This is a genomic window from Massilia atriviolacea (assembly GCF_003953935.1).
GTDB lineage: Bacteria > Pseudomonadota > Gammaproteobacteria > Burkholderiales > Burkholderiaceae_D > Telluria_A > Telluria_A atriviolacea.
The window spans coordinates 1-56,942 of the sequence record NZ_RXLQ01000002.1 but is presented as its reverse complement, the minus strand read 5'-3'; the positions used below and the strand labels follow the sequence as shown (position 1 = coordinate 56,942).

The 56,942-nt window shown below is 66.0% G+C and carries 47 protein-coding genes (1 of these 47 running past the window's edge); 14 read left to right on the top strand and 33 right to left on the bottom strand.

Annotated elements, in window-relative coordinates; all coding sequences use genetic code 11:
* Positions 1 to 507, bottom strand: the 5' portion of a protein-coding gene (locus EJB06_RS03320) for an HdeD family acid-resistance protein (RefSeq protein WP_126072591.1). The gene continues 75 nt to the left of window position 1, outside the view; only the first 507 of its 582 coding nucleotides appear in the window; the start codon lies at positions 505 to 507; its stop codon lies beyond the left edge, outside the window.
* Between the two features lie 202 nt (positions 508 to 709).
* Here EJB06_RS03320 and EJB06_RS03315 point away from each other — a divergent pair, with 202 nt between their 5' ends.
* Positions 710 to 1,414 (top strand): phosphoribosyltransferase, encoded by a 705-nt coding sequence (locus EJB06_RS03315; protein WP_126072590.1) that lies wholly within the window; start codon positions 710 to 712, stop codon positions 1,412 to 1,414.
* Positions 1,411 to 2,376, top strand: a complete 966-nt coding sequence (locus tag EJB06_RS03310; protein WP_126072589.1) for an SRPBCC family protein — start codon at positions 1,411 to 1,413, stop codon at positions 2,374 to 2,376. The genes EJB06_RS03315 and EJB06_RS03310 overlap by 4 nt, the downstream gene beginning before the upstream one ends.
* A gap of 394 nt (positions 2,377 to 2,770) precedes the next feature.
* Here EJB06_RS03310 and EJB06_RS03305 read toward each other — a convergent pair whose 3' ends face one another.
* From EJB06_RS03305 to EJB06_RS03295, 3 genes are all read right to left on the bottom strand, one after another.
* Positions 2,771 to 3,139 carry a hypothetical protein gene (locus EJB06_RS03305; RefSeq protein WP_126072588.1) on the bottom strand — a complete coding sequence of 123 codons (369 nt, stop codon included), beginning with the start codon at positions 3,137 to 3,139 and terminating at the stop codon, positions 2,771 to 2,773.
* Between the two features lie 64 nt (positions 3,140 to 3,203).
* On the bottom strand, positions 3,204 to 6,140 hold the full coding sequence (locus tag EJB06_RS03300; RefSeq protein ID WP_229426911.1) for an EAL domain-containing protein: 2,937 nt from the start codon (positions 6,138 to 6,140) through the stop codon (positions 3,204 to 3,206).
* Positions 6,141 to 6,254: 114 nt separating this feature from the next.
* Positions 6,255 to 7,052: a hypothetical protein gene (locus tag EJB06_RS03295; RefSeq protein WP_126072587.1), complete on the bottom strand. Its 798-nt coding sequence runs from the start codon at positions 7,050 to 7,052 to the stop codon at positions 6,255 to 6,257.
* A gap of 201 nt (positions 7,053 to 7,253) precedes the next feature.
* Between EJB06_RS03295 and EJB06_RS03290 the strand changes: the two genes are divergently transcribed.
* Positions 7,254 to 7,595 (top strand): zinc ribbon domain-containing protein YjdM, encoded by a 342-nt coding sequence (locus EJB06_RS03290; protein ID WP_126072586.1) that lies wholly within the window; start codon positions 7,254 to 7,256, stop codon positions 7,593 to 7,595.
* 137 nt (positions 7,596 to 7,732) lie between these two features.
* Here EJB06_RS03290 and EJB06_RS03285 read toward each other — a convergent pair whose 3' ends face one another.
* The 7 genes from EJB06_RS03285 to EJB06_RS03255 form a co-directional block, all read right to left on the bottom strand.
* Positions 7,733 to 10,450 (bottom strand): nitrate reductase, encoded by a 2,718-nt coding sequence (locus EJB06_RS03285; protein WP_229426910.1) that lies wholly within the window; start codon positions 10,448 to 10,450, stop codon positions 7,733 to 7,735.
* Between the two features lie 13 nt (positions 10,451 to 10,463).
* Complete coding sequence (locus EJB06_RS03280; protein ID WP_229426909.1) at positions 10,464 to 11,705, bottom strand: NAD(P)/FAD-dependent oxidoreductase; 1,242 nt, start codon at positions 11,703 to 11,705, stop codon at positions 10,464 to 10,466.
* Positions 11,702 to 12,049: a nitrite reductase small subunit NirD gene (gene nirD / locus EJB06_RS03275; RefSeq protein ID WP_126072584.1), complete on the bottom strand. Its 348-nt coding sequence runs from the start codon at positions 12,047 to 12,049 to the stop codon at positions 11,702 to 11,704. Before nirD ends, EJB06_RS03280 begins: the two co-directional genes overlap by 4 nt.
* A 10-nt stretch (positions 12,050 to 12,059) precedes the next feature.
* Positions 12,060 to 14,594 (bottom strand): nitrite reductase large subunit NirB, encoded by a 2,535-nt coding sequence (gene nirB, locus EJB06_RS03270; RefSeq protein ID WP_126072583.1) that lies wholly within the window; start codon positions 14,592 to 14,594, stop codon positions 12,060 to 12,062.
* Positions 14,591 to 15,925, bottom strand: a complete 1,335-nt coding sequence (locus tag EJB06_RS03265; RefSeq protein WP_126072582.1) for an MFS transporter — start codon at positions 15,923 to 15,925, stop codon at positions 14,591 to 14,593. Before EJB06_RS03265 ends, nirB begins: the two co-directional genes overlap by 4 nt.
* 275 nt (positions 15,926 to 16,200) lie before the next feature.
* Positions 16,201 to 17,346, bottom strand: coding sequence for a CmpA/NrtA family ABC transporter substrate-binding protein (locus EJB06_RS03260; protein WP_126072581.1), 1,146 nt, complete (start codon positions 17,344 to 17,346; stop codon positions 16,201 to 16,203).
* 30 nt (positions 17,347 to 17,376) lie between these two features.
* Positions 17,377 to 18,048: an ANTAR domain-containing response regulator gene (locus EJB06_RS03255; RefSeq protein ID WP_229426908.1), complete on the bottom strand. Its 672-nt coding sequence runs from the start codon at positions 18,046 to 18,048 to the stop codon at positions 17,377 to 17,379.
* 154 nt (positions 18,049 to 18,202) lie between these two features.
* Here EJB06_RS03255 and EJB06_RS03250 point away from each other — a divergent pair, with 154 nt between their 5' ends.
* Complete coding sequence (locus EJB06_RS03250; protein WP_229426907.1) at positions 18,203 to 18,703, top strand: SixA phosphatase family protein; 501 nt, start codon at positions 18,203 to 18,205, stop codon at positions 18,701 to 18,703.
* 17 nt (positions 18,704 to 18,720) lie between these two features.
* Here EJB06_RS03250 and EJB06_RS03245 read toward each other — a convergent pair whose 3' ends face one another.
* From EJB06_RS03245 to EJB06_RS03235, 3 genes are all read right to left on the bottom strand, one after another.
* Entirely contained in the window at positions 18,721 to 19,695 is a 975-nt protein-coding gene (locus EJB06_RS03245; RefSeq protein WP_229426906.1) for an AraC family transcriptional regulator, read from the bottom strand.
* Positions 19,696 to 19,858: 163 nt separating this feature from the next.
* The gene (locus tag EJB06_RS03240) at positions 19,859 to 20,791 is read right to left on the bottom strand and encodes a universal stress protein (RefSeq protein WP_164557803.1); all 933 of its coding nucleotides are present in this window, start codon (positions 20,789 to 20,791) and stop codon (positions 19,859 to 19,861) included.
* Positions 20,792 to 20,801: 10 nt separating this feature from the next.
* Positions 20,802 to 21,920: a porin gene (locus tag EJB06_RS03235; protein WP_126072579.1), complete on the bottom strand. Its 1,119-nt coding sequence runs from the start codon at positions 21,918 to 21,920 to the stop codon at positions 20,802 to 20,804.
* Positions 21,921 to 22,092: 172 nt separating this feature from the next.
* Between EJB06_RS03235 and EJB06_RS03230 the strand changes: the two genes are divergently transcribed.
* The 3 genes from EJB06_RS03230 to eutC are packed head-to-tail and all read left to right on the top strand — an operon-like array spanning position 22,093 to position 25,559.
* Positions 22,093 to 23,310, top strand: coding sequence for a metal-dependent hydrolase (locus tag EJB06_RS03230; protein ID WP_126072578.1), 1,218 nt, complete (start codon positions 22,093 to 22,095; stop codon positions 23,308 to 23,310).
* A 51-nt stretch (positions 23,311 to 23,361) separates the two neighbouring features.
* The gene (locus EJB06_RS03225) at positions 23,362 to 24,756 is read left to right on the top strand and encodes an ethanolamine ammonia-lyase subunit EutB (RefSeq protein ID WP_126072577.1); all 1,395 of its coding nucleotides are present in this window, start codon (positions 23,362 to 23,364) and stop codon (positions 24,754 to 24,756) included.
* Positions 24,753 to 25,559, top strand: a complete 807-nt coding sequence (gene eutC / locus EJB06_RS03220; RefSeq protein ID WP_126072576.1) for an ethanolamine ammonia-lyase subunit EutC — start codon at positions 24,753 to 24,755, stop codon at positions 25,557 to 25,559. Before EJB06_RS03225 ends, eutC begins: the two co-directional genes overlap by 4 nt.
* 119 nt (positions 25,560 to 25,678) lie before the next feature.
* Here eutC and EJB06_RS03215 read toward each other — a convergent pair whose 3' ends face one another.
* On the bottom strand, positions 25,679 to 27,019 hold the full coding sequence (locus EJB06_RS03215; RefSeq protein WP_126072575.1) for a trypsin-like peptidase domain-containing protein: 1,341 nt from the start codon (positions 27,017 to 27,019) through the stop codon (positions 25,679 to 25,681).
* Between the two features lie 116 nt (positions 27,020 to 27,135).
* Entirely contained in the window at positions 27,136 to 29,550 is a 2,415-nt protein-coding gene (locus EJB06_RS03210; RefSeq protein WP_370660108.1) for a penicillin-binding protein 1A, read from the bottom strand.
* A 270-nt stretch (positions 29,551 to 29,820) separates the two neighbouring features.
* Here EJB06_RS03210 and EJB06_RS03205 point away from each other — a divergent pair, with 270 nt between their 5' ends.
* The gene (locus EJB06_RS03205) at positions 29,821 to 30,321 is read left to right on the top strand and encodes a hemerythrin domain-containing protein (protein ID WP_126072574.1); all 501 of its coding nucleotides are present in this window, start codon (positions 29,821 to 29,823) and stop codon (positions 30,319 to 30,321) included.
* 78 nt (positions 30,322 to 30,399) lie between these two features.
* On the opposite strand, the gene EJB06_RS03200 is transcribed toward EJB06_RS03205, so the two are convergent.
* On the bottom strand, positions 30,400 to 32,496 hold the full coding sequence (locus EJB06_RS03200) for a carbohydrate-binding protein (protein ID WP_229426905.1): 2,097 nt from the start codon (positions 32,494 to 32,496) through the stop codon (positions 30,400 to 30,402).
* A 420-nt stretch (positions 32,497 to 32,916) separates the two neighbouring features.
* Here EJB06_RS03200 and EJB06_RS33065 point away from each other — a divergent pair, with 420 nt between their 5' ends.
* Positions 32,917 to 33,477, top strand: a complete 561-nt coding sequence (locus EJB06_RS33065; RefSeq protein ID WP_126072573.1) for a KGG domain-containing protein — start codon at positions 32,917 to 32,919, stop codon at positions 33,475 to 33,477.
* Between the two features lie 163 nt (positions 33,478 to 33,640).
* Positions 33,641 to 34,471: a HesA/MoeB/ThiF family protein gene (locus tag EJB06_RS03190; RefSeq protein WP_126072572.1), complete on the top strand. Its 831-nt coding sequence runs from the start codon at positions 33,641 to 33,643 to the stop codon at positions 34,469 to 34,471.
* 4 nt (positions 34,472 to 34,475) lie between these two features.
* On the opposite strand, the gene EJB06_RS03185 is transcribed toward EJB06_RS03190, so the two are convergent.
* The 6 genes from EJB06_RS03185 to modA all read right to left on the bottom strand — a co-directional run bounded on the left by EJB06_RS03185 (position 34,476) and on the right by modA (position 40,704).
* Positions 34,476 to 35,309 carry a PEP-CTERM/exosortase system-associated acyltransferase gene (locus EJB06_RS03185; protein WP_126072571.1) on the bottom strand — a complete coding sequence of 278 codons (834 nt, stop codon included), beginning with the start codon at positions 35,307 to 35,309 and terminating at the stop codon, positions 34,476 to 34,478.
* A gap of 104 nt (positions 35,310 to 35,413) precedes the next feature.
* On the bottom strand, positions 35,414 to 37,390 hold the full coding sequence (locus EJB06_RS03180; RefSeq protein WP_126072570.1) for a helicase-related protein: 1,977 nt from the start codon (positions 37,388 to 37,390) through the stop codon (positions 35,414 to 35,416).
* 394 nt (positions 37,391 to 37,784) lie between these two features.
* Positions 37,785 to 38,183: a winged helix-turn-helix domain-containing protein gene (locus EJB06_RS03175; protein ID WP_126072569.1), complete on the bottom strand. Its 399-nt coding sequence runs from the start codon at positions 38,181 to 38,183 to the stop codon at positions 37,785 to 37,787.
* Positions 38,180 to 39,283, bottom strand: coding sequence for a molybdenum ABC transporter ATP-binding protein (gene modC / locus EJB06_RS03170; RefSeq protein WP_267876888.1), 1,104 nt, complete (start codon positions 39,281 to 39,283; stop codon positions 38,180 to 38,182). The genes EJB06_RS03175 and modC overlap by 4 nt, the downstream gene beginning before the upstream one ends.
* Positions 39,280 to 39,954 carry a molybdate ABC transporter permease subunit gene (gene modB, locus EJB06_RS03165; protein ID WP_126072567.1) on the bottom strand — a complete coding sequence of 225 codons (675 nt, stop codon included), beginning with the start codon at positions 39,952 to 39,954 and terminating at the stop codon, positions 39,280 to 39,282. Before modB ends, modC begins: the two co-directional genes overlap by 4 nt.
* 6 nt (positions 39,955 to 39,960) lie before the next feature.
* Positions 39,961 to 40,704: a molybdate ABC transporter substrate-binding protein gene (gene modA, locus EJB06_RS03160; RefSeq protein ID WP_126072566.1), complete on the bottom strand. Its 744-nt coding sequence runs from the start codon at positions 40,702 to 40,704 to the stop codon at positions 39,961 to 39,963.
* Positions 40,705 to 40,977: 273 nt separating this feature from the next.
* Here modA and EJB06_RS03155 point away from each other — a divergent pair, with 273 nt between their 5' ends.
* Positions 40,978 to 42,696 carry a methyl-accepting chemotaxis protein gene (locus EJB06_RS03155; RefSeq protein ID WP_126072565.1) on the top strand — a complete coding sequence of 573 codons (1,719 nt, stop codon included), beginning with the start codon at positions 40,978 to 40,980 and terminating at the stop codon, positions 42,694 to 42,696.
* A gap of 291 nt (positions 42,697 to 42,987) precedes the next feature.
* On the opposite strand, the gene EJB06_RS32390 is transcribed toward EJB06_RS03155, so the two are convergent.
* The 5 genes from EJB06_RS32390 to EJB06_RS03130 all read right to left on the bottom strand — a co-directional run bounded on the left by EJB06_RS32390 (position 42,988) and on the right by EJB06_RS03130 (position 47,804).
* Positions 42,988 to 43,176, bottom strand: coding sequence for a hypothetical protein (locus tag EJB06_RS32390; protein ID WP_229426904.1), 189 nt, complete (start codon positions 43,174 to 43,176; stop codon positions 42,988 to 42,990).
* Between the two features lie 41 nt (positions 43,177 to 43,217).
* Positions 43,218 to 43,799, bottom strand: a complete 582-nt coding sequence (locus EJB06_RS03145) for a hemerythrin domain-containing protein (protein ID WP_229426903.1) — start codon at positions 43,797 to 43,799, stop codon at positions 43,218 to 43,220.
* Positions 43,800 to 43,913: 114 nt separating this feature from the next.
* A complete protein-coding gene (locus EJB06_RS03140; RefSeq protein WP_126072563.1) occupies positions 43,914 to 45,299 on the bottom strand; it encodes a GH1 family beta-glucosidase in 1,386 nt (461 codons plus the stop codon).
* A gap of 175 nt (positions 45,300 to 45,474) precedes the next feature.
* Positions 45,475 to 46,488 (bottom strand): LacI family DNA-binding transcriptional regulator, encoded by a 1,014-nt coding sequence (locus EJB06_RS03135; protein ID WP_126072562.1) that lies wholly within the window; start codon positions 46,486 to 46,488, stop codon positions 45,475 to 45,477.
* A gap of 83 nt (positions 46,489 to 46,571) precedes the next feature.
* A complete protein-coding gene (locus tag EJB06_RS03130; protein WP_229426902.1) occupies positions 46,572 to 47,804 on the bottom strand; it encodes an ABC transporter substrate-binding protein in 1,233 nt (410 codons plus the stop codon).
* Between the two features lie 157 nt (positions 47,805 to 47,961).
* On the opposite strand from EJB06_RS03130, the gene EJB06_RS03125 reads away from it, so the two are divergent.
* Both EJB06_RS03125 and EJB06_RS03120 read left to right on the top strand, forming a co-directional pair.
* Complete coding sequence (locus EJB06_RS03125) at positions 47,962 to 48,654, top strand: DUF6445 family protein (RefSeq protein WP_126072561.1); 693 nt, start codon at positions 47,962 to 47,964, stop codon at positions 48,652 to 48,654.
* Between the two features lie 163 nt (positions 48,655 to 48,817).
* Complete coding sequence (locus EJB06_RS03120; protein WP_126072560.1) at positions 48,818 to 49,363, top strand: outer membrane beta-barrel protein; 546 nt, start codon at positions 48,818 to 48,820, stop codon at positions 49,361 to 49,363.
* A gap of 56 nt (positions 49,364 to 49,419) precedes the next feature.
* Here EJB06_RS03120 and EJB06_RS03115 read toward each other — a convergent pair whose 3' ends face one another.
* Both EJB06_RS03115 and EJB06_RS03110 read right to left on the bottom strand, forming a co-directional pair.
* The gene (locus EJB06_RS03115; protein ID WP_126072559.1) at positions 49,420 to 50,940 is read right to left on the bottom strand and encodes a tryptophan halogenase family protein; all 1,521 of its coding nucleotides are present in this window, start codon (positions 50,938 to 50,940) and stop codon (positions 49,420 to 49,422) included.
* Between the two features lie 145 nt (positions 50,941 to 51,085).
* On the bottom strand, positions 51,086 to 53,737 hold the full coding sequence (locus EJB06_RS03110; protein ID WP_126072558.1) for a TonB-dependent receptor: 2,652 nt from the start codon (positions 53,735 to 53,737) through the stop codon (positions 51,086 to 51,088).
* A 396-nt stretch (positions 53,738 to 54,133) separates the two neighbouring features.
* On the opposite strand from EJB06_RS03110, the gene EJB06_RS03105 reads away from it, so the two are divergent.
* On the top strand, positions 54,134 to 54,658 hold the full coding sequence (locus tag EJB06_RS03105; RefSeq protein ID WP_126072557.1) for a DUF2314 domain-containing protein: 525 nt from the start codon (positions 54,134 to 54,136) through the stop codon (positions 54,656 to 54,658).
* A 33-nt stretch (positions 54,659 to 54,691) separates the two neighbouring features.
* Here EJB06_RS03105 and EJB06_RS03100 read toward each other — a convergent pair whose 3' ends face one another.
* From EJB06_RS03100 to EJB06_RS03090, 3 genes are all read right to left on the bottom strand, one after another.
* A complete protein-coding gene (locus EJB06_RS03100) occupies positions 54,692 to 55,465 on the bottom strand; it encodes an SDR family oxidoreductase (RefSeq protein WP_126072556.1) in 774 nt (257 codons plus the stop codon).
* Entirely contained in the window at positions 55,462 to 55,944 is a 483-nt protein-coding gene (locus EJB06_RS03095) for a hypothetical protein (RefSeq protein WP_126072555.1), read from the bottom strand. The genes EJB06_RS03100 and EJB06_RS03095 overlap by 4 nt, the downstream gene beginning before the upstream one ends.
* 183 nt (positions 55,945 to 56,127) lie before the next feature.
* Positions 56,128 to 56,715 (bottom strand): DUF3304 domain-containing protein, encoded by a 588-nt coding sequence (locus EJB06_RS03090; protein WP_164557802.1) that lies wholly within the window; start codon positions 56,713 to 56,715, stop codon positions 56,128 to 56,130.
* Positions 56,716 to 56,942 lie beyond the last annotated feature (227 nt).

Sequence of the window (56,942 nt, the reverse complement as noted above, 5' to 3'; positions counted from 1 at the left end):
GCACAGCAGCAGAACACCGGTCAAGATCGCATACACCCCGATCAGGGTGGCCAGCATGACAGCGCCTGCGCCGAGCGGAAACAGCAGGACGATCAGGCCGAACACGATCGACACCAGCCCACTGAGCAGCAACAGCCATTCGCCACGGATGAGCTTGCGCACGCGGACGGCAATGACGATGTCCAGCACGCCGCTGACCACGGCATTGGCGCCCATCAGGAGGATCAGCGTCAGCAAGGTAATGGCCGGATTGAAGGTGGCCAGCACGCCGACCGCCACGCTGACGATGCCAAGCAGCATCGGCATCCACCAGTGCCGGTCCATGCCACGGTATTTGATGGCGCCGACGATCCAGACCGCACCGCCCAGCAGCGTGAACGCGGCGAACAGGGCCGTCAGCGTCAGCAGCGTGACGGCCGGCCACGCGATGGCGAGCACGCCGAACACAATCGCGATGGCGCCGCGCGCAACGAGCAGCCACCAGTTCCTTAGCAAGGTGTCGTTCATGGCATCTTCCCTCCTGCTGAATCAGACAGCGCAGGCGCGCTTTCGATCCCTCAAAAACGTCCACCCTGCGCCAGATCAAACGTGCGCCATAAAAAGTGCCGGCAAGGGTCGTCAGGCCGACGAGCGCCGTGCCCGTCGACCAGCATCGTCATCTTTGCTACGGATTCGTGCAACCGACACGGCGTTTCGCTGTCGAAGGAGGATGGCTCGCTTTCGCCCCTTCAAAAACCGCATGCAGGCCGGCAAGCTCCTATCGCTGGAACTGGCCCACTACGCCGCGCGCGAGGACGCACTGGTCCTGGCCCTGCCGCGCGGCGGGGTCCCGGTCGGCTTCGCCATCGCCCGCGCCCTCGGTCTCGCGCTCGATGTGCTGCTGGTTCGCAAGCTCGGCTTGCCCGGGCATGAAGAATATGCGATGGGCGCGGTCGCCAGCGGCGGCATCCGCGTGCTCAATACCGCCGCGATCCGCGCGCACCGCATCGACCCGGCGCACATCGACGCCGCCTGCGAACGCGAACTGCGCGACATCGCGCGGCGGGCGCGCCAGTACCGTGGCGCACGTCCGGAACCGGAACTGGCGGGCCGGACCGTCATCCTGGTCGACGACGGCCTGGCCACGGGTGCCACCATGTGCGCGGCGGCACGGGCGGCGCGGGCGCGCAGGGCGGCGCGCATCGTGGTCGCGGTGCCGGTCGGCGCGCCCGACAGCTGCGCCGCACTGGCGCCCGAGGTCGACGAACTGGTCTGCCCGCAGCGGCCGCGCGACTTCGGCGCGGTCGGCCGCTGGTACCGCGAATTCGGCCAGACCGGCGACGAGGAAGTTCAAGACCTGCTGGCCATCGCCTGGCGCGACCAGGCGCGCGCGCAGCTGGCATCCACCAACGCAAGCGAACGGAGGCAACCATGAAACAGAGGTCGCAACACGATCTTCATCTCGGCATCTGGCTGGGCGGGGCCGCGCTCGGCGCGCTCGCCATGTACATGATGGACCCGGACCGGGGCGCGCCGCGACGGGCCCTGTCCGGCACCAGGCTGCGCCAGCTCGGGCGCCAGGGCGGCGATGTGCTCGACAAAGTCGTGCGCAAGGTCGGCGCGCGCGCGCACGCCAAGCTTGCGGAGCGCGCCGGCGACATGGCAAGCGCCGCTGGCGCGGGAAGTCCCGATGGCGGGCGCCGGCAGGCGCAAGCGGGAACCGCAATGACGGGCCCGGACGAGCGCCGCCGCTCCCTCGTCGGCCGATCCTGGTGGCCGTCGGCGATGCGCAATGGCGCCATGCCGGGTCGGCGCATGCCGCTTGCCATGGTCATGGGCCTGGCGGGCGCGGCGCTGCTGATGCGGGCGATGCGTAGCGGCGCCCCGCCCGGCCTGGCGCGTGGGCAAACCCGCAGCGGCCTGGTGACGATCGAGCGATGCGTCCGGATCGACGTCCCGCCCGAGCAGGTGTACGAGCTGTGGGCCAGCTACGACAATTTTCCGCGTTTCATGGCCAACGTGCTCGAGGTGCGCGAGCTCGGCAACCGGCGCTCGCACTGGCTGGTCAAGGGGCCTGCTGGCAGCGAGGTCGGCTTCGATACGGTGTTGACCGAACAGCTGCGGCCGCGCCGCCTGGCCTGGCACAGCCTGCCCGGCGCGGAAGTCGAACAAGCCGCATCGGTGCAGTTCGAAGCGTCGGGCGGCGGCACGCTGGCCACGGTCCGGCTGTCGTACCGGCCGCCGGCGGGAGCGCTGGGCAAGGCGGTCGCCACGCTGTTCGGCGGCGACCCCGAACGCGCGCTGGAAGAGGACCTCGGGCGCATGAAAAACCTGCTGGAAGGAACATCGACGCCGCGCGCGGCCGCGCAGTCGGGTGACAGGCCGCCGCTCGCCTAGCGCTGCCGTCCGGCAGATCGTATACGGCGCCGGGCCGGCGAGGCCGGCATCGGGCTGCCCGCCCGTTCAGGCGGTTGCGGAAGAAAGCCGTCAATGCATCGAAGGGAATCGGCGTGACAAATCCCTGCTCGGCCAGTTTGGCCGCAACAGGATCGCGCTTTGCTCGTTGACCGCCCCATGGGATGGCCGACCACGATCGCCGGCGTCGCATGGGGGTGGCGGCCTCGCCGGCGTATTTCGCCGTCCACCCCGTCCCGCAGACGCCGCAGGATCTGATGGGGCGCAACTGCATCGACCAGCGCATGGCGCGCGCTGGCGGCTTGTACGTCTGGGACGTCGAGCGCTGTGGCACACAGGTCCATGTGCGTGTCGCCGCCTTTAATCGGGACGCCGCTTATTGCGCGGCAGCGCCGGGCCGATGTGGCGTGGCGGGTCCGGCAGCCGACAGTCGATCGGGATCGCGCGCGCCGAAGCCGGCCAGGATGGCGGACGCGCGCGCCGCCGTGGCGGCGTCGCCGGCATCGACCACCAGCATGCATTGCGCGCGCTGGACCGGCTTGGCGTAATTGGGGTCGTATACGTGCTGCTCGCTTTCGCTGGGGGTGTTGCCGACGTAAAAGTTGCCTTGCACCGGCCCCGCTTCATCGTTATGCACCTTGAGTTCCAGCGCAGCGGCATCGAAGCCGTCGGACAGCAAGGCGGCGCGTGCCAGTTCGGCCTCGTCGACATCGTCGAACACGCCCAGTACAGCATGGTTGTTCATGGCACTTCCCCTTGTCACAGATGTGGATCGAGATTGGACATGCGTGCGACAAAAAAGTTCCACGCTATTGCGTCACCTGGACCTCGTCGAGCGCCGGCCCCCGGGCAGGCGCCCCGGACGGCCCGCCCAGCGCGCCGACCAGCAGAGTCAATTCCTCGTCGACGATAAAACCGGCGGCCGAACTGACGGTGAGCAAGATGTCCGGCGCCATCGACGATGCGATCACAAAACCTTGCACATAGTCCACTCCGATATCGGCCAGGGTCTGCACCGTGGCGCCGTCTTCGGCCCATTCGGCAATCGTCTTCATGCCCAGGTTCACCGCCAGCTTGACGATGGCCTCGACGATGGCGACGTCGGCCGGATGCGCATTCATGTTGACGATAAAGTTGCCATCGATCTTGAGTATGTCCGCCGGCAATTCCTTGAGATAGGAAAACGAGGTGTAGCCCGCCCCGAAATCGTCGAGCGCCACCTTGACCCCAAAATGACGCACCTGGTCGATGAAACGCCGCGTGTTGTTCAGGTCGTGCAGAGCGACGCTTTCGGTGATCTCCATGCATAGCCGGCTGGCGGCGTCGCGGTTGCGGCGCAGGATGTCGATGGTGTCCTGGATGAAGCGTTCGTCGTTGAGCGAGGCGCCGGACAGGTTCATGCACACGAACTGGGTATTGGCCAGCATGTCGGCGTGGCGCTCGATCCAGCTCAAGGTGGTCGACAATACCCAGCGGTCGATCACGCCCATGCGCCCGCTCTTTTCGGCGGCGGCGATGATGGGCCCGGCCGCCAGCAAGCTGCCGTCCGCTTCGCGCATGCGCAGCAAGACCTCGAAATTCATCGAATCGTAGGGCATCTTGAGCGACATGATCGGCTGCATTTCGAGCACCATGCAGGCGGTCGCGTCGTTCGCCGAGAGGCGCTCGACCAGGTTCAGCTCGGCCTCGCGCTCGATGAAGGCCGTGGAATCGCGCTCGTACACGACCAGGCCGTCGCGGTGGCCGCTCTTGGCTTCGCGGCAGGCGCGGTCGGCGGTCGAGATCGCATCTTTCATCTGCATGCCCGGCTGCACCTCGATCAGGCCGATCGAGCCGCGCACGTGAAACGCCTTGTCGCCCACGCGGTAGGGCGTGTTGCCGATGCGCCCGACCAGGCAGCGGCAAATCAGCGCCGCCACGCGGATCGAGGTTTCCGGCATGATGATGACGAATTCGTCGCCGCCCACGCGGCCGATGCGCTGTTCGCCGCTGAGCACGGCACTGATGCGTTCGCACACTTGCTTGAGCACTTCGTCGCCCGCCAGGTGACCGAACAGGTCGTTGATCAGCTTGAAGCGATCGAGGTCGAGGTAAGCCAGGGTCATCGGCTTGAAACAGGCTTGCTCGAACACGCGCTCGATTCCGCGCCGGTTGTAAACCTTGGTCAGCGCATCGTTATTGGCCATGAAACGCAATTGTTCGGTGGCTTTATGCTGCTCGGTCGTATCCTGCAACACGCCTTCGATCTTGCCGCGCGCCAGGGTCGCGCGCACCAGGAAGCAATGCGCGCCGCTGCGGTCCTCGATGCGCAGTTCGGCGTCGGGCAGGTCCAGCACGAGGGACGACAAGGTGCCCCAGACGCCGTCGGCAAAGAATTGCTGGAAGCGCTTTCCGGTGATCGCGTCGGCATCGGCCCCAAGCATTTTCTGCATGGTCGGGTTGGCGCTGAGGAAATTTCCCTCCAGGTCGAGCGTGAACAGGCCGACCGGCATGGCGTCGTAGGTGTGCTGCAGCTCGGCCTGGGCCGCGATGCGCTGTTCGGTTTCCTGGCGCATCTGTTCGGCCACGGCAAGCGCGGCCAGCAGGCTTGAGGCGAGCGCTGCCGTAACGCTGTTGACCATGCCGGTCAGGTCGCGCACGCCAAGGGCGGCGGCGATGACTTCCGCCAGCCCGGACAGCATGGTCACCGCGAACGAGGCGGCGAACCAGAACGCCACCCGGGTATGCGACTGCGCCATCAGGCTGACCAGCCCGAGCGTCATCAGCATCAGGCCATACGCCACGAAGACCCACATGGCCGGCAAGAAAAGGTGGTACGGCAAGAGCACGGACAGCGCCAGCAGCGGCAGGCAGCACCATTCGGCAACGCGCAGCGGCGTGCGGTAGCGCGTCCTGGCCAGGCGCTCGCGGAACAGGGTCTGGTACAGGGTCAGCGTCGAGATCGCATACAGGGCGATGGTCAGGGCGCGGCCCGGCAACAGCCAGCGGTCGGGCACGACCTGGCCCAGCCACTGGATATCCCAGCCGGCCGAGAGCGCGCCGACGCGCAGGTTCAGGATCAGCCAGCCGGCCAGCAAGACGTACAGGGCCTGGCGGTTGATCAAAGCGGTCGTGAGGACAAACAGGGTCAGCACGATCATGCCGCCGTCGAGCAGGCCCGATTTGCGGTGGAATTGCTGTACCGCCAGCGCCAGCTGGTCCGCTTGCCATTGGCTTGCGGACAGCCGCGCCGGACCGATGAGCACGGCGCGGCACAGCAAGGGCTGCGCCTGCGCCGCCGTCAGGGTCAGTGCGAAGCCCGCCCGCAGCGGGGCGATGGCGCCGGTCGAGACGGATCGGGTGGAACTTCCCAGGGCACGCAGGCGCGCGCCCTCCCAACAAGCGATCTCGACCATGTGGCGCGACGGGAATTCGATCATCGTGCCGGCGCGCGTATCGACGGCCAGGCTGAACCAGTGCGGGTCGGGCGACATGCGCGTTTCGCGGGCCAGGACGCGCGGCATGCCGGCCACTTGCGCCAGCGCCTGTTGCGGCGCCAGCGCCGGGTCGGCGTGCGTCATGACCCGCAAGGCCAGCGGCCGGCCCTCGACGCTGCGGTACTGGCTTTGCCAGGATGCCAGCGCCAGCAGCGACAGCAGCGCGATGGCGAGCGGAACCAGGTAGAAGGAGAGCAGGCGCAGCGAGGCTTCGAGAGCGTGCTGGACGCGGTCGCGTGAGGCGTGGGACGAGGAGGTCGGCATTGACATGAGCGGCATCCATCTACACAACTGGTGGGGACCTCGCGCCGCCGTGCATTGCTCTCAGGCGGCAATCATGTCAAAGCATACATCGTTACTGTCGCGCCGTCACAGTTTGATTGCTTACGCTGCGAGCCCAACAACAACGGCGCCCGCCGCCTGCTGGCTGCGCGGCAAACCATGTTTCCAAGTGGCAGGGACATGCTTGCCCAGATCGATGTCCGGATGGCGTGTGCGGCAAAAGAAATCGAGCAAGGGATGGCGTGCCGCTTCCCAGCGTTCCTGGCCGCTGGCGATGTCGAAGTACATGATTCGGTGCGGCATGTTGCCGACGTGGCGCAGGATGACGGGCTCGCGGCTGGCGAACACATCGGTGAACAGCAGTTGCTCGTACTGGCGGTCGATCGGCGCGCGGCCGCTGACCACGGCCGCGTCGACACCGTGCTGCTCGCAATGCGCGAAGCAGGCCTTGATCAGCGCCAGCTTCACCTGGCGTCCGATGCGCCCTTCGACGATGCCGAGCCGGGTCACCTCGGCCAGCCGCTGCGATGCCAGCCACAGCGGCAGGTCGACCGATACTTCCACGTGCAGCGGCTGGCGAAAATTGGTCTGGATGCGCACGCTGCCGAGCGCGCTGCCGTCTTCCTTCGACTCGGCCAGCAGGATCACGGTGTCGCTGTCGTGGTCGGCCGCTTCGGCTTGCGCCAGGGTGCGGGCGAATTCGGGCAGGTGGCGCGCGTAGGCGGCCTGGCGCACGTCGACCGCCTTGCGCAGGTCGGCCGCGCTGCGCACCGGGCGCACGGTAAAGGGCAGTAGTTCAATCGCGACCGGCGCGCCGACGCCGGCACGGTCGGCCCGCAGCGGTGCCGGCCGGAGGATGTTGCTCAGTTGCAGGCTGCTCAGGGAAGTGCTCGATGCCATGGTCATGCTCCTCGTTCTGTTGTGAATTTGTTGATTCTCTGAGGCAATTATCAGAGGTATCAGACAAATCGAAGGGCCAAGAAGAACCATGTTTGCATCACTGTTTACCAAAAGCATTGTTTCTACTCAACATGCAACTGGCTGTACAAGCGGGGCAGGTTGTATACTCATCGCCTTTCAAGCAACTTCAGGACGATTCCCATGAGCGCACTTCCCCCCTGCCCTAAATGCAATTCAGAATTTACTTACGAAGACGGCAGCAACCTGGTGTGCCCGGAGTGCGCCCACGAATGGAGCGCGCAGGAAGGCGCGGCGGCCGAGGAAGGGCCGAAGGTTTATCGCGATGCTGCTGGGAATGTGTTGCAGGATGGCGACACGGTCACCGTGATCAAGGATTTGAAGCTCAAGGGATCGGGCGGGACGGTCAAGATGGGAACCAAGGTCAAGAACATTCGCCTGGTCGACAGCGACCACGATATCGACTGCAAGATCGACGGCTTCGGCGCCATGAGCCTGAAGTCGGAATTCGTCAAGAAAGTGTAAGCCTGCGGCTGCGCCTTGCAGACCCGGGGGCTGTCCCCGCATCCGCAAGGCGGCGGCCGACTGTCAGCGGCACGATCGTCAGGCGCCTATCCTGCTAGTCGACAATGCTTACTAGTCGACAATGGCCATGAACCTTCTCAGGCCGCCTCGCGCGCCCTGGTCTGGATCAACAATACCTTGATCTCGGGCACGCAAGAACCGCAATTGCCCCCCGCCTTCAGGCAAGCCGTCACTTCCGGCACCGTCTTCAAGTCCTGGGCGACGATCGCCGCGCAGATCGTGTTGCGCCCCACCCCGAAGCAGGAACACACGGTCGGTCCGGTGTCGAGGCGCTGGCCGAGCGCCTGCCCGGCCAGCAGGCCGGCGCGGTCGAGCCGGGTGAGCGACTCGCTGGCGAACAGGCTGGCCAGCCAGGCGCGCGCCGGCAGGTCGGTGCGCGGCGACAGGAAGATGCACTGTTCGATGTGCTCGCCCACCACGTGCACCGCCCGGTACACGCCATCGCTGGCGTCTTCGTAATCGAGCCAGTCGGCGTCATCGCCGGCACCGAGCAGCGCGCGCGCCCAGGCGGCGCGGTCGCGCACCTGGCCGCGGCCGGCCATCTCGTAACGCGCAAAGCCGCGTCCCTGCACCCGCGTCCAATGCGCCACCTGGTCCAGCGCCAGTTCGCTGCGGCTCAACACAAAGGCATGCCACGCCACCCCGAAGCGCTCCACCTGCACCGGCGTATGCTTGAATTCCGGCTCGCCCGACACCGGGTCGACAACCGGATTGACCAGCGTACCCACGCGCGCGTCGGAGGCGGTCTGGCCGTTCCAGTGAATCGGCACGAACACCGATCCGCGCGCAATGCCGCCGCCGTGCTGCACGCGCGCCACCATCGCCCCCCACTGGCTCGACACGCGCGCCAGCTCCCCTTCGCGCACGCCGTACAGCAGCGCGTCCTGCGGATGCATGTCGATGAAGGCTTCGGCCGTGTGATCGGCCAGGCGCGGGGCGCGGCCGGTGCGGCTCATGGTGTGCCACTGGTCGCGCACGCGCCCCGTGTTCAGCACCAGCGGATATGCGGGATCGACCCGGTTGGCCGGCGCGCGCGGCGCCGTGGCGATGAAGCGCGCCTTGCCGTCGGCATGGGCGAAGCGGCGCTCTCCGAACAGGCGCGCGCTGCCCTGCAACGCGCCGTCCGCGCCGCGCCGCACCGGCCACTGCACCGGTTCGAGCCTGTCGTAGTCGTCGGCCGTCAAGCCGCACAGGCCCGCCAGGTTGAACACACGCGTGCCCTCGTTGCGGAACACGCTCAGACGCGCATGTTCGTCGAACACGGCGTGCGAACTATCGAAGTCGAAGCCGTCGAAGCCCATGCGCCGCGCCACGTCGGCCAGAATGCGCCAGTCGGCGCGCGCCTCTCCGGGCGCCGGCAAAAAGGCGCGCTGGCGCGAGATCAGGCGCTCGGAATTGGTGACCGTGCCATCCTTCTCGCCCCAGCCCAGCGCCGGCAGCAGCACGTCGGCAAAGGCATTCGTGTCGGTGTTGGCGATGATGTCGGAGACCACCACCAGTTCGCACTTTTCCAGCGCGCGCTGGACCTGGTTTGCGTCCGGCATGCTCACCATCGGGTTGGTGGCGATCACCCACACCGCCTTGACCGTGCCCGCTTCGATCGCCTTGAACAGGTCGACCGCCTTCAGTCCGCCCTTGCCGGCGATGCGCGGCGAGGACCAGAAGGTCTGCACCGTGTCGCGGTGCTGCGGGTTGTCCAGGTCCATGTGGGCCGCCAGCATGTTGGCCAGGCCGCCCACTTCGCGTCCGCCCATGGCATTCGGCTGGCCGGTGATCGAAAACGGTCCCATGCCCGGCTGGCCGATGCGGCCCGTGAGCAGGTGGCAGTTGATGATGCTGTTGACCTTATCGGTCCCGGCCGACGACTGGTTCACCCCTTGCGAAAAGGCCGTGACCACGTTGGCGGTCGCCGCAAAGCCGGCGTAGAAGGCCAGCAGGTCGTCAGGATCGAGGCGGCAGTGGCGCGCCACCGCCAGCGGATCGGCGCAATCGACCTGCGCGGCGTCCAGCGCCTGTTCCAGGCCGTTGGTGTGGGCTTCGATGAAAGCCGTGTCCTGCACGCCGCTGCGCGCGAGGTAGCTGAGCAAACCGTTGAACAGCCACACGTCGGTGCCGGGTTTGACCGGCAGGTGCAGGTCGGCCAGTTCGCAGGTGGCGGTGCGGCGCGGATCGATGACGACGATGCGCACCTCGGGACGCGCCTCCTTCAGGCGCGCGATGCGCTGGAACAGGATCGGATGGCACCACGCCGTGTTCGACCCCACCAGCACCACCATGTCGGCCAGGTCGAAGTCTTCGTAGCAGCCCGGCACCAGGTCGGCGCCGAAGGCGCGCTTGTGCCCCGCCACGGCGGACGACATGCACAGGCGCGAATTGGTGTCGATGTTGGCGCTGCCGATGTAGCCTTTCATCAGCTTGTTGGCGACGTAGTAGTCCTCGGTCAGGAGCTGGCCCGAGACGTACAGCGCCACCGCGTCCGGCCCGTGTTCGTCGATGATGGCGCGCAGGCCGCCGGCGACGCGCTCGAGCGCCTGGTCCCAGGATGCCCGGCGCAGCGCGCCGGCTTCGCGCACGGCCGGATGCAGGAGGCGGCCTTCGAGGCCGATGGTTTCTCCCAGCGCCGCTCCCTTGACGCACAGGCGGCCGCGATTGGCGGCGTGGCCGGGGTCGCCCGCGATGGCGATGGCGCCGTCGGGCAAGGGCGTGGCGGTGATGCCGCAGCCCACGCCGCAGTAAGGACAGGTGCTGCGCACCGCGAGGGCGATACGGCGCGCCGGGATCGGGGAGAGGTTCAATTGATGCTCCGTGTCAGGCAGCTTGGGCGCACAAGGCTTCGCCGAACAGCAGGCGACTGCGCATGGACGATATATCGGTGCGGTTCTGGATCAGGCCGAAGTACCACGGACCGTCCTGCACGTCGCCGTACAGCACCGCCCCCGCGATCCGGTTACCGGCCAACACCAGGCGTTTGTAGATGCCGCGGCGCGGATCGCGCAGCACCAGGTCTTCGCTGCCCTCGCCGCCGATAAAGTCGCCGACCGAATACAGGTCGACGCCGGTGACCTTCAGCTTGGTCGGCGTGGCTTGCTGCACGTAGCGGCGGTGGCCGTTGCGCGCCAGGTGCGCGCCGCACACCCTGGCCTGGTCCCAGATCGGCGCGACCAGGCCGAAGGTGGCGCTGCGGTGCTGCACGCATTCGCCCACCGCGTAGATGCGCGGATCGTAGGTCTGCAAGGTGTCGTCGACGACGATGGCGCGCTCGCAGTGCAGGCCGGCGGCCCTGGCCAGTTCGATATTCGGACGCACGCCGGCGGCCATGACCACCAGGTCGGCCGGAATCTCGCTGCCATCCTTGAAGCGCACCGCTGTCACGCGCGCGTCGCCCGCAATCTCGCTGGTATGCGCTTCGAGCAGGAAGCGCAAGCCCTTCAGTTCCAGCGCGTTCTTCAACAGCAGCGCGGCCGGCTTGTCGAGCTGCTGGTTCATCAGGCTGTCCATCACGTGCACCACGGTGACCTGCATCCCGCGCCGCAGCAGGCCGTTGGCCGCCTCCAGCCCGAGCAGGCCGCCGCCGATCACGACCGCATGGCCGCCGCTGCGGGCCGCCGCCAGCATGGTGTCGACGTCCTGGATATCGCGAAAGCCGATCACGCCCGCCAGCGTGTGGCCGGGAACGGGCACGATGAACGGTTTCGAACCGGTGGCCAGCAGCAGGCGGTCGTACCAGACTTCGCGCCCCGATGCGGAGCGCACCATGCGCTTGCGGCGGTCGATATGCACCACCGGATCGCCCGCGTGCAGGGTGATGCCGTTGGCGGCGTACCATTCGCGCGTGTGCAGCATGATGTCGTCGATGTTCTTTTCGCCGGCCAGCAGCGGCGAGAGCAGGATGCGGTTGTAGTTACCGTGCGGCTCGGCGCCGAACACCGTGATGTCGTACAGCTGCGGCGCCAGCTTGAGCATTTCCTCGACCGTGCGCATGCCGGCCATGCCGTTGCCGATGACGACCAGCGATTGCCTGGCGACGGGCGCCGTCGTGAGCTGTGTCATGCGCAGACCCATACCTTGCCGTCCTGGACGCGCGCGCGGTAGCTGGGCACCGAGTGTTCCGGCGCTTCCAGGCATTCGCCGGTGAACAGGTCGAAGTGCTGCTTGTAGATGGGCGAGGCCACCACGATGCGTTCGCCCAGGCTTCCCACCAGTCCGCGCGAGAGTACCGATACGCCGCTGTTCGGATCGACGTTCCCGATCGCGAACACGCGCTCTACGGAATCACGCACATGGAACACGGCCACCTGTTCGCCATTGAGCAGCGCGCACACGCCGGTGTTGGGGACGATTTCGTCGAGCGAGCAGACAGCGGTCCAGTTGGTCAGTTCGATATCGCGGTGCATGGGCTTCTCCTTAGGCGGTTTTGACGATGAGAGGGATGACGCGCTTGCGTTCTTCGATCGTGGCCGGGCGAATCTGGCCGCGTTCGGGCATGAAGACCACGTTCTGGTCGGCCTGGTCGCTGTTGACAAAATGGCGGAAGCGCTGGCGCGTGGCCGGATCGGTGACGGCGTTCTTCCATTCGCAGGCGTAGGTGTCGACCACGTGCTGCATGTCCGCTTCCAGTTCGGCGGCCAGGTGCAGCTTGTCGTCGATGACCACCGATTTGAGGTAATCGAGGCCGCCTTCGAGATTGTCGCGCCAGACGCTGGTGCGCTGCAGGCGGTCGGCCGTGCGCACGTAGAACATCAGGAAGCGGTCGATGTAGCGCACCACGGTGTCCTGGTCCAGGCTTGATGCGATCAATTCGGCGTGGCGCGGCTTCATGCCGCCGTTGCCGCACACGTACAGGTTCCAGCCTTTTTCGGTGGCGATCAGGCCCACGTCCTTGCCCTGCGCCTCGGCGCATTCGCGGGTGCAGCCGGAGACGCCGAACTTGATCTTGTGCGGCGTGCGCAGGCCCTTGTAGCGGTTTTCCAGCTCGATGGCGAAACCGACGCTGTCGGCCACGCCATAGCGGCACCAGGTGGAACCGACGCACGATTTGACCGTGCGCAGCGACTTGCCGTAGGCGTGGCCCGATTCGAAGCCGGCCTCGATCAGTTCTTCCCAGATCGACGGCAGCTGCTCGACGCGCGCGCCGAACAGGTCGACCCGCTGGCCGCCGGTGATCTTGGTGTACAGGCCGTATTTTTTGGCGACCATGCCGACCGCGATCAGGCCATCGGCCGTGACTTCGCCGCCCGGCATGCGCGGCACCACAGAATAAGTGCCATCCTTCTGGATATTGCCGAGGAAGTAGTCGTTCGAATCCTGCAGGCTGGCGTGTTCCGGCTTGAGCACGAAGTCGTTCCAGGTCGAGGCCAGCACATTGGCGGCCACCGGCTTGCAGATGTCGCAGCCGCGTCCCGTGCCGTGCTGCGCCAGCAGGTCGTCGAAGGAAGTGATCTTGCCGACCTTGACCAGGTGGTAGATCTCCTGGCGCGTGTAGGGGAAGTGTTCGCACACGTGGTTGTTGACGGCCATGCCCTGCTTCTTCATCTCGGCCTTCATCACCTGGGTGACCAGGGCCACGCAGCCGCCGCAGGTGGAACCGGCCTTGGTGCAGCTTTTCAGCGCGCCGATGGTGGTCGCCCCGCCGCAGACGGCGGCGCACAGGTCGCCCTTCGACACATCGTTGCAGGAGCAGATCTGGGCCGTATCTGGCAGCGCATCCACGCCGAGGCCAGGGCGCGCCTTGCCGTCGCTTTGCGGCAGGATCAGGAATTCGGGCGACTCGGGCAGCTCGATTTTATTCAGCATCATCTGCAGCAGGGTGCCGTACTCGCTGGCGTCGCCCACCATCACGCCGCCGAGCAGGAATTTGCCGCAGTCGGACACGACGATCTTCTTGTAGACCTGCTTGCGTTCGTCGGTGAACTGGTAAGAGCGGCTGCCCGGACTGAGCGCGTGCGGGTCGCCCATGCTGGCCACGTCCACGCCCATCAGTTTGAGCTTGGTGCTCATGTCGGCGCCGGTAAAGGCGGCCGCCTGTTCGCCGAGCAGGTGGCGCGCCGCCACCCGGGCCATGTCGTAGCCCGGCGCCACGAGGCCGAACAACTGGCCGTTCCACAGCGCGCATTCGCCGATGGCGTAGACGTCCGGATCGGAGGTCAGGCAGCTGTCGTCGATGGCGATGCCGCCGCGCGGGCCGATCGCCAGGCCGCACAGGCGCGCCAGGTCGTCGCGCGGGCGGATCCCGGCCGAGAAGACGATCATGTCGGTATCCAGGTGGCTGCCGTCGGCAAAGCGCATGCGGTGCGTGCCGTCTTCGCCGTCGATGATCTCGAGCGTGTTCTTCTGGGTGTGGACGGTCACGCCCAGGTCTTCGATCTTGGCGCGCAGCACGCGCGCGCCGCCGTCGTCCACCTGCACCGCCATCAGGCGCGGGGCGAATTCCACCACGTGCGTCTGCAGCTGCATGTCGCGCAGGGCCTTGGCGCATTCGAGCCCCAGCAGGCCGCCGCCGATCACCACGCCGGTTCTGGAGCGCTTGCCGCATTCGAGCATCGCTTCCAGGTCTTCGATGGTGCGGTAGACGAAGCAGTCCTTGCGGTCCTTGCCGGCCAGCGGCGGCACGAAGGGGTAGGAGCCGGTGGCGAACACCAGTTTGTCGTAGGCCAGCACGTCGCCGCTGCCGACGGTGACGGTCTTCGCTTCGCGGTCGACCGCGACCGCCTTCGCGTTCAGCTTGAGCAGCATATTGCCGCCCTCGAAAAAGCCGGCCGGCACCAGCGACAGCTCGTCCGCCGATTTACCGGCAAAGAATTCGGACAGGTGCACGCGGTCGTAGGCGGCGCGCGGCTCTTCGCACAGGACCGTCACTTCCAGCCCCGGCGCGGCGGCGGCGCCCAGCGACTCCAGGAATTTGTGGCCCACCATGCCGTGGCCGATGACGATGATCTTCATGCCGGTTCTCCTTGGGCCACAGCGTTGTTGACGGCGACCGGACGGTCGTCCGCGGCGGCGCTGAGCCGGACCGCGATGGCGCACAGCGCCGACAGCAGCACCAGGCCGCTGAGGATGGTGAGGGTCTGGGCGATGTCGCCCGTGCCTTTCATGAGAAAGCCGGCGGCCACCGCGCCCACATTGCCGCCGGCGCCGATGATGCCGGCCACGCCGCCCAGGGCGCGGCTGTCGATGAAGGGCACCAGCGCGTAGGTGGCGCCGCAAGCCATGTGGGTGAACAGGCCGAAGACCAGCATGGCGATGACGGCAAAGGCGACGCCGTCGGCCTTGGCGAACCACAACAGGCCCGCGCCTTCGCCGATCATCAGCACGAACAGCAACGTCACGCGGCTGTTGATGGTGCCGCGCATCGCCATCCTGTCCGACACCCAGCCGCCCAGGGCGCGGGCGAACAGCGCCAGCAGGCCGAAGCTGCCGGCGGCCATGCCGGCTTCTTTCAGGCTCAGTTTGAAGTGGTCGACGTAGTAGACGGCGGCGATATTGTGGATGAAGATCTCGATGCCGAAGCAGGCGCCGTAGGTGACGAACAGCAGCCACACGCGGTGATTGGCGCTGGCGGCCTTGAAGCTCTCCCAGCCGCCGGCGCGGGCATGCCCCGCCTTGCCGCCCTCAATCGCCATGCCGGCGGCGCGCATCTGGTCGTAGTTGCCTTGCGGGCAGTCCTGGGTGAATTTCCAGTACAGGCCGGCCATGACGATCATCAGCACGCCCGGAACCAGCAGGGCCACGCGCCAGCCCAGCGTGTCGCTCACGCCCAGCATCAGCAGCGCGCCGACCAGCAAGGGCATCAGCGCCTGGGCCGCGCCGCCGCCGGCGTTGCCCCAGCCGGCGGCAGCCGCGTTGGCGGTGCCGACCACCTTGGGCCCGAACATGACCGAGGTGTGGTACTGGGTGATGACGAAGCTGGCGCCGACGGCGCCGATGCCGAGGCGGAAGAACAGGAAGCTCTCGTAGCTTTGCGAGGCGGCCACGCCGAGGACCGGGATGGCGCCGAGCAGCAGCAGGCCGGTGTAGGCCTTGCGCGGGCCGAAGCGGTCGCACATGGGGCCGACGATCAGGCGGACCAGGATGGTGATGGCGACGGCGGCGATGTTGATGTTGGCGACCTGGGCCAGGGTCAGGCCGAATTCGCCCTTGATGATGGGCATCAGCGGCGCGCAGGCGAACCAGGCGAAGAAACAGACGAAGAAGGCCATCCAGGTCAGGTGGAAGGCGCGCATCTGCGGAGTATCGATACTGAAGAGTGCGATGGTGTTTGCTTTGGTGGCCATGTTTTATCCCGTTAAAAACAAAAAGGCGTCCGACCAGACCCGGTTGTCGAAACCAGGTTGGACGGACGCCGTTGTCCTGCCGATCCGTCTTTAGATCAGCGCAAGTTGTTCAGGGGATCGCCATTGATCCGATACGATCTATTTAGCAAACGCCGTGCCAGCGTCGGCAAGGGGCGGGATGGCCGGGGAATGGCGGGGAATCCGGGCGGACGCTACATTGCGGTGCAACAATGCCCGAAAATGATGCGTCGGCGCGTGCGCCGGCTCCCCTCCCCTTAGCGCTGGTGAATCGGGAACGATGCCGCGTAACCACGCGGATCGCTGCCATCCCAGCGCATGCCGTCGATCAGGGTCGAGCTGCGCATGACAGAGGCCGGCAGCTGGGTGCCGGTCATCCCGGCCGCGCCTTTGTACAGGTCGATCCGGTTGACGGCCTGTGCCTGGCCCAGGTAATCCGGGTCGTCGCGCAGCAGCCCCCATCTGCGCTGCTGGGTCATGAACCACATGCTGTCCGACAGGTAGGGAAAGTTGACCTCGCCATCGGCATGGAAACAGAGCGCCTGGGCATCGGTCCATTGCCTGCCCGCGCCGTTGTCGTAGCGCCCCAGCAGGCGCGCGGCGATGGCCTGCCTGCCGGTATTCAGATAGGCGGAACCGGCCAGTACGGTGGCGCTCTGCTCCCTGTTGGCCGTGGACGCTTCGATCCAGCGGCTGGCGTCGAGCACGGCCGCGATCATCGCCCGGCACGTATCCGCTTCGCTCGCCGCGAAGGCCGCCGTGGTTCCCAGCACCTTGCCCGGATGATCGGGCCAGATCTGCTGGCTGGTCGCCGCCGTCACGCCCACGCCCTCGTCGATGGCGCGCTGGCCCCAGGGCTCGCCGGCGCAGAAGCCGTCGATCATGCCGGCTTTCAGGCTGCCCACCATCTGGGCCGGCGGCACCGTCAGCGCGCGCGCCTGGCGCAGCGGGTCGATGCCCTGCGCCGCCAGCCAGTAGTACAGCAGCATGGCGTGATTGCCGGTCGGGAAAGTGTGGGCGAAGGTGTAGCTGCGCGGCGCCTCGCGCATCTGCCGCGCCAGGCCCGGGCCGTCGAGCGCGCCCTGCTGCGCCAGCGCGCGCGAGACGGTGACCGCCTGGCCGTTGCGGCTCAGGTTCATCAGGACCGCCATGTCTTGCCGCTGGCACCCGATGCCGAGCTGCACGCCGACCATCAGGCCGTACAGCACATGGGCGGCGTCCAGCGCGCCGGAGCCCAGCTTGTCGCGCACATTGGCCCAGGACGTCTCGCGGCTGGGCACGATCCGGATGCCGTACTGGCGGTCGAAGCCGCACTCGGCCGCCATGACCAGGGAGGCGCAATCGGTCAGCGGCATGAAGCCGATCCGGACCGTGCGCAAGGGATTACCGATGATTGCTGCCATACCACTCCTTGTGTTCCTGCCGGCGCCGATTCAAGCGAGCAGATCCTCGACATCGAGGATGCGCTGGGCAATCTCCGCCAGCTTCAGATTCTTGTTCATCGCCATGCTGCGCAGCTTCTGGTAGGCCTGGTCCTCGGTCAGCCGGTGATGGGTCATCAAGATGCCCTTGGCGCGGTCGATGATCTTGCGCTCGGCCAGCTTGTGGCGCGTTTCGCTCAGCTCGGCCAGCAGCTTCTGCTCCTGGCGGAAACGCGCCAGCGCCACGTTCAGCACCGGCTTGATGCGCTCGGCCTGCAAGCCGGCCACGATATAGGCCGAGACGCCGGCCGCCATGGCCGCATCCATGCTGCTGGTGGTGTCGTCCTCGGTAAACAGCACGATCGGGCGGCGCTCGTCGCGGCTGGCGATGACGATGTGTTCGAGCACGTCGCGCGCGTCCGATTCGGCATCGATGATGATCATGTCGGGCTGGAGCTGGGCAATGCGGTCGGGCAGGTAGATGTCGGCGGGCAGCGAAGCGACGATGTCGTAGCCGGATTCGAGCAGGCCGATGCGCAGCGCATTGCCGCGCATGACCTGGACAGCCAGCGCGGCATCGTGCTCGCCGCCGTCCGGGACGATCGTGTTGACGACGACAATGCGCAGCTTGCGTGGGGGTTGCGCGGGAGTTCTGGGCATGTTGTTGGGTGGATGTGTGGCCATGTACTTACCATACAAGCAAGATACGGGCCAATCCCGCTCGGGTGCATCGTTGCTTGCGGGCAGGATGGCGGCGCCGGAATAGTTGCTTCTTTCAAGCCGCCTGCGCTACATTGCTGTTCTTACCTTCTCAACATCCTGAAAGCGGACCATGCGCATGCGTTTTTCTCTTCCTGGCGGCATGCTGCTCGCCGCGGCCCTGCTGGCGCCGGCCGTCGCGGCGGCCGATCCGTCCATCGTTTACCTGGTCCGGCATGGCGAAAAAGCGGCCGACGGCAAAGATCCGGCATTGACGGCGCAGGGCAAGGCGCGGGCCGGCAATATCGCGGCAATTCTCCGCTCGACTGGCATCACGCATATCTACAGCAGCACGACGCAGCGCACGCGGCAGACGGCGCAGCCGCTGGCCAGCAGCTTGGGCCTGGCGGTGCAGGTGTACGACCCGGCGCAGGCGGCGAAGCTGGTCGGACAGGTCAAGGCGGCCGGCGGCACGGCGCTGGTGGTCGGCCATTCGAATACGGTGCCCGATCTGGTGCGCTTGTTCGGAGGGAAAGCGGGCGCCGATATCGGCGACGACGAATTCGACCGGCTGTATCAGCTGATCGTCGACAAGGATGGGGGCGTGACGACGGTGCTGCTGCATTCGGTGGCGAATTGATGGCAGGGAACGACTGCTCACGATGCGTGCAACATGATAAATTCGTGCCGGCCTGATAAGGAATGCGCCCTCACATGCGCGGGCGGCTCGCTCGGCGCCTGGCTCAGGATGGTTTTCATCACGGCCGCCTCCTGCACCGGACTGCGGCCGAAAAAGCGCTTGAATTCCCGGCTGAACTGCGAACTGCTTTCGTAGCCGACCCGGTTCGACGCGCTCGAGGCGCTCAGGCCTTCCTGCACCATCAACAGCCGCGCCTTGTGCAGCCGCGTGCTCTTCAGATACTGGATCGGCGAAGTCTGGGTGACGGCCTTGAAGTTGGCGTGAAAGGCCGCCACGCTCATGCCCGCCTCATGCGCCAGGGTCGGTACGTCGAGCTCGCCGCTGAAACCCGCATGGATGCGGCGCAGCGCCTTGCCGATCTTGCCGAACTGGCTGTGCTGGGCCAGCGCCGCGCGCACCGCGCCACCCTGCTCCCCGGTCAGCACCCGGTACAGGATTTCGCGCAGGATGCCGCGCCCCAGTACTTGCGCCTCCACCGGACACAACAGCGCTTCGAGCAGGCGCAGCACCGCGTCGCCCAGGACATCGTCCATGGCCGTCGAACACATGCTCACAGGCGCATTGTGCGCCGGCGCCGCCGGACCGAGGGCCAGCGCCAGTTCGGCCGCGACCGCAAGGTCGATGTCGATCTTCAGGGCAAGCAGCGGCTCGGCATCGCTGGCCTCGGTCTCGCTTTCGAACGGCAGGGGCACCGACAACACCAGGTATTGCTGAGCATCGTAGATAAAGCTGCGTTCGCCCAGATACCCGCGCTTGCGCCCCTGGCAGACGATCACGATGCAGGGCTCGTACAACACGGGCGTGCGCGGCACGGCGCGGTTGGCGCGCATGAAACGCACCTCATCGAGCGCGGACGCGGTATAGCCCTCGGCCGGCGCCAGCCTGCCCAGCAGGGCGATCATCCTGTCTTGTCTGCCTGGCGGCGTTGGCATCGGCTCCTCCGGTGGCGGGTTAATCAACCGCCAGTGTAAGCCGCGAACAGGCACCACGCCAAGGCCGAATCCTCGCGCAGGCTTGCCTGATTCTCTTGCGATACCGCCGGCGCCGCCCGCAAGCCCCCCTGCCGCATGCACAAAGCGCTTTGCCGCCGCCCGTCTAGTGCATCATCCAGAGCGCCAGCGTGGACGACCTGAGCACGGTCCTGGTGGCGCCGCCGAGCAAGACTTCGCGAAAGCGCGAGCGGCCGTACGCGCCCATCACAATCAGGTCGGCGCCAGCCTCGCCCGCCGCCGCCAGCAGGGCGCGGCCAGCATCGGCCCGGCCCGGATCGGCGCGGCCAGCATCGGCCCGGCCCGGATCGGCGCGGCCAGCATCGGCCCGGCCCGGATCGGCCCGGCCAGCATCGGCGCGGCTGTCGATATCGCGCACATTGACGCGAATAGCGTGCCGCGCCAGATACAAGGCCAGGTCCGCCCCCGGCATGGCGCCGTGCAGGTCGCCCTGCGCGCGCGCATCGACCACGACGACGTCGACCTGGCGCGCACGCTGCATCAACGGAATGGCGCTGGCGATCGCGCGGCTGGCCGGGGCGCTGCCGTTCCAGCCTACCACGATGCGCTGTCCCAAAGGCGGCCCGTGCGGGGCCGTGGCGGGCACGACCAGCACCGGCTTGGCCGAATTGAGCAGCACATAGTCGGGGAAATCGGCCCGTACGCCTTGCAGGGGATGGGCGGCATTGTGCTGGCCGATCACGACCAGGTCGCAGTAACGTGCCTGCAGGCTCATCCCCATCCCGAGCTCTTCTTCCAGCCGGCGCCGCTCCAGGGACAGCACGCCCAGCGCGGTGGCCCGCTGTTCGAAGACGTCCAGCGCACTGTCGGCCAGGCGACGCAGTTCGATCAGCGGCGCCTGCATCGGCGGCAGGCTGGGATCGAGGCCGCTCAGCGCCAGCAGGCGCGGCGGCAGGTTGGTCAGCGCCGTGCCGATCAGATGCGCCTCATGCTCGATGGCGAGCCGTGCCGCCGTATCGATGCGTGAAGCAGCCTGGGGCGATTCGTCGACATGGACCAGGATCGTCTTGTATTCCATGATGCCCTCCTCAGAACAGGTGGCGCACGCCCAGGTTGAAGGCGCTGTCTCCGCTGCCCGCCTCGGTGTTGTTGCCCACCGTATAGCCGGCGCCATGCTTGTTCCTGATGCGCGCATAGGCCGTGTACAGACTGGTGCGCCGCGATAGTGCATGGCTCAGCCCGACGCCCCATTGCTGCGCATCCTGGTCGTAGGCCGTGCGGTCGTTCTTGCGGATATACGAGGCCATCAGCGTCGTCATGCCGAACGGAACCGAGGCGCCGAGCAGCATGTCGCGGCTGTCGGTGGACGCGGTGGGACGCACGCCACCGTAGGGATTGCCGCTATTCGGCAGCGAGGCGCTGTTGCTGCCCTTGTCCACGCCATACGCGAGGTAGGCGCGGACGATGCCGGCGTCGTAGTTGGCCGCCAGCAGCGTGTTGCGCCCGATATCGCGGTCGGCGGCGGGCACCGGCGGCACAGCGGCCGCGCCGGCGGCGGCCGTGATGTCGTTGTTGCGGTGGTTGTAGGCCAGGCGCGCATTGAGCGGGCCCTGGCTGTACCCGAGCGACAGGCCGAACTGGCGTCCCGCCGTGCTGCTGCCCGGCTGCTCGCCGAGCGCGTACGACAGCTCGGCCGTCACGCCCATCTTCCCGCGCATCGCATACACGATGGCATTGCTGGTGCGCGTATTCCGGCCGCCGGCCGGGAACAGGTTGTTGGCCGTGCCCGCATAAGCGCCGCCGAACGGGTCGCCCACCATGGTGAGCGCATGATAGTAAGGCGTGTACTGGCGTCCCAGGGTGAGGGCGCCGTACTCGCGGTGGCGCGCCCCCACGTAAGCCTGGCGGTGGAACAGGGCGCCTGGGGATTCCTGCTCGCCGCTATCGATGCGCACGCCCGCTTCCAGCAGGAAGCTGGCGCTCCAGCCGTATCCAAGGTCTTCCGCGCCGCGAAAACCGATGCGCGAGGCCGACCCGACCCCGCTGCCGAGGCGGGTGAGATTGCCGCCGGCGCCGCCGTGCTCGCGCACGAGGCCGGCGTCGGCGACGCCGTACACGGTCACGGCCGACTGCGCCCATGCCCGGCTGCCAGCCATACCAAACACACAGGACACTGCTGCCACCAGGAACGCGATAAGGACTTTCATTGCCGGCTTCCTTTGAACATGGCGATCGGTAGGATGTACGCGATGGTTGGACTGGCCACCGGCGAAGAGGTTCAATGCATTTTGCGGACGGACGAAGATTCTTTCGGGCGGCGCGAGGCCGGCGCGTGCTTCAGCTCAGCAAGAATGAAGCGGGCACGGTAAGATCGCCGCCATGGATAATTTAAGTCACTCCCTGGTCGGACTGGCCGTCGGCGAACTGGTGCAGCGCAGTTTGCCGGCCGAGGCCGATCCGGACCGGCAACGCACGCGGCGCCGCCTGATGCTGGTTTCCTGCTGGGCAGCCAGCAACTTTCCCGACCTCGACCTGGTGCTCAGCGGCAATCTGCCCAGTCCGCTCGGCTACCTGCTGCACCACCGCGGCCACACCCACACCCTGCTGTTCGGCATTCCCCAGGCGCTGCTCCTGATCGCGCTGTTGTGGATCCTGTGGCCCGGCGCGCGCGCCCTGCTGCGCGCCAGCAAGCCGGCCCGCGCCGGACTGCTGGCGGCCGTCGGCGCCGGCTTCCTGCTGCACATCGGCATGGACGCGCTGAACTCCTACGGCGTCCATCCCTTCTATCCCTTCGACGCGCGCTGGTTCTACGGCGACATGGTGTTCATCCTGGAACCGGTGTTCTGGGTGGCCGGCGCCGTGCCGCTGGCGATGATGCCGGGAAGCCGCTTCTGGCGCGCACTGCCGCTGGCCGGGCTGGCCGGCGCGCTGGCCTATTTCACCGTGCGCGGCTACCTGCACTGGGCCTCGCTGGCCGCCCTGCTCGCCTTCGGCGCCGGATTGGCCCTGCTGCAACAGCGCGCCGGCCAGGCCGGCAGGCAAGCCTTGTGCGCCGCGCTGCTGGGCGCGCTCGGCTTCGTGGCGGTCCAGGGCGCCGCCACGCGCCAGGGCCAGGCCATCGTGGCCGACCACCTGCGCCTGCGCGACCCGGCCAGCACCCTGCTCGACACGTCGATGACGGCGTTTCCCGCCAACCCGCTGTGCTGGATTTTCGTGTCGGCCGAACGCAACGAGCGCGCCGGCACCTACCGCTTGCGGCGCGGCATGGTCAGCATCGCACCAAGCGTGCTTGCGCTCGATGCCTGCCCGGCCGCCCTGTCGGAAGGCGCCAGCCCGCGCCACCCCCAGCTTGTCGTCAACTGGAGCCAGGAAACCTCGCTGGCGCGCCTGCGCGCGCTCCAGGCCAACAATTGCCGCTTCGATGCCTGGATGCGCTTCGCGCGCATGCCCGCCCTGGGTACGGACGATGCCTCCGACCTGCGCTTCAGCACCACGCCGAGGGGTAACTTCACCACCCTGCCGCTGGACCGGAAGAACGGGCAGCCCTGCCCCGCCGGCGTACCGGGCTGGGGCTATCCGCGCGCGGACCTGTTGTAAGCGGCGCCGTGCTATGCTCGCTTTACGCCAACCACCGCCACTGGAGCCTTCGTGACAACACCGCGGTTTTCGCATCGGGTCGGGCCGCGCACGTATGCATTTCGCGACCTCAAGGACTTGCTGGCGCGCGCCTCGCCGCCCCGCTCGGGCGACCTGCTGGCGGGCGTGGCGGCGGCCAGCGCCGAAGAACGGGTCGCGGCCCAGATGGCCCTGGCCGACCTGCCGCTGCGCACGATTCTCGACAATCCCCCGATTCCCTACGAAGACGATGAAGTCACGCGCCTGATCGTCGACAGCCACGATGGCGCCGCCTTCGCCCCGATCGCCCACCTGACCGTCGGCGACCTGCGCAACTGGCTGCTCGGCGACGGCGCCGACAGCGCACAGCTGGCCGCCGTGGCGCCCGGCATCACGCCCGAGATGGCGGCCGCCGTCTCGAAAATCATGCGCATCCAGGACCTGGTGCTGGTGGCGCGCAAATGCCGCGTGCTCACGGCCTTTCGCAATACGCTCGGGCTGGAAGGCCGCATGGCCACCCGCCTGCAGCCGAACCACCCGACCGACGACGCCAGCGGCATCGCGGCCAGCGTGCTCGACGGTCTCCTGTACGGCAGCGGCGACGCCGTGATCGGCATCAACCCCGCCACCGACAACGTGGCCCAGGTCGTCAACCTGGTCGGCATGCTCGACGCCGTCATCGCCCGCTACCAGATTCCCACCCAATCCTGCGTGCTGACCCACGTTACCAACACCATCGAAGCGATCGAGCGCGGCGCGCCGGTCGACCTGGTGTTTCAATCGGTGGCCGGGACCGAGGCCGCCAACCGCGGTTTCGGCATCGACCTGGCGCTGCTGGGCGAAGCGCGCAGCGCCGCCCTGTCGCTGGGGCGCGGCACGGTGGGCGAGAACGTCATGTATTTCGAAACCGGCCAGGGCAGCGCGCTGTCGGCCAACGCCCATCACGGGCTCGACCAGCAAACCTGCGAAGCGCGCGCCTATGCGGTCGCGCGCGCCTTCAAGCCGCTGCTGGTCAATTCGGTGGTCGGCTTCATCGGGCCGGAATATTTGTACGACGGCAAGCAGATCATCCGCGCGGGGCTGGAAGACCACTTCTGCGCCAAGCTGCTCGGCTTGCCGATGGGATGCGACGTCTGCTACACCAACCATGCGCAAGCCGACCAGGACGATATGGACGTGCTGCTGACCATGCTCGGCGCGGCCGGCTGCAACTTCGTGATGGGGGTGCCGGGTTCGGACGACATCATGCTCAACTACCAGAGCACTTCCTTCCACGACGCCCTGTACGCGCGCCGCGTGCTGGGCCTGCGCGCCGCGCCCGAATTCGAAGCCTGGCTGCATCGCATGCAGATTTTTTGCGGCGATGGCGCCGCGCAACTGCCGGACGCGCTGGCGCCGGTATTTCAACCCGCCTTGCTGCGCTTATGAAGCAATCGAAGCATGTCCTGTCCAATCCATGGCACGCCTTGCGCGCGCTGACCCAGGCCCGCATCGCGCTCGGGCGCAGCGGGGTGAGCGTGCCCACGTCGGCCCAGCTCGACTTCCAGCTGGCGCATGCGCAGGCGCGCGACGCGGTGCACATGGCGCTCGATGACGAGGCGCTGGCGGCGGCCCTGGCCGAAGACGGGCACGCCTGCCTGCGCGTGCACAGCGCCTGCCCGGACCGCGCCAGCTACCTGCAGCGGCCGGACCTGGGCCGGGTGCTGGACGCGCCCTCGCGCGCCAGCCTGCAGGCGGCGGCGCCGGCCTCGTGCGACCTGGCGATCGTGATCGGCGACGGCCTGTCGGCGCTGGCCATCGCGCACAACGCGCGGCCCTTCGTGGCGGCGCTGCTGGCGCGCCTGGGCGAGGTGGCGCAACAGGAACAGTGGCGCCTGGGGCCGATCGCGATCGCCCGCCAGGCGCGCGTGGCGCTCGGGGACGAGATCGGCGCCCTGCTGAACGCGCGCGCGGTGGCGGTGCTGATCGGCGAGCGTCCGGGGCTGAGCTCGCCGGACAGCATGGGCGTCTACCTGAGCTGGGCGCCGCGCGTAGGCTTGAGCGATGCCGACCGTAACTGCATTTCGAACGTGCGGCCGGCCGGGCTCAGCTACGACCAGGCGGCCTACCGCCTGCATTACCTGCTGACGCAGGCAAGGCAAAGGGGGCTGTCGGGAGTGCTGCTCAAGGACGATACGGTGGCCGACGGCGGCTTGCCGGCGGCGGGGAAGGGGAATTTTTTGCTGCGCTGAAAACGCCTGCCGGCGCATCGGGCCGGCGCGCGCCGCTGCCGCCGAGGGCAACAGGGACGCTGGCGGGTGCCCAGCCTGAAGCGCGTAACGCGGCCCAGGCGCGTGCTTGCACGGCCGGGCTAGCGGCGCGCGCAGACCAGCCGCTGCCCGACATTGAACTTCAGGATCATCTTGTCGCGCGACAATTCTTCCACCCGCAAGGTGTCGTTCACGTTCGAAAACTGGATCGCCAGCTGGCTGTCGCGGTACATCCAGCGTCCCGGCGAGACCCGGTTCTCATAGCGCATCTGCAAGGTCCGGTCGTCGTTAAACGAAATCAGCACCGAGGTCCCGCCGATCGGATCGTTGCAATGCCATTCGCCGACCACCATGTCGCCGTTCTGCGCGCTCTGCGCCGGGTTTTCCTGGGCGCGTTCGGCGCTCATCTTGCCCACCAGGCCGCTGCCACGGCGCGTGCGCATGCTGCCGATCCATTCCGCCGGCGCGGCAAAATTCAGATTCTGCCCGGTGCGCATCTGGAAGGTCACGATCCCCACCAGCCGGCCGGAACTGTCGAACAGTCCGCCGCCGCTCGAGCCGGGCGAGACCGGCGCCGTGGTCTGGATCAGGGTGCCGCCGTCGAGCGGACGCAGCGAGGACACGATGCCGTCGCTGATGGTCAGGTCGAGTCCGTGCGGAGCGCCGATCGCGATCACCCGCTGGCCGGTGCGCAAATCGCCCGAGGCGCCGATCACCACGGCCGGGGCGTTGAGGCCTTTGACCGAGAGCCGGCACAGGTCGCGTTCCTCGTCGGCCACGGACACGGTCGCGTCGTAGCTGTCCTGTCCGAGCTTGACCTGCAGGCGCGAGCCGGCCAGCGCCACGTGGCAATTGGTAATGATTTCGTCGCCGCCCAGCGCCACGCCGCTGCCGGTGCCTACCATGTTGCCGCCGTTGTACATATTAATCCGCGCCACGAACGGCGACAGCTTGGCGAACAGGTCTTCCATGCCGAGCGCGCCGGACGGGTTGCCGGCGCCGGCGGCCGAGACGGTCTGACTCTGGGACTGGGACGGAAAGCCATCGGCGCTCGCGCCGTTGTCCTGCATCGCCGTCTGGATCGCGCCCTGCCCCGCGACGACAGGCGGCGCGGCCGGAGCGCGGCCCTTGGACCAGTACACGATCCCGGCCACCAGCAGGCCGGCGGCCAGGCCATAGCGCCAGTCGAGGTTGAAACCCGACCCGGACGCGGGGACGGCATCGACGCTGCGCGTGAGCGGCGGCGCGACCTGGCTGCGGTCGTAATGGCCGCGCTTGTCCTTGTTCGACAGCACGGCAAACGCTTCCCGCACCAGCACGAAGTCGTTGCGGTCGATCGAACCACTCTGGAACGCCGCTTCCAGGCGCGTATACGCTGCGGCAATCTCTTCAGGAGTGGCGAGGGGATCGACACCCAGAATGGTGTACAGCGTTCGTTTCATTTGCAGCGTCTCCGGTGGGAAACGTCGATCATAGCGTAAATATCAGCCCAGATCATAGCCCGCCGGAAATATTGCTTCTACTTGGTGGCGGGCTGGATACAGCCGGCATCATGCCTTTACTGGTCGAGCGGCGCCGGCGCCGCATTCTGCTCGGGCTCGGGCGGCGCCGGCGCTTCGGCGCGCTCGCCCTCCAGGGGCGCCATGTCCTCGCTGTCCAGGTCTTCGGGATCGGGTTCGGGCGGGGCCGGCGGCGCCACGCCTTCCTGCTGCATGTCGCCCGCTTCCTCGCTGATTTCCTCGCCCGGGTCTTCTTCCTGGCGCACCGGTTCCGGACGCCGTCCGCCGGGGAACAGCGCGGCGGTATCGACCTTGCCCCCGGCGATGGCCGCCTTGAAGAAGTCGCCCACCACCAGGATCGCGTTATGCCCGCCCTGCCCCCAGTAATTGCTGCGCATGGTGACGCGGTTGTCGTTGAAACCGACCCAGGCCCCGGCCACGAGCTTGGGATGCATCATGATGAACCAGCCGTCGGCATTGTTCTGGGTGGTGCCGGTCTTGCCGGCCACATCGGCATTGATGCCGAAGCGGTAGCGGATCGCCGTGCCCGTGCCGCGGTTGATCACGCCGCGCATCATGTCGATCAGGTCGGCCGCGTTCTGCGACGACATGGCGCGCTCGGGCGCCGGGTTGCCGAACTCGGCCAGCACATTGCCCGCGCGGTCGGTGATGCGCGTGACGAACACCGGCTTGCGGTATTCGCCCTGGGCGGCGATGCTGCTGTAGGCATTGACCATCTCGAGCAGGGTCACCGGGCTGGTGCCCAACGCCAGCGAGGGCACCGATTCGAGCTTGCTGTTGCGGATGCCGAGGCCGCGCGCCAGGTCGATGATGCCGGGCAGGCCGACATCCTGCATGACCTGGGCGGTAATCGTGTTCTTGGAAAACACCAACCCATCGCGCATGCTCATCTGGTTGCCGCTCGATCCGCTCATGTCGGTCGGACGCCAGACGGTGCCGTCGCCGGCCTTGATGTTCATCACGGCGTCGCGGTAGGGACGGTTCGGGGCGAAGCCTTTTTCCAGCGCGGCGCCGTAGACGATCGGCTTGAAGGTCGAGCCGGGCTGGCGCGCGGCCTGCACCACGTGGTCGTACTGTTCTTTATGAAAGTCGCGGCTGCCGACCCAGGCCTTGATATGGCCGTTCTCCGGATCCATCGCGACGAAGCCCGTTTCCAGGCGCGTCTTGGCCGCGCGCAAACGGGCGATGAAGGCGCGGTCGGCCTTGAGGCGCTTGAGCGCCTGCGCGCCGCTGTCGCCGCTCTCGACGGCCTTCCTGTACTCGGGCGTTTCGCGGATGAAGGCGTTGACCAGCGTCCCCTTGGCGCGCCAGAAATACTCGAAGGGCGTGATCGAGCCGTGCATGCCGGCATAGCCGCCGGCCGAGCCGTAGCCGCTGTCGCTCTGGGCCCATTCGACGTCGGCGATGATCTGCAAGGTATTGCCCTGGCGCTCGACCGCCTTCTCGGCCGCCTCCTGCATGGCCGAGTCGAGCGTGGTGTGCACCACCAGGCCGTCGCGCTCGACGTTGTAATCGTTTTCGTCGGCCCATTCGATCAGCCACTTGCGCACATAGGCCGTGAAATGGGTATCGCTGGGCTTGCGCTCGGCCTGGCGCGAGAAGGACACGCGCAGCGGCTTCTTGCGCAGGCTGTCGTAGCGCTTCTCGTCGAGCATGCCGTGCTTGCGCATTTGCGACAGCACCACATTGCGGCGCTGCACCGAACGCTCGGGATTGGTGACCGGATTGTAGTAGTTAGTGCCCTTGAGCATGCCCACCAGGGTCGCGCTCTGCAACACGTCGAGCTTGGCGGCGGTGGTATCGAAATAGGTGCGCGCCGCCATTTCGATGCCGAAGGTGTTGTACAGGAAAGGCACCGTATTCAGGTAGGATTCCAGGATCTCGTCCTTGCTGTAGGCCGATTCGATCTTCACCGCCGTGATCATTTCCTTGAGCTTGCGGTTGATGTTGCGCGCACGGCCCACTTGCTCCGGATACAGATTGCGCGCCAGCTGCTGGCTGATGGTGGAGCCGCCCTGCGGATCGCCCAGCGCCGTGTGCAGCACCGAGGCAAAGGTGCGCCTGAAATCGATGCCGTGGTGGTCGCGGAAGCGATGGTCTTCGGTCGCGATCAGCGCCGCGATCATGTGCGGGGAAATCTGCGCCAGGGTCACGCGCTCCTGCACGCCTTCTTCGAAGCTGGCCAGTTCCTTGCCGTCGGCCGACATCAGGACCGAGGCCTTGGCCGCGCGCGTCTGCTTCAGGTCGGACACGCCCGGCGTGAACGGCAGCAGGATCAGCACCCAGACCAGCAGCAGCGCCAGCGGCGCGCCGAGGCACCACAGCAGCGGCAGCCCGATGCGCTTGTACGGCGGCTGCGCCATCAAGTAGGCGCGCAGGCGGCCGATGCGTTCCGCCGCCGCGCTGCTTGCGGCACGCACACCCTGTTCCAGCCGTCCCATCAGATTGCCCACGTTTGATTCCTTGCTTAAAAGTCATTAACTTGCCTGACAGTATATCCGAGCGCTGCGGCGCGCACGCCTGCCGCCGCGTCGCAAGCACAGGCCAGCGTGCTTCCTGATAGCGCGAGGTGGTTTTGTCCTACGCGGGTATTGCCAGTGCGCCTACTCCCTCCACGAATGAGGCCGCCTATCATGGGTTCTCTGCTACAAGACAGGCAGCCAGGAACGATCCCAGCCACCCGGTAGCGCATTAGTTACCATACAAAATATCAGGAGCACACCATGAGAACCTCATCGTCGACCACCCGTAACACGCCGAAACCGATCCCAGGCGGCCACGAAGCGCAGGATGCGATCGCGCTGCTGATCGAAGACCACGAAAACGTCAAACAGATGTTCGAACAGTTCGAGGGCCTGGGCGACCGTGCGCATGCCACCAAGAAAAAACTGGCCATGCAGATCTGCACCGAACTGACCAAGCACGCCACCGCCGAGGAAGAAATTTTCTATCCCGCAGTGCGCGCCGCGACCAAGGAAAATGAAGACCTGGTCGACGAAGCCACTGTCGAGCACGCGTCGGCCAAGGAGCTGATCGCCCAGATCATGGAGATGGAATCGACCGAAGATCTGTTCGATGCCAAGGTCAAAGTGCTGTCCGAGATGATCGAACACCACGTCGAGGAAGAAGAAAACGAGATGTTTCCGAAGGCGCGCAAGGCCGGCCTCGACCTGGAAGCGCTGGGGCAGCAAATCGCCGAGCGCAAGGCACAGATCACCGTGTAAGCGACCGCCCTCCCGCCGAGGATTGCCTGCGCCGCTACCCTTACCGACGGAAGCGGCGCAGGCATGGGCGCCGCGTCCTTACTCGGCGTTCATCTGCCACCAGTTCATATTCCACCCGCCCACGCGCGCATGGATCGTCAGGTCCTGCTGCCCGGCTTCCAGATAGGCACGCGCCGTCACCGTCTGCCAGGTTTGCCATCCGCCCGTGTTCGGCACGCTCACGGTGGCCAGGTCGCTGCCGTTCTTGCTGAAGGCGAACTGCCCGCCGTTGTAGATCGTGGCCACGCGAAATTGCAGCTTGTACCAGCCCGCCTTCGGCACATTGACGGGATAACTCATCCAGTCGTTATTGTCGACATTGCTCACGTTAAAACCCGCTCCCGCATCGCTGGTGGTTTCCATGCGCATGCCGCCATGCGTGGTAAACATTTCCGCCTCGATCCTGGCGCCGACTTCGGGCTTCCAGTTCATCCAGTAGGCGATGCTTTCGTTGCGCACCAGCGGCTGGGTGGCAAAGCTGCGGAAATAGCTTTCGATCTGCGCGCCCGACGCCGTGCTCACATTCAGGCTGCCCATGGCGCCGCCATTGTTGCTGTTGCTCACCATGCCCCAGCCCCAGGAACTGGTGTCGCCATTCGAGCCGCCGTAGCTGACGGTCTTATAGGCCCAATTGGTCGCCGCCCAGCCGTACATATTGTAGGCGTCATAGGTCTTGCGGGTGATCTGGCCGCCATAGCTCCCCAGCAAAGTCCAGGGCTGGAATTCGCCGATCAGGAAAGGCGTGTTCAGTCCGGTCAATTTGGCGTTCCAGTCGCAGCTTTCGCCCGTGCCGCTGGTGTTGCAATGCAGCCAGGTGGCGTGCATATTGGCCTGGTTGGCCGCGCCCTGCACTTCGTTCCAGCCCCACAGCCCCGGATAAAAGTGCATCCAGAACGCCACGTTGCTCAGGCCGCGCGTGTTCGGATTGCCATAGGCATCGATGCCGCTGTTGTGGCCCGGCAGCAGGATCACGTGCTCCGGATCCTTGGCGCGCACCACGTTGAACAGCTCATAGGCGTAATTGGCCAGGGTGGTGGCATCGGTCCCCCATGGCTCGTTGAGCAGATCGTAGGCGGCCACCGCGCTGCGGCCCCGATAGCGCTCGGCGATCTTGTCCCATAGCCACTTGGTGCGGTCGCGGTAGCTCGCGTTCGACCACAGCTGCGCCGGGCCCACGCACCCGTCGTGCTGCTCGGTGGCCGCCGCCTGCCCGCCGACGGTGCCGTGCAGGTCGAGGATCACGTACATGCCGCGCTTTTCCGCTTCGTCGATGGCGAAGTCGAGGTACTTCCAGGCATCCGCGCGCAAGTTGTACGGACTGGTCTCGTTTTCCACCAGGTTGAAATAGAAAGGCACGCGCACCACGTTCATGCCCATGCCCTTGATCAGGTCGAAATCGCGGGTGGTGATCCAGCTGTCGCGGTAGACGCCCATCAGGCGCTCTTTCTCGGCGTGGCCGAAGCGCTGCGCCAGCGTGGCTTCCAGCGTGCACTGGTCGTTGACCACCCCCTTGCTGGTGGACATGCTGTTGTTCATCATCCAGAACTCGAGCTGCAACCAGTTGCCCAGGTTGACCCCGCGCAGGTTGACGCGCTTGCCGCTGCTGTCGACCCAGAAACGCCCGTTCTGGCGGATGGCCGGCAAGCGCGCGGAAGTGGTTTCCGCACTAAAGTTGATCCAGTTCAGGTTGAAGCCTCCCCCCTTGGCGAACACGGCCAGGTTCTGCGGACCGGCGTTGAGGAACACGCGCGAGCTCACCGTCTGCCAGCTTTGCCAGCCGCCGGTGTTCGGCACGCTCACGGTATCGCTGATGTCCTTCGCATTCTGGCTCAGCACCAGCTGCCCGCCGCCGCCCGCCGACGCCACCCGGTACTGCACCGTGTACCAGCCGGCGGCTGCGGGATTGACCGCATAGCTCATCCAGTCGTTGGCCTCGATCCAGCCGACGTTGGCGCCGCCGCCCGCATCCGCCGTCGCCTCGGTGGCGACGCCCAGCATCGATGCATAGGACTCCGCTTCGAGCTTGCCCGGCAAGGCGGTCTGCGCGGCGCAGGCGGCGCTCAGCAGGCTGCCTGCCAATACGCACAGCAGCTGCGGCATGCGATGCCGCGATTCCCTGTGAAGGGTCAGTGTCATGAAAAGTCTCCTGTCGTGATGGAGGCGCACGGCCGCTGGCCGACGCGCCGGGAAAACAAGGATGCGCGCACGCGGATGGAAACGTTACCAATTCCATGCGGTCGATGGTATTGATTTCACCTGCCAAGGTCAACGTAAATATAAAAAGCCATTGGGAAACTAGCCTTGACGCACAAACAAGCCGTGCTGCCGACAGGATATTTGCACGCGGACAGGCCCCTTTCCAACTGCACATTTCGTCGGTGATTTTCAGCGGACTCGTCCTGCATTAGTCCTACACGACAGTTGCAAGTGATCCTACTTAAAGGCTCGGCCCGCTGTCCTAAGATGTCCCTACTCGCTTCCCAACGACGACGTTGGGAAGCGAACAGCAGGTAGTTCCTGCAGTTCATTTCAATTAAAACATTAGGAGAAATCATCATGGCATCGAACAACAATCAAGGCGGCAACAAAGACAACAATGCATCGAACAATGCGTCGCAGAGCGGCGCAAAATCCGGTTCGCAGAGCGGCAGCAAAGGCAGCCAGGGCAACAAGCAGAGCGACACCGGCGGCCGCGGCTTCGCATCGATGGACCCTGCGCAGCAGCGCGAGATTGCAGCCGAGGGCGGCCGTGCAGCCCACGCTTCCGGCAATGCCCATGAATTCACCTCCGAAGAGGCGCGCGAAGCAGGCAAGCTGAGCCACAGCGGCGGCGGCAACCAGCAAAGCGGCTCGGGCAACAGCAAGCAGAGCGATTCGGACAGCGGTTCGCGCGGCGCGTCCGCCAGCAACAAGAGCGATGCCGACAGCGGTTCCTCGCGCGGCTCATCGGCCAGCAACAAGAGCGACTCCGATAGCGGCTCCTCGCGCGGCGGCAACAAACAAAGCGCTTCCTCGGACGACGACTCCTCGTCGGGCGGCAAATCGGGCGCTTCGAACAACGCCAGTTCGGGCGGTTCGAAATCGGGTTCCGGTTCGGGCAGCAAGAACTCGAACTAAGCCGGCCCATGCCCTCCCCGCCACGGCGGGGATTTGAACAAGCCAATAGCCTGCCGCGCGCAGGCTATTGTGCTTGCGACGGCCGCTCGCAGATCATTGCAAGCAAGACAATCATGTCTAAATGCACTACCATGCCTGGGATACCATTTTCCAGCGAGAACACATGACTGCCAGCTTCGACTACGATACCTTTGTCACCCGCAACACGGGCTATGTCGCCACCGATACCCAGGAAAAAATCCGCACCAGCCGCCTGCTGATTGCCGGCTGCGGCCTGGGCGCCTCGACCGCCATCGCCGCCGCGCGCATGGGCTTTTGCTCCTTCGTGCTGGTCGACGGCGACACGGTCGACGCGCACAACCTGAACCGCCAGTTCTACGACGTCGACGACATCGGCGCACCCAAGGTGGATGCGCTGAAAAAACAGATCTTGCGGATCAACCCGCAGGCGCGGGTCGAGGCCGTGCACGCCAATCTGGGCCAGGGCAATGTGCTGGACCTGGTCGAGCAGGCCGACATCGTGTTCGACACCATCGACTTTCTCGACCTCGAAGCCATCCTCGCCCTGCACACCACCGCGCAGGCGCGCGCCAGGCCGGTGTTTACCGCGCTGTCGATCGGCTTCGGCGCCGGCGTCCTGTATTTCCCGCCCACCTCGCCGGCCTCGCTGGCCGCCATCATCGCGCACGACGTCCAGAGCGCGCAGGGCGAAGGCGATGCCAGCTACGCGGCCGTGTTCGGCAAGATCATGGGACGGATCGGCGCCCACCTCGACCCGCAAGTGGTGGAACAGGTCGGCAAGGCCTTGACCGTGATGGAAGATGGCCGGCCCTGCCCGGCGTCGCAGATCGCGGTCGGCAGCTTCACCGTGGCGGCGCTGGCCGTGTCCATGATGCACGACATGCTGGCCGGCATGGACGTGCCGGCCTCGCCGCAGATGGTGGTGCACAGCTTCCGCAACCACGTCACCAAGCTGATCGACATCAGCCGCTGAGCCATCAGAGGCGCGGCGCGCCGCCGCGCCGCAGGCTGGCCGCCAGCGTCTTGACGACCAGCCAGAACGGGATCGGCTCGCCCTTGAACCAGGCCGCCAGGAAAGGATTGCCGGCTTCGACGCGGCGTTCCAGGTCGCGCAGGTCGACCATGTGCAAGGTCACCGGCCCGTAGTACTCGCCCGGCGGGCCGATCGCCACCAGCGGAAACCCCATGCGGTCGAGCGAACGCGCCAGCGAGCGCTCCATCGCCGCGTACCAGTAGCGCACGCCATTGGCCACGCTGTAGCGGTACAGCGCGCGATACATGCCCAACAGCAGCAAGGGACTGTTTCCGCGATGCTCATGCGCGCGCGCCACGCGGCGCCGGCCCGTGCCCTCGCGGTTCCTGACGAAATCGGACGAGACGCCCTCCATCGAATCGCCGCGCCGGCGGCGGAAGGTTTTCTTGACGATCAGGCGCGACACCTCGGCCGCTTCGGCGCGCGGCGGCAGCACCACGCTGTCGAACACCGGGCACTGCAGTTCGAAGGGAAACGGCTGGCCTTCCCCCGGGCGCACCAGGCGTACGGTGCCGACCAGGTCGCCATCGAGCGCGCACGCCGCCACATGGGCCGCGCCGGCGTCGTAGGCGTCCGCTTCGATGCCGTCCGGATAGGCGGAGGCGTCGAGGAACGCCCGTTCCACGCAATACACCTCGTAACGCAGGCGCCCGATCCGGGTCAGCAGCGCGGCCCTGTCCGCGCCCGGCACGATGGTATCGAGATCGAAATACGGCAACAGCAGATCGCGTTTGCCGATCAAACGTTGAAAGAAAAACAGCATGGTGTCGTTGCGCATCCAAAACCTAACCTTTAGGAAAGGTTTCCGATCAGAAAAAGTGCCAAGAGCGCAACAATACCCTATTTCAATAAGAAAAGTGCAAGAAAAAATGACAACTGTTGTTATCGGAACTTTTTCGGGTGGCGCTGGCGCGCCGCCGCGTTTTGCGACTGCAGGATCGAATCGACCCGCTCCGAGGCGCTGCGCGCCAGTTCCTGGGCCAGCGCCACGCTCGGAAAGAAGGCGGGCGCGCGGTAGGCCAGCCAGGCGTAGGCCGAATACAGGCGGCAACTGTCTTCCACCTCCTGCAGGTTTTGCCAGGCCAGCTTGCCGCTTTCCTCATGCAACTGGCAGACCTTCTTTTTGGCCAGCGACTGCGCCCACATTTCCCAGGCCCGGTGCAGGGACGGCACCTTGGTCGAGACCGGCACCAGCGACAGCATGAATTTATCGGCCACCGACAAGGGCAAGGTATCGAGCCACTCCGCGCGCTCGGACTGCTCATCGGTAATGCGCGGGTAAAAAAAGCCGTCCGGCACATCGATATTGTGGACGAAGCGCTTGAGCAGGCGCACCAGCGAGGTTTCGCCGGTCACGGAGGCGATCCGGTGCACATGCTCGAGCGAGGGCGCGACCGGAAAGCCGGTGGCGTTGAGCGGCGCCAGCTTTTCCTTGAGCAAGGCGCGCATCACCTCGTGCGTCTGGTCGTCGTAGCCGGCCACCTTGCCTTCCTCGTGCACCCCGTAACGCCCGGCGCGCCCGGCGATCTGGCGCGCCAGCGAGGCCGAAATTTCTTCCTCCTCGACCCCGTTGTACTTGACCGTGGTGGTCATCACGATGCGCTCGATCGGCATGTTCAGGCCCATCGCCAGCGCATCGGTGCCGACCACGATGTCGGCCGAGCCATCGCGGAAGCGCTCGGCCTGCGCGCGCCGCACCTCGGGCGCCAGGTTGCCGTACACGGTCGCCACCGACAAACCGATCTCGGTGATCATGTCACGCCACATCAGCACCTCGCGCCGCGAAAAGCAGATCACCGCGTCGCCGCGCTTGAGGTTGCGCAACTTGCGCACCGGGCCGGGGTCCATCGACAGCGGCGCCATGCGCTTGAGCACGTGCACTTCGAGCGGGCATCCGAGGCGCGCCGCCAGGGCCTCGACCGCGCGCCGCGCTTCGGGCGCCCCGACCAGGTACACCACCGAGGCTGGCGCACCGCACACGGCCGCGGTCCAGGCGGCGCCGCGGTCGCGGTCGGCCAGCATCTGGATCTCGTCGATGACGGCCACCTCGACCGGCGTGCGGGAGTCGAGCATCTCGACCGTGCTGGCCACGTGGGTGCCGTCCTCGGCCATGCGGCGTTCCTCGCCGGTGACCAGGCTCACCGCCAGGGGCTTGCCGTGCGGCCGCGCCGCTTGCAGGCGCTCGAAGTTTTCCAGCGCCAGCAGGCGCAGCGGCGCCAGGTAGACCCCGCTCCCGGCCTTGGCCAGGGCCTCCATCGCGCGGTGGGTCTTGCCCGAATTGGTCGGGCCGAGCAAGGCGATGAACTTGCGCGGCATGCGGCGCGCCACCTCGAACGAATCCGGATACTCGGCCAGGTTGATGCTGGCGCGGGTGCGCTCGGCGTGGCGCTCCTCCTGGGCGCGCTCGACCGCGTGGGCCACGCGCTGTTCGATGCGTTCGAACAGATAACTGGCCGGCTCCGAGGTTTCCATCTCGAACAGCGGGCCGAGGAAGGTGGCGGCATCGAGGTTGTGGTCCTCGCACTCGCCGGAGATATCGCGCACGAACACGCGCACGCTCTGGTGCAGCTCGTCGATGCTGCGTTCCGTCACGCGTTCGCGCAGCAGGGTGCGTTTGGCATCCTGGTCCATCTTGCGCCATTTGCTGGCGCGCGCCAGCACGCCCTGGGCAGGGACCAGGTGATACGGCACATTCAGGCCGCCTTCGTCGACCTCGCCGGAAAATTGCAGGAAGACCCGGCCCTCCAGCTTAACGAGGCGCACGGCCTGGGGATCGACACCGAGTTCGGCGACGAGGGCGTCGTCGTCGAGGTCATCGCGACTGGAGGCGGGGGAAAGCTGAGTGATCGATGCTGTCATTAATGCGATTCAATTATCTATGCGGTGAAGCGTCAACTATATCGCGTCTGTGCCGCCTGCGTGGCCCAAAACATTTCCTAACCAGGGCCAGACCTCCAGCCCCCCCCCAACCGGGGTCAGAGCTTTTAATTGAAACTTTTTCCTTGTGCAACCGGGACCAAGCGCAATATCGCCTCATTTTTGCGTGCAAACGCGCGCGATTCCGACGATCTTGCACAGATTCATTCGCGACCGGCGCTATAACGCGGAACATTGCTAATTAAAGCTCTGACCCCGGTTGTGGGAGTCGTCGGCGGGGCATAGCAATATCGCCTCATTTTTGCGTGCAAACGCGCGCGATTCCCACGATTTTGCACGGATTCATTCGCGATCGGCGCTGTAACGCGGAACATTGCTAATTAAAGCTCTGACCCCGGTTGTGGGAGTCGTCGGCGGGGCGTAGGAGTTTTTGGAGGGCGGCGGCGTGGCTGGCGGTGGCGGCGGTCGCGGCCGCTTGCATGGCGCGGTAGCGCGTCAGCACCTCCTTGCCCATCGCGGTCACGCTGGCGCCGCCGCCCTGGCTGCCGCCGGCCGCGCTGCGCACCAAGGGCTCGGCGAAGCTGTTGTTCATCACTTCCACCAGCAGCCACGCGCGCCGGTACGACATCCCCATCGCACGCGCCGCCGCACTGATCGATCCCGCACCTTCGATCGCATCCAGCAAATCGGCCTTGCCCGGTCCCATGGCGATGTCGTCGCCGTGTAACAGGCGCAGCTTGAGGTCGACCCGCCCTGCCCGCTTCGCTTTCTTCATCCGCCAGAGCCTCCCGACAGCAAGGCCGCCGCCTTGACCTGGGCCCACACCGGCATCCCGACCGCCAGCCCCAGCTGGTCGCAGGAGCGCCGCGTGATGCGCGCCAGCAGCGCCGTGCCGCCGGCGTCGAGCCGCAGCATGAGGTGCGCCGCTTCGCTGCCCGCCTCGATCGCCACCACCGTCGCGCGCAGCTGGTTCAGGATCGAGCTGCCCTCCTGCGCGACCAGCGCCACGCTGACGTCGCGCGCCAGCACGCGCAGCCGCAGCCGCGTGCCCGGCGCCAGCGCCGCATGCGCGATGTACATGGTGCCGCCCGCCGCGCTCAGGCACAACAGTCCGTACGCGGCGTCGACACTGTCGACCACGCCGTCGACCAGCGCCCCGGCCTCGTCGAGCATGGCGCGCGTGACTTCCGGCAAGACCAGGGTGTCGGCGGCCGGCCCGCTGGCGACGACGCGCCCGCCGTCGAGCAGCACGATGTGATCGGCCAGGCGCGCGACTTCTTGCGTGGAATGACTGACGTACAGCATGGGGATGGCCAGCTCGGCCTGCACCCGCTCCAGGTAGGGCAGCACGTCGTCCTTGCGCCGCCCGTCGAGCGAGGCCAGCGGTTCGTCCAGCAGCAGCAGGCGCGGCGCACCCAGCATGGCGCGCGCGATCGCCACCCGCTGCCGCTCGCCGCCGGACAGGCCGCCGGGACGCCGCTCGAGCAGATGGCCGATGCCGAGCAGCGCCACCGCGTGCGCCATCACGGCGGCGCCATCGGCGGCGCGCGCGCGCTTGCGCGCAAAGTCGAGGTTGCCCTGGACCGTCAGGTGCGCGAACAGGCTCGCTTCCTGGAACACATAGCCGAGCGCGCGCCGGTGCGTGGGCAGGAACACGCCGGCCGCGTCATCCTGCCACAGCTCGCCGTTGACTTCGAGATAGCCGCCGGCATGACGTTCCAGCCCGGCAATGGCGCGCAGCAAGGTGGTCTTGCCGGAGCCGGAATGCCCGAACAGCGCACTCACGCCGCGCCCCGGCAGGTCGAGCCGCACCTGCATGGCGAAGCCGCTGCGCCGGATGTCGAAACGCAGGCGGATGACGCCGGCGTCCTTCACAGCGCCCTCCGCGCCGGATTGAAGCGGTACAGCAGCAGCAAGGCGACAAAGCTGATCGCCAGCATGCCGCCGGACAGCCAGTGCGCCTGGGCATATTCGAGCGCTTCGACATGCCCGTAAATCTGCACCGACACCACCCGCGTCTGCTCCGGGATATTCCCGCCAATCATCATCACGACGCCGAATTCGCCAACCGTATGGGCGAAGCCGAGCGTGGCGGCGGTGATGAAGCCGGGCCGCGCCAGCGGCAGTACCACCGAGAAGAAGGTGTCGAGCGGACCGGCGCGCAGGGTCGCGGCCACTTCAAGCGGCCGCGGGCCGATCGCCTCGAAGGCATTCTGCAGCGGCTGGATGACGAAGGGCATCGAATACAGCAGCGAGCCGATCACCAGCCCGCTGAAGGTGAACGGCAGCAGCCCCACGCCGAGCGCCTCGGTCAGCTGCCCGAGCGGGCCGTTCGGCCCCATCGCAACCAGCAGGTAAAAGCCGAGCACGGACGGCGGCAGCACCAGCGGCAGCGCCACCACGGCGCCGACCACGCTTTTGGCGCGCGAGCGGGTCTGCGACAGCCACCACGCCACCGGCGTGCCGAGCAGGAGCAGCAGCACGGTGACGATGCTGGCCAGTTTCAGGGTCAGCCAGATGGCGCCCCAGTCGTCCGCGCCCAGCATGCGGCGCTACAGCGCGTAGCCGTAGGCGCGGATCAGCAGGCGCGCCGGCTCGCCCTGGAGATAGCGCAGGAAGGCGAGCGCAGCCGGCTTGTCCTTGCCCGCCGCCAGCAGCACGGCGTCCTGCCGCAGCGGCGCGTACAGGGTGGCCGGTACCACCCAGGCCGAACCCGATTGCAGCTGGCCGCCGCTGGTCACTTGCGACAGGGCCACGAAGCCGAGCGGCGCAGCTCCCGAGACGACGAATTGATGGGCCTGGCCGATGCTGTCGCCCTGCACCAGCCTGGATGCCAGCCGTTCGCGCAGGCCGAGCTTGTCCAGGGTTTCGAGCGCCGCCGCGCCGTAGGGAGCCAGCTTGGGATTGGCGATGGCCAGGTGCGCGAACTTGCCCTGGCTCAGCACGTCGCCGCGCTCGTCCACCAGGCCGGCCTGCGGGCTCCACAAGACCAGCTTGCCGATGGCGTAGGTGAAGCGCGTGCCGGGCGCGGCGCTGCCCTCCTTTTCCAGCCGGGCCGGGGTCTCGTCATCGGCCGCGAGCAGCACCTCGAACGGCGCGCCGTTCCTGATCTGGGCGTAGAACCTGCCGGTGGCGCCGACGGTGGCGAGCACCTTGTGGCCGCTCTCGCGTTCGAAACGGGCCGCGATCTCTTTCATCGGCGCGCTGAAATTGGCGGCCACGGCCACGTGCACCTCGTCGGCGCGGGCAATCCCGGCCGCCAAAAGGGCAAGCCACAAGCTGGCAAAGCGAATCATGCTGCTACTCCGGTCCATGTCAATCGGTGGGCGCCGTCGGTGGCGCTATATCCGATTATATACGACGACCCGTAGTCCATCGCAAATGCGCACCGGTAGTGTATTGCCGTTCAATTTCCCCCTGTCGTCCGCCTGTGGCGAATATGCGACCAAGCGACGAATTTTCGTCACATAGCGGCAGCGCCAAACGCATAATGGTTCCGACGATGGCTCGCGGAAACGTGACACGATGCCGCGCCGAACACCATGTTTCACTCTCACAAGGAAACCCTGATGACCCTGTCCAATATGAAGATCGGAACGCGCCTGTACCTGGGTTTTGGCGCCGTGGTGGCGGTGCTGGTGGTGCTGGTCGCGGTGGCATACGCGAACTTCAAGAAGCTCGGCGCGGCCAACGATATCAATGTGCACACCTACCAGGTGACGGCCGAAGTCAACGCCGCGCTGGAGCAGTTGATCAACATCGAAACGGGGCAGCGCGGCTACCTGCTGACCGGCAACCCGGCCTCGCTCGAACCCTACCATGCCGGCAAGGCATCCTTCCTCCAGCATGTGGCGAAGGCAAGCTCGCTGACCTCGGACAATCCGGTCCAGCAGGAACGCCTGCAGCGCCTGCAGCGCGAGCAGGAAGCCTGGCTGGCCGCCGCGATCGATCCCACCATCGCGCAGCGCAAGGCGGCGGCCGACGGCGACATGGCGGCCGTGGTCGCGGCCGAAAAGGAAGGCAAGGGCAAGAAGGGCATGGATGCCATGCGCGCCCTGATCGCCGAGATCGATCATGCGGAAGAAACGCTGCTGGCCCAGCGCGCGCGCGACGCCAAGGCCCTCGACATCCAGACGGCAAGCGTGCTGATCGGCGGGGGCGTGCTGGCGGCAGTGCTGGCCGGCATCATCGCGCTCTGGCTCGCGCGCAACATTACCGTGCCGCTGGGCCGTGCCGTGCAGTTCGCCAAACAGGTGGCCGAGGGCGACCTGAGCGCCCGGGTCGAGTCGGACTCGACCGATGAAATCGGCGAATTGCTGGCCGCGCTCAAGACCATGAACGCCTCGCTGGCGCGCATCGTCGGCGAAGTGCGCACCGGCACCGATACCATCGCGACCGCCTCGGCCGAAATTTCCTCCGGCAACTTCGACCTGTCGTCGCGCACCGAACAGCAAGCCGGTTCGCTGGAAGAAACCGCCTCGTCCATGGAAGAGCTGACCGCGACCGTCAAGCAGAACGCCGACAATGCGCGCCAGGCCAACCAGCTGGCCACCGAGGCGTCCGACGTGGCGGTGCGCGGCGGCGCGGCCGTGTCGCAGGTGGTGGAAACCATGGGCGCGATCAACGAGTCGGCCAGGAAGATCGTCGACATCATCGGCGTGATCGACGGCATCGCTTTCCAGACCAATATCCTGGCGCTGAACGCGGCGGTGGAAGCGGCCCGTGCCGGCGAACAGGGACGCGGCTTCGCGGTCGTGGCGTCCGAAGTGCGCAACCTGGCCCAGCGTTCGGCCGGCGCGGCCAAGGAGATCAAGGCCCTGATCGATCATTCGGTCGAAAAAGTCGACCTCGGCACGCGCCTGGTCGACCAGGCCGGCGTGACCATGGGCGAGGTGGTCGGCAGCGTGCGCCGCGTCAACGACATCATCGGCGAGATCGCCAACGCCAGCGACGAGCAGCGCGCCGGCATCGAGCAGGTGAACCAGGCCATCACCCAGATGGACGAGACAACCCAGCAGAACGCGGCGCTGGTCGAGCAGGCTGCGGCGGCGTCGGCGGCGATGGAGGAACAGGCGGTCCGACTGGCCGAGGTGGTCAGCGTGTTCAAGCTCGATGGCGCCGCCGCCATGGCGCGGCCCGCGGCGGCACGCAAGGCGGCGCCGCGCGCGGCTGTGAGCGCGGCCCCGGCCCCGGCCGCGCCGCGCAAAGCCCTGCCCGCCGCCCGCCCGGCACCGGCCAGGCAGCCCGCCCCCGCCAGCACCGGCGACGATGGCTGGGAAGAGTTCTGACCGGCCGCGTTCCGGCCAGGTTTGCCGGCTGACACAGGCTGCCGGCGTCAGCGCCCGCGCCTGTGACAGGTCAGTGCGCTGGCAATGCAGAAGGCCAGCGCGTCGGCCGGCGGCTCGGCCGATTGCTCCAGCACCAGCGCCCGATTGCCTTCACACAAAGTCGTGCGGAAACATGCTGCGGAAGGTGTCGACCAGCGTGGTCTTGCAATTGAAATAGATGGCATAGCGCGTGGGCGCCGCCGCTTTCCAGGCGAGGCGGATGGTGCTGCCGCTCTTGCTCTGGCGGGTCAGCTAAGCCGGCTCGCCCCATTTGCGGGTTTCTTCCAGCGCCCCGACGCCCGGCGTCGTCGCCGCAGTGGCAAACATCAGCTCGCGCATGGCCAGCAGCCTGTCCCGCGCGGGCGCGGGCCAGGCCTCGAAGGTGCGCTGCACGGCAGCGTCGGCAAATGGCGTACAGCGTGGCGTACAGCGTGGCGTCATGCTTTCCTTGCAGCAGCGCGGCGCCGCAGAATGCTTCGCGCTTATGGCGCGACTTTCTTCGATACGAAGCGCGCCGCCATCAGCGCGCTGGCCAGCCCCACCACGATGGCGGCGGTGCTGCCCGAAAAGCCCACCGCCGTATTCGCGGCGATCTTGCCGACCTTCGGCTTGAGCAATTCGAGCCGGCGCTTGCTCATCTGCGCGCCCAGTTCGTTCAGGCGGTCCTTGTCGAGCATGCGCTCGGCCTGGGGCAGGAGCACCGTCTCTTCATCGGCCACGTGGTGCATCACGTCGCGCATCAGTTCGTGCAGCAGCTGGTCGTGGCGGCGGTCGGTGGCAGCGGTGGCGCGCAGCTCGCCGATCAGGCGCCGCATCTCGTCGTGTTCCGGCTGGCTTTTCTGGATCGCCGGTTCGGACCCGTCGAGGCGCCGCATGACCGGATAAAATACTTCCTCTTCCAGTGTCGCATGGATTTCCAGCGCATCGCATAGGGTTTCGGCGAGGGCTTTCTTGACGCTCGGGCGCGCGGCGGTGGTGTACTGGTGGAAAGTCACCAGCACGTGCGAATGATCGAAGCGGATCATGTCGGTCACCGAAGGACTGAGTTTATTCAAAGAAAACATGATTCTTCCTCCTGAAAAGTCATGCCTTCATGATAAAGACATCGCGCGCCCCTGCGCGTAGGAGCGTGCCTCGTTCGCATGTCGGCCAGCACAACCCGGGCAAGTTCGCATGCATTAGCGCTCGTTGCGGCCGTGCAGGAACTCGCGGTACCAGCGCCCGCTGCTCTTGATGGTGCGCAACTGGGTCTGGAAGTCGACATGGACGATGCCGAAGCGGCGCAGATAGCCTTCCGACCATTCGAAATTGTCCAGCAGGCTCCAGGCGAAGTAGCCTTTCACGTCCACGCCCTGCTCCTGCGCGGCGCGCACGGCGGCCAGGTGGCGCACCAGGTAATGGCGGCGCGCCTCGTCGTCGATGCTGCCGTCGGCCTGCACCAGGTCGTCGTAGGAGGAGCCGTTCTCGGTCACGTAGACGGGGCCGGGGCGGTAGTCGCGGGCGATGCGCAGCAGCAGCTCGGTCAGGCCGTCGGGCGCGACTTCCCAGCCGAAATCGGTGCGCTCGCGGTCCTGCGGCAAGGCCACCTCGGTACGCAGGAAGCCGGCCGCCGGGCTGCTTGCGGGAACGTCGCGCACCACCTCCGGGAAGTAGTAGTTCAGGCCGACGAAATCGGTCGGCGCGGCGATCGCCTGCATGTCGCCTTCCAGCACCGCCGGCGCGGCCGCTCCCAGCAGCGCCAGCGTGTCTTGCGGATAGCCGCGCCCATACAGCGGATCGAGGAACCAGCGGTTGCGAAAGCCGTCGTGGCGCTCCACCGCCTGGCGGTCTTCCTCGCTGCCCGACGCCGCGCGGATCGGGTGCAGGCTGAGGGCGATGCCGACCTGCGCGTGCGGCACGTTGGCGCGGATCACGGGCGTGGCCAGGCCGTGCGAGAGCAGCACATGGTGGCACACCTGCAGCGCGGTCGGCGTGTCGCGCAGGCCGGGGGCGTGCATGCCGTCCAGGTTGCCGTGCATGGCGGTGCACCACGGCTCGTTGTGGGTGATCCAGTGACGCACGCGGTCGCCCAGGCGGCGCGTGACCACGTCGGCATAGTCGACAAAGGCGTCCACCGTGGCGCGCCTGGCCCAGCCGCCCTGGTCCTGCAGCGCTTGCGGCAAGTCCCAGTGATACAGCGTTGCCCAAGGCTGCAGGCCGCGTTCGAGCATGCCGTCCACCAGGCGTTCGTAGAAGTCGAGCCCCGCCTGCTTGGGCGCGCCGCCGCTGCCGTTGAAGATGCGCGGCCAGGCGATCGAGAAGCGGTAGGCGTTCAGGCCGAGCGACTGGCCGATGTCGAGGTCTTCCGGCCAGCGGTGGTAATGGTCGCAGGCGACCTGGCCGTCGCTGCCGTCGCGGATCTTGCCGGGGGTGGCGCAGAAGGTATCCCAGATCGACGCCACGCGCCCGTCGGTGCTGCCGGCGCCTTCGATCTGGAAGGCCGAGGTCGAGCAGCCCCACAGGAAGTCGTCGCCGAAACTGGCGCGTGCAAGGGGCTGGTGCGGGGCGTTTTTCTGGATGGTCATAGGGAGGGATCGGTCAGTTTAAAGTTGCTCGATGAAAAATTGGAATCGCTTCCACTTTAACACAAAAAAAAGCGCCGGCAAGGGCGGAGGAAGAATATTTGATGCGTTTGAGTTAATGTTGCTGCGCATGCAGCACAGCGGCCTGGCGCGCCGACAGACGCGCCAGGCCGCCCGTTCATTCCTGCCTGGCCTTGCCCAGCGAGGCGCGCAGCGCGATCGAGACCGGATAATCGTGGGTCACCGGCCGCTCCATGCCGTAGCAGCGGTTAAGCAGGCAGTTCAGGCCGCTCAAGGTCATCTCGGTCCACGGCATGTGCACCGTGGTCAGGCGCGGCGCCGTGTACTCGGCGCTGTTGGTGTCGTCGTAGCCCAGCACCGAGACCTGCTCCGGCACCGCCACGCCGGCTTGCTGGAAGTAGGACAGCGCGCCCACCGCCATGTCGTCGTTGGCGCAAAACACGGCCGTGAACGGATAGCCCGATTCGGCCAGCTCGCGCGCCGTCTCCCAGCCGCCCCTGGGTGCGAAGTCGCTCTCGGCCACCCACAGGCCGTCGGTGTCGATGCCGGCCTGCGCCAGTTCGCCCAGGAAGCCGTCGATGCGCTCGACGTTGTCGGGCGCGCCGCGCGGACCGGCGATGACGGCGATGTCGCGGTGCCCTTCGCGCAGCAGGGCCTGGGCCGCCAGGCGTCCGCCCAGGCGGTGGTCGATGGTAAAACTCTGGCTGGCGATCGCGGGCACGCTGTGGTTGAGCAGCACCAGGCGCGACTTGCGCGGCCCGAGCGCGGCGATGTCTTCGTCGCGCAGCACGTTACTCATCACCAGCACGCCGTCGCAGCCGCGCTCCTTGAGGAAATCGATGCCCTGCACGGCCTGGGTGCGCTCGTCGTCGCTGCCGATGCCGAAGCCGACCACCATGTTCAGCCCCGCCGCCCGCAGTTCCGAATAAATCAGCTTGAGGATCGGCGTGTAGAAGGTGCCGCTCAGGTAAGGTATGTACACGCCGATCATCTGCGAGCTGCCCAGCATCAGCGAGCGCGCCGCGTAGGAGGGATGGAATTCGAGCTCCTCGATCGCCTTCTGGACCCGGGCCAGCGTCTTGGGCGAGACCGCGCCCTTGCCGCTGACGACACGCGAGGCGGTTCCGAGGCCGACGCCGGCCCGCATTGCTACGTCTTTGAGAGTTGCCACGCGCGCTTCTTCCGTTTAAAAAGTGGGGACCAAAAAAAAGCAGCATACTGCATCCGGGCGCCCTCTCACAAGCGCGGGCCGCCTCACTGCTCGTTCCTGAGCGCGGCGGCGATCAGCTTTTGCGCCTTCTCGGGCGCCATTTTGGTGTTCCAGAAGGAGGTCAGCACGTCCTGCATGGCGCCGTTCTGGTCGGGCGTCAGGTACACCTCGCCGATGCCGACGTGGCGCGTGCGGTCCTTCATGATGGCCATGCCGGCGCGCGCGCACGGGTCCATGCTGGAGGTGTCGACGTCGCCCCGGATCGGGATCGAGCCTTTGAGCTTGTTGAAGGACACCTGGGTGCCCGGCGCCACCACCACGCTGGCCAGCAGCTTCTGGTACTTGACCTGCTGCGCGTTGGCGGTCTTGGGGAAGACGAAGGCGTCGCCCTGGATCAGGTAGGGCGAGCGCGGGCCGAAGCCGGCGATGCAGCCGTACTCCTTGCCGGCGCTCTGGCGCGCGGCGGCAAATTCGCCCTTGGCCCAGTCGCCCATGACCTGCATCCCGGCCTTGCCGGCAATGACCAGGGCGGTGGCGTCGTTCCAGTTGCGGCCCGGGGCGCCGGGGTCCACATACGATTGCAGGCGCTTGAAATTGACCAGCACGCGCCGGAAGGCCTCGGAATTGATGGCCGCCGGGTCGCGGTCGCGCAGCACCTTGAGGTACAGGTCGGTGCCGCCCATGTGGGCCAGCATCGACAGGAACAGGATGTTTTCCTGCCACGGCTGGCCGCCGTGGGCCAGCGCAATGATGCCGGCGGCCTTGAGCTTGTCGAGTGCGGCGAACAGTTCGTCGACGCTGGCCGGCTCCCTGGCGATGCCGGCCTTCTGGAAGGCCGCTTTCGAGTACCAGGTCCAGGCCTGCATGTGGATGTTGACCGGCACCGCGTAATAGTGGCCCTTGACCCGGATCACGTTCAGGACCGGCTCGGGCAGGAATTTGTCCCAGCCTTCCTTGAGGGCGACATCGTCGACATTATTGAGCATGCCCTGCTCGACCAGGTCGGTGAACTGCTTGGTGGTGTTGAACTGGGCCGCCATCGGCGGATTGCCGCCGACGATGCGGTTGATCGCCACCGCGCGCGCCTGGTCGGCGCCGGCGATGGCGGTGTCGGTCCAGACGCCGCCGGCGGCGCGGTAGGCGTCGGCGATGGTGCGCACCGCGGCCGCCTCGCTGCTGGAGGTCCACCAGTGAATGACTTCGGGTTTGGGTGTGGCGCCGAAGGCGGCGCCGGCACTTGCCAGCGCCAGCGCGGCGGCCAGAATGCGTTGTTTCAACTTGGTCTCCTGGTTGAGCGGATCTGCGCCCGCTTCGGATTGGAAGGCTTTCCAATTTGCTCGGCCGACTATATCATTCAAAGAATTTCAATGTCAACGCGCCGCAAGATGGCGGCGCGGTGATATCGTTTTCATTCCCATTTTGCATGGAGTTACCGTGTTCAATCCTCGCCCGCAGATGCGTTACGTCGCCATTCCCGGCCATGCCCCCTGCGTAGTGGTGGACGACTTCTTGCGCGACCCGCACGCGCTGGTGGCGCAGGCGGTGGCGGCGCAGGCGCAGTTTGCGGTCGATCCGGCCAACTACTATCCGGGGCCGGAGCTGGACCTGGGGCGCGACACTTCCCTGCGCCTCGACGAATTTTTCATCCAGCATGTGCGGCGCGCACTGGGCGCGCAGCGCACCGTCAGCGTGGCGGCGCGCCTGGCGCTGGCCACGCTGCAGCCGGCCGAACTGCATCCGCTGCAGCGCCTGTGCCACCGCGACTGCGCCGAGCTGGCCCCCGGCGTGGGAGCGGCGGCCGCCGTGGTCTACCTGTTCGACGACGCGCGCCTGGGCGGCACCGGCTTTTACCGCCCCACGCAGGGTCCGGAACACACGGCGCGCGTGCTGCGCGACGCCCACGCAGGGAGGGTCTCGCCGGGCCACGCGGACGGCTACCTGAGCGCCTCGAACGCCGATTTCGAGCTGCTGTGCGCCATTCCGGCGCGGTTCAACCGGGCCATCTTTTACGATGGTGAAATCTTTCACGCGGCGCAGATCGCGGCGCCCGCCCTGCTCCACCCCGACCCGGCACGGGGCCGCCTGACCATGAACGGGTTTTTCCGCTTCCGCAAACGGAGCGCCTGAGTACCGCCCGGCGTGTTGTTTTGTAGCAAATCTCAATGGATTTTGATTGTCAAAATGCAACTTCCAGCGACCCCGCAAGGTTGACCGATATATAATTTCGGCTGCTCTTGCCAAATCGCGACATTTGGCGACATATTTTTACAAACCATTGACAGGATTTCACGTGAAAAACACACTCGCTATCGCCATGCTGGCAGCCGCTACCGTTCCAATGGCAGCGCATGCCGAGGGTTCTTACGTCGGCGCGGGCCTCGGCTACGCGGAGCACAAAATAGCTATCAACAAATTCGGCACCTACAAGGACAATGACCTTGCCGTCAAGGTCTTCACCGGCCACAATTTCGACAAGAATTTCGGTATCGAAGCCGGCTACGCCGATCTGGGCGAAATCGAATCCGTCAATGCCGGCCTGAGCGCCAAGGGCCGCTCGTTCTACGTGGCCGGCACCGCCACCCTGCCGCTGGGCGAGAAGTTTGCCCTGACCGGCAAGCTGGGCATCGCCAAGAACCGCTCCAAGTTCAACATGCCAGACGGCGATGTCAAGCACAAGAAGACGGATGCCCTGATCAGCGTTGGCGCGACCTATGCGATCACCAAGACCATCGGCGCGTTCGTCGAGTTCGAAAACTACGGCAATATGGGCCAACCTTCCGGCGGCGCTTCGCTCAAGGTGCGCGTGCTGTCGACCGGCATGCGTTTCTCGTTCTAAACGGTTCCAGCATCCCCAAAAAAACCGGCGGCCTGCCGGTTTTTTTATGTCCGTCCTCAGGCCGCGCGCCGCATCGGCGCCGCCTGGCAATTGGCCTTGATGAAGTCCTCGTGGCTGGGCATGGCATCGACGCACTTGCGGATCACGGCCTGCGTTCCCTGCAGGAAGTCGGCGATCTCGTCCGGCGCGCGCTGGTCCACCACCGGATTGTAGCCGCGCGCGCGCAGGCCCTGCCCGTGCATCACCTGCAGCCAGCTATCCTCGGGAAACAGCTCCTCGTTCTCGCGCAGGATGCGCCCGTGGCTGGCAAACAGGTCGAGCTTGCGCTGGAGGGTGAGCGGCACGTCCATGTCGCGGCAATAGCGCCAGAAGGCCGAATCGTCGCGCGTGCTCACCTTGTAGTGCAGGATCAGGAAGTCGCGGATCTGCTCGTATTCCTTGTCGCACAGGCGGTTGAAGGTGTCGATGTCGACCTGGTCGAAGCCGCGGTCGGGGAAAAAGCTGATCAGGCGCATCAGCGCCGTCTTGACCATGTGGATGCTGGTCGACTCCAGCGGCTCCATGAAGCCGCCCGACAGGCCGATCGCCACGCAGTTCTTGTTCCAGGCGCGCTTGCGCTTGCCCGTGGTGAACTTGAGCAGGCGCGGTTCGGCCAGCGGCTGGCCGTCCAGATTGCTCATGAGGATGGCCTGGGCTTCGTCGGCGCTCATGAACTTGCTGGAAAACACGTGGCCATTGCCGGTGCGGTGCTGCAGCGGAATGCGCCACTGCCAGCCGGCGCTGCGCGCGGTCGAGCGGGTCAGCGGCGCCAGCGGCCCGTGCGATTCGCAGGGCACGGCAATGGCGCGGTCGCACGGCAGCCAGCCGCTCCAGTCTTCATAACCGGTGTGCAGGGCCTGCTCGATCAGCAAACCGGCCATGCCTGAGCAATCGAGAAAGAAGTCGCCCTCGATGCGTTCGCCGTTTTCCATCAGCAGCGCGGCGATCGACCCGTCCGGGTGCAGCATTGTCTCGACGATGCGCCCTTCGGTGCGGCGCACGCCGCGCGCCTCGCTGTAGCCGCGCAGGTAGCGCGCGTACAGGCCGGCATCGAAATGGAAGGCGTACGACAGGTCCGACAGCGGCGAGTTGGGCAGGTCCGGGCGCCCGCGGCTGAACTTGCCCAAGCGCGCAGCCATGGTGTTGATCGCGTAAGGTTCCAGGCTGTCCGCCTGTCCGGCCTGGTGCATTTTCAGCCAGTAGTGGAAGAAATTGGCGGTCGGCTGGTCGCGCCCGACCGAACCGAAGCCGTGGATGTAATTGCTGCCCTGCCGGCCCCAGTCGACGAATTCGATGCCGAGCTTGAAGGTTCCCTGGGTGGCGCGGATGAAATCGTTCTCGTCGATGCCCAGGTGCAGGTTGAAATTGCGGATGCTGGGGATGGTGGCCTCGCCCACCCCGATGGTGGAGATCTGGTCCGACTCGATCAGGCGGTACTGGTGGCCCACGGGCAGCAGCTGCGACAGCGCGGCGGCGCTCATCCAGCCGGCGGTGCCGCCGCCGACGATCACGATCTGCTTGATGCGTTGGTCTGTCATCTGGTGTTCTCCGGTCTTACTCCATATGCATAGCGGGAAGCAAAAAAACCGGCGTGGCCTGGGGGAACAGAGCCACACCGGTCCACCGCGCGCCTTGCGGCACGCGGGGCTCGCCAAACGGTTGTATCTTTCCTTGCCTGCTCGCCTAGTAATTGATGCCGGCGCGGATGCCGAACATGCGCGGTTCGATGTAGCTGGCGATCATCTGCCCGCCGAGGCCGCTGTTGCCCGATGTTTTCACGCGCTTGTCCGACACGTTGCGCACATACAGTTCCGCGTGCCAGTTGCCGTTCGGCGCGTCGACCCGGAACGAAGCATCGCCGACGGCGTGGGCTTTCTGGAAGCGGCCGATATGCGCGAATTCGTCGTTACGCACGTCGAAATACACCTTGTCGCGCCAGTTGACCTTGAAGTAAGGGGTCAGCTTGTAGCCGCTGTCGAGCACGAAGGCTTGCGAAGCGTGCAGCATGAAGGTGTACTTCGGCGCGTTCGGCAGGCGGTTGTTGGTGACGTCGTAGAGGCGCTTGCCGTTGTCGGTGCCGGGGCCGGTGAACTGGGCCGGGCAGCGCTCCTGGTTGAACTCGATACGCTCGTCGCACAGGTAGTCGTCGCTGTAGGCGCCGTAATCGCGGATCGAGGTGTTCAGGTTGGAGAAGGCGCCGCCCACCTTGGCGCCCTTCCACGGCTTGTAGTCCCACTCGACCTCGACGCCCGAGATGCGGGTGTTGCCGACGTTGATGGTACGCCAGGTTTCGTACACGTCGCACTTGGGCTGGTCGCTGGCGCAGGGCTTGCCGTCGTCCGGCATGACCTTGGAGACGAAATAGGTGTTGGTCAGCTGCTGGTCCTTGTAGCGCATCATGAAGGCGACGGCCGACACGCTCAGGCGGTTTTCCAGGAACTTGCCCTTGTAGCCCAGTTCCAGGTTGGTCACCAGCTCGGGCTTGTAAGGAAGGAAGGTTTCCACGCCCTTCTTGCCGTCGGCGCAGAGCTTGTTGTTGCAGCTGTCCACCTTGTCGCCGAAGCCGCCGGCCTTGTAGCCGGTCGACAGGGCCGTGTAGGCCATCTGGTTCTCGCTGACCTGCTTTTGCAGGCCGAGGCGCCAGGTGACTTTTTTCCATTCTTCCTTGTGGTCGTTGGCGGTCGGACGCGGGTAGCCGGAATAGGCGTCGACGCTGCCGCCCATGCCCGGTTTCAGGTCGTTGGCCTGGGGGAAGCGGTAGCCGGGCGTGTTGGGAATGCCGCCGTCGTACTGGCCGCGGTAGAAGGCGGTATTGCCGGCCCAGCCGCCGAGGTTCAGGCCGTTCTTGTCTTCCTTGCTGTCGACGCTGTAGCGGGCACCGGCGGTGGCGGTCCAGCTCGGGACGAACTTCCAGTCGGCCTGCGCGAACACGGCCTTGGCGTCGACCTGGCGGTCCGGCTGCGAGTAGAAGGCGCCGGACGCGATGCCGTGCGGCTTGCGGAAGAAGTCGACGACTTCGTAGTTGATCGCGTTCTTTTCGTGCATCCAGAACAGGCCTGCCACGTACTGCAGGGTGTCGAACTGCTGCTTGAGCTGGAGTTCCTGCACCGAGGACTTGTATTTCGAATCCCAGGTGGCCTGGTAGCGGTCGTCCAGCGGCCAGGTGCTCCAGTTGGCCGCGTCCGGACGGTTGGGGTAGTCGGCGGTGACCTGGAACGGCAGCGCCGAGGTCAGGCCCTTGTCGGCGTCGTACAGCTGGGAACGGCGCTGGTCGGCCAGCATGAAGCTGTAGTCGAGGCTGGTGTTCTTGTTGACGTTCCAGTTCAGGCCGGCGCGCAGCGACTTGATCGTCATGTCGGTCTTGCCGGGCACGTTGATCAGCAAGTCCCACTGGCCGCCGGTACAGGCGTAGCGCGTGCCGGCGCCCTGCTCGCAGTCGCGGAAGCTGGTGTTGCCGGCGCCATTGTCCTGGAACAGCTCGTAGGCGGCGTTCAGGGTCAGGTCGGGCGTGATCTTGAACTTGGCGGCCAGGCGCGCCGCGTACTCGTCCTGGTTGGTATAGAAATCCTTGCGGCTGACCGGGTGGTTGTAGCGCTGGTCGATGTCCGGAATGCCATCCGGAATCCAGCCCTTGGACGGCACGTTCGCTTCGCGCGTGTCCGACATCTGGTTGGCCCAGCCGTTGCGGGTGACCTTGGTGAAGGCGGCGCGCAGCGCCAGCTTGTCGTTGACGGCGATGTTCTGGATCAGGTTGACCTGCTTCTTGCGGTAATTGCCGAGGTCGACTTCGGCCTTGCCGTAGTTGCCGCTGAAATCGGGCTTGGACGAAATGACGTTGACGCTGCCGCCGGTGGAATTGCGCCCGAACAAGGTCCCTTGCGGACCGCGCAAAACTTCGACCTGCTCGACGTCGAACATGAGCGCCTGGGCGCCCTGCGGGCGCGGCGAGTACAGGCCGTCGACGTGGAAGCCGACCGCCGGATCGCCGATTTCGGTGGTGTTCGAGGAAGTGATGCCGCGGATGGTGATCTGCACCGCCGAGTCGCCGGTGGCCTGGAAAGTGACGTTGGGAATTTCGCTGGCCAGGTCCTTGGCGCTGGTGATGCCCATGCGGTTCAGGTTGTCCTGGCTGTAGGCGGTGACCGCCAGCGGGGTCTTGAGCAGGGAGGTCGAATAGCGGGTCGCGGTGACCTTGACCTCGGGAATGACTTCCTTGTCGTTTTCGCTGCCTGGCGCCGCTGCGGGGGCCTGGGCATGGGCGGACATGCCGATCAGCCCGCACGCGCTGGCGACGGCCAGGCTGACCAGGGTCCTTCTTGTCTTCGGATACAACATTGCGTCTCCTTGATTTTTCTGATTATCGTTTTTAGTACGCGCCCCGTGACGGCACCGCGTCTTGACTCCACTGCTCCCTGCTGCGCAGACCCGGACAACACAGTCCGCATCGGCTGTTGCGGCACTTCCGACAAGTTGGAAACGCTCCCAATCGATGAGCAAAATATATCACTCAATGTTTTTCAATGTCAACGAGACTTTGTAGGGAGTTAGAAATGCAACAACAGCAGGCGGAAGGGGATGCATGCCGGCCGGTAACGCCGCCACAGCTTGAGCGTTGTGGCGCATTCCACTTGGCAATATCTTGTCCGTGCGAGCTGCGATTTTCACCCAAGGCGGAACGATTTGGAACGGCGCGACTCCAAGCGCTATCGACCCTTTGCCAACAGGTGAACCATGCCCCACATCGATATCGAGCTCGCGCTCGTTTTCCTGCTCGCCCTCCTCCTCTGCATGTGTTTGTACATGCGCTGGCGCTATCCGGTGCCCGACTATCCGCCCATGGCGACCCACGCGGACGACCCGCTGATGCAGGAGGCGAAGGCGCGGGCCAGGGCCGGCCTGGATTGCTTTCGGGCGCTGCTGGGCGAACAGTACGAGAACGCGCTGGTCAAGCTGCGCTTCGTCAGCAGTGCCGGGCGCGTGGAATATGTATGGGCGGAAGTGCTGGACGTGCTCGGTCCCGACGAACTGGGGATCCGGCTGGTCACGCCGCCGGTGACGCACAGCGGGCGTCTGGCCCGGCTCTACCGCTGCCGCTTCGACGAACTGGTCGACTGGCAGGTGCGCGACAGGGCCGGCGGCCTGCACGGCGGCTACACCGAACGCGCCCTGTTCGCCGTGGCGCGCCGCGATGGCCTGCAGTTGCCGGACAGCCTGCTGCAGCGCGAACGGGCGTATGTGGATGGCGACAGCAGTTAGCGCAACTGACCGGTGGCGCGATGCATGCGCTGGCTAACGCGACGTGGTGCGCACATCGTCGACCGGCTCGCGGCCGAAGTGTTGGCCCAGCACATAGTCGATCACGCCGGCAGCGCACTGCTGCGGCGAGGCGAGCGCCCCGCTGCGCTGCAAGTCGACGAAGCGTGCGCGCTGCGGAAAGCGGCTTTCCGGCGTGGCGCGGATCTGCGCCTGCATGGCGGTATCGATGACACCGGGCGCCAGGCTGCAGATGCGTACGCCGGCGGCGCCATCGCGCCCCGGCGGCGGCAGCGGATAATCGAGCGCCACCGAGCGCGCATGATGGTCGAGCGCGGCCTTGGTGGCCCCGTACACGCTCCAGCCCGTGTAGGCATTGCGGGCAGCGCCGCTCGAGACGTGCACGATGCGCCGCTCGGCCTGCGGCGCCGCGGCCACCACGGCGGCGGCCAGCATCAACGGCGCCGCGACGTTGAGCGCGACCGCCCGCGCCACACTCAGTGGATCCTGGTGGTGCAGCGCGCCGACCGGTTCGACCGTGCCGGCGTTGTTCAACAGCAGCACCTGCGCGCCGGCCCCCAGAAAGTCGCGCAAGGCCGGCGTGGCCAGCCAGGCAGACAGCGCCGCACTGTCTGACAGGTCGAGCTGGTGCTCGCGCAGCAGCACCCCGAAGCGCTGCGCCAACGAAGGCGCGGTGCCGCGCGCCAGGCCCAGCACGGGAATGCCGCGCTCCATCAGTCCTGCGGCCAAGGCCTCGCCCAGGCCGTGGCTGTGGCCGCTGACGACGGCGAGCGTGAGGGGATCGCTCACGATTCGGACTGCTGTTGCTGTGCCGCCTTGCGGCGGCGGTATTCGGCGTCGATGCTTTCGCCGCGCTTGCTCAACACCGGCACCCGGCGCGAGAAATTGAATTCGACGGCCGAATCGGGATAGATGTGGATCGACAGATTGCGCGCATCGGACGGGATTTCGCCCATGCTGGGCGTATTCGACGAACGCACGACCGGACCCGGTTCCTGGCCGTCGGGCACGGCCACGCGCCAGGTCACGGTCTGCGGACCATCGTTGAAGCGCATGCCGACCTTGTTGCGGCGTCCACTGTAGGGAAACGGCCCGGGACTACCCATGCGCACGCCGTTGACGGAGACGTCAAGCAAGGTACGGTCGGAATAGTTGAAGATGTAGACATCGAGCACCTTGTCGCTCTGGGCCATCGTCGCGGATGTTCCCAGCAGCCACAGGGCGGCGCCGGCCAGCAGCGTGCGGCGGGAAACGATCTTGTTCAGCATGTCATGCTCCAGCAGAGAGGAAAATCGTTATTGTGAAGGAAAAACACGGCGCCGACGAGGATTGTCGCATGCGCTCAGGATGGTGGGCGCGGAGCTCGCCCCAATTCATCACGATAAATGCGCGAGCAGCCTTCTCATGGGGAGTGATGTCGCTAAGCCTTCGTATCGTCGGCTTACTCATTTTCATTCCCTATGAGGTGTACGGGGTAGGCCGTAAAACGGATTTTCAATTTCTTGCCTGCAGATCTGCCCCACGGCGAGGGGGGTTGAATGCAACTTCACCTGCTCAGCGCTAAACGGCTTCGCAGAAAGGAATGTACCTAATTGTGCTTGAACAGAACCATCGGGTAGAAAGTGAAGAAATAGCATTTTTGGCCGATCAGGGCCTGTATAAGGGGCAACATCAACGACGGCTTGGCACCACCGGCTTCCGGGGGCGCTCTTCCGGGAAGATCGCATGTCATATTCCGCGCCAGCCTCCCCATCGTGGTAACTCGCATTGTGAATTACTTTCCAGACTACGCGTATGCGTAGTGGCTTGTCGATCGGACTACTCCACATGAAACAGCAATTGCTTGAGCTGTAGCGAATCTTTTCGCCATTATCCAGCTTCATCTCACTGGCAGTGTCAACTCGCACCGATCCGCCCGATGGCGCGTCATCGATATTAAACGGAAGAGAAAATTCCTTAAAAGAAATAAGATCAAGCTCGTAGGGGGTATAGTTATACGACGTTGTGGTAAAAGTTTTCGCAAGTTCTTCTTGCTCCATTCTAGAATCTCTTTCCTTGCAGCCACTCAAGAAAACAAGAAAAATAACGGGAACAATATTTTTTTCATTTTTAGTCTACTTATACACTTGTTTCAGCCTGCTCACAAACCAACCACTTTGCATTATGTCTTCGTTATACCCCAGAAAATGCATTATCAATTTCTTTTCCATAGAAACATCGTAAATACATTCGTTTGCCAGCAAGAAGAAGTTGACGCGCCGCGAGC

What these genes read in the sequence shown, in the direction of transcription:
- EJB06_RS03090 (WP_164557802.1), bottom strand. Translation starts at nt 56,715, where the DNA reads ATGGAGCAAGAAGAACTTGCGAAAACTTTTACCACAACGTCGTATAAC.
- EJB06_RS03265 (WP_126072582.1), bottom strand. Translation starts at nt 15,925, where the DNA reads ATGGCCACCAAAGCAAACACCATCGCACTCTTCAGTATCGATACTCCG.
- EJB06_RS03305 (WP_126072588.1), bottom strand. Translation starts at nt 3,139, where the DNA reads ATGAACAACCATGCTGTACTGGGCGTGTTCGACGATGTCGACGAGGCC.
- EJB06_RS03310 (WP_126072589.1), top strand. Translation starts at nt 1,411, where the DNA reads ATGAAACAGAGGTCGCAACACGATCTTCATCTCGGCATCTGGCTGGGC.
- nirB (WP_126072583.1), bottom strand. Translation starts at nt 14,594, where the DNA reads ATGAAGATCATCGTCATCGGCCACGGCATGGTGGGCCACAAATTCCTG.
- EJB06_RS03190 (WP_126072572.1), top strand. Translation starts at nt 33,641, where the DNA reads ATGACTGCCAGCTTCGACTACGATACCTTTGTCACCCGCAACACGGGC.
- EJB06_RS03175 (WP_126072569.1), bottom strand. Translation starts at nt 38,183, where the DNA reads ATGAAGAAAGCGAAGCGGGCAGGGCGGGTCGACCTCAAGCTGCGCCTG.
- EJB06_RS03155 (WP_126072565.1), top strand. Translation starts at nt 40,978, where the DNA reads ATGACCCTGTCCAATATGAAGATCGGAACGCGCCTGTACCTGGGTTTT.
- EJB06_RS03140 (WP_126072563.1), bottom strand. Translation starts at nt 45,299, where the DNA reads ATGACCATCCAGAAAAACGCCCCGCACCAGCCCCTTGCACGCGCCAGT.
- modB (WP_126072567.1), bottom strand. Translation starts at nt 39,954, where the DNA reads ATGCTGGGCGCGGACGACTGGGGCGCCATCTGGCTGACCCTGAAACTG.
- EJB06_RS03315 (WP_126072590.1), top strand. Translation starts at nt 710, where the DNA reads ATGGCTCGCTTTCGCCCCTTCAAAAACCGCATGCAGGCCGGCAAGCTC.
- EJB06_RS03145 (WP_229426903.1), bottom strand. Translation starts at nt 43,799, where the DNA reads ATGTTTTCTTTGAATAAACTCAGTCCTTCGGTGACCGACATGATCCGC.
- modA (WP_126072566.1), bottom strand. Translation starts at nt 40,704, where the DNA reads ATGATTCGCTTTGCCAGCTTGTGGCTTGCCCTTTTGGCGGCCGGGATT.
- EJB06_RS03115 (WP_126072559.1), bottom strand. Translation starts at nt 50,940, where the DNA reads ATGACAGACCAACGCATCAAGCAGATCGTGATCGTCGGCGGCGGCACC.
- nirD (WP_126072584.1), bottom strand. Translation starts at nt 12,049, where the DNA reads ATGCACCGCGATATCGAACTGACCAACTGGACCGCTGTCTGCTCGCTC.
- EJB06_RS03105 (WP_126072557.1), top strand. Translation starts at nt 54,134, where the DNA reads ATGCCCCACATCGATATCGAGCTCGCGCTCGTTTTCCTGCTCGCCCTC.
- EJB06_RS03280 (WP_229426909.1), bottom strand. Translation starts at nt 11,705, where the DNA reads ATGACACAGCTCACGACGGCGCCCGTCGCCAGGCAATCGCTGGTCGTC.
- EJB06_RS03215 (WP_126072575.1), bottom strand. Translation starts at nt 27,019, where the DNA reads ATGAAACGAACGCTGTACACCATTCTGGGTGTCGATCCCCTCGCCACT.
- EJB06_RS03230 (WP_126072578.1), top strand. Translation starts at nt 22,093, where the DNA reads ATGGATAATTTAAGTCACTCCCTGGTCGGACTGGCCGTCGGCGAACTG.
- EJB06_RS03260 (WP_126072581.1), bottom strand. Translation starts at nt 17,346, where the DNA reads ATGGCAGCAATCATCGGTAATCCCTTGCGCACGGTCCGGATCGGCTTC.
- eutC (WP_126072576.1), top strand. Translation starts at nt 24,753, where the DNA reads ATGAAGCAATCGAAGCATGTCCTGTCCAATCCATGGCACGCCTTGCGC.
- EJB06_RS03240 (WP_164557803.1), bottom strand. Translation starts at nt 20,791, where the DNA reads ATGGAATACAAGACGATCCTGGTCCATGTCGACGAATCGCCCCAGGCT.
- EJB06_RS03095 (WP_126072555.1), bottom strand. Translation starts at nt 55,944, where the DNA reads ATGCTGAACAAGATCGTTTCCCGCCGCACGCTGCTGGCCGGCGCCGCC.
- EJB06_RS03110 (WP_126072558.1), bottom strand. Translation starts at nt 53,737, where the DNA reads ATGTTGTATCCGAAGACAAGAAGGACCCTGGTCAGCCTGGCCGTCGCC.
- EJB06_RS32390 (WP_229426904.1), bottom strand. Translation starts at nt 43,176, where the DNA reads ATGACGCCACGCTGTACGCCACGCTGTACGCCATTTGCCGACGCTGCC.
- EJB06_RS03205 (WP_126072574.1), top strand. Translation starts at nt 29,821, where the DNA reads ATGAGAACCTCATCGTCGACCACCCGTAACACGCCGAAACCGATCCCA.
- EJB06_RS03300 (WP_229426911.1), bottom strand. Translation starts at nt 6,140, where the DNA reads ATGTCAATGCCGACCTCCTCGTCCCACGCCTCACGCGACCGCGTCCAG.
- EJB06_RS03295 (WP_126072587.1), bottom strand. Translation starts at nt 7,052, where the DNA reads ATGGCATCGAGCACTTCCCTGAGCAGCCTGCAACTGAGCAACATCCTC.
- EJB06_RS03200 (WP_229426905.1), bottom strand. Translation starts at nt 32,496, where the DNA reads ATGACACTGACCCTTCACAGGGAATCGCGGCATCGCATGCCGCAGCTG.
- EJB06_RS03290 (WP_126072586.1), top strand. Translation starts at nt 7,254, where the DNA reads ATGAGCGCACTTCCCCCCTGCCCTAAATGCAATTCAGAATTTACTTAC.
- EJB06_RS33065 (WP_126072573.1), top strand. Translation starts at nt 32,917, where the DNA reads ATGGCATCGAACAACAATCAAGGCGGCAACAAAGACAACAATGCATCG.
- EJB06_RS03235 (WP_126072579.1), bottom strand. Translation starts at nt 21,920, where the DNA reads ATGAAAGTCCTTATCGCGTTCCTGGTGGCAGCAGTGTCCTGTGTGTTT.
- EJB06_RS03250 (WP_229426907.1), top strand. Translation starts at nt 18,203, where the DNA reads ATGCGTTTTTCTCTTCCTGGCGGCATGCTGCTCGCCGCGGCCCTGCTG.
- EJB06_RS03180 (WP_126072570.1), bottom strand. Translation starts at nt 37,390, where the DNA reads ATGACAGCATCGATCACTCAGCTTTCCCCCGCCTCCAGTCGCGATGAC.
- EJB06_RS03255 (WP_229426908.1), bottom strand. Translation starts at nt 18,048, where the DNA reads ATGGCCACACATCCACCCAACAACATGCCCAGAACTCCCGCGCAACCC.
- EJB06_RS03185 (WP_126072571.1), bottom strand. Translation starts at nt 35,309, where the DNA reads ATGCGCAACGACACCATGCTGTTTTTCTTTCAACGTTTGATCGGCAAA.
- EJB06_RS03245 (WP_229426906.1), bottom strand. Translation starts at nt 19,695, where the DNA reads ATGCCAACGCCGCCAGGCAGACAAGACAGGATGATCGCCCTGCTGGGC.